51 protein-coding genes (1 of these 51 running past the window's edge) are annotated in these 57,185 nt (G+C 70.5%); 27 read left to right on the top strand and 24 right to left on the bottom strand.

What is annotated here, in order from left to right:
• Together VF632_RS07955 and VF632_RS07950 are read left to right on the top strand one after the other, a co-directional pair.
• Nucleotides 1-904 carry the 3' end of a PAS domain S-box protein gene (locus tag VF632_RS07955; protein ID WP_331022341.1) on the top strand. 1,421 nt of this gene lie to the left of the window's left edge, so only the last 904 of its 2,325 coding nucleotides appear in the window; its start codon lies off the left edge, out of view; the stop codon is at nt 902-904.
• 222 nt (nt 905-1,126) lie between these two features.
• On the top strand, nt 1,127-1,606 hold the full coding sequence (locus VF632_RS07950) for an Hsp20/alpha crystallin family protein (RefSeq protein WP_331022340.1): 480 nt from the start codon (nt 1,127-1,129) through the stop codon (nt 1,604-1,606).
• 99 nt (nt 1,607-1,705) lie between these two features.
• Here the strand turns inward: VF632_RS07950 and VF632_RS07945 are convergent, their stop codons facing one another.
• The 3 genes from VF632_RS07945 to VF632_RS07935 all read right to left on the bottom strand — a co-directional run bounded on the left by VF632_RS07945 (nt 1,706) and on the right by VF632_RS07935 (nt 6,293).
• The gene (locus tag VF632_RS07945) at nt 1,706-2,599 is read right to left on the bottom strand and encodes a cytochrome c (protein WP_331022339.1); all 894 of its coding nucleotides are present in this window, start codon (nt 2,597-2,599) and stop codon (nt 1,706-1,708) included.
• Between the two features lie 287 nt (nt 2,600-2,886).
• A complete protein-coding gene (locus VF632_RS07940) occupies nt 2,887-3,651 on the bottom strand; it encodes a hypothetical protein (RefSeq protein WP_331022338.1) in 765 nt (254 codons plus the stop codon).
• A 461-nt stretch (nt 3,652-4,112) separates the two neighbouring features.
• A complete protein-coding gene (locus VF632_RS07935; RefSeq protein ID WP_331022337.1) occupies nt 4,113-6,293 on the bottom strand; it encodes a penicillin acylase family protein in 2,181 nt (726 codons plus the stop codon).
• Between the two features lie 157 nt (nt 6,294-6,450).
• On the opposite strand from VF632_RS07935, the gene VF632_RS07930 reads away from it, so the two are divergent.
• The 3 genes from VF632_RS07930 to VF632_RS07920 all read left to right on the top strand — a co-directional run bounded on the left by VF632_RS07930 (nt 6,451) and on the right by VF632_RS07920 (nt 10,762).
• The gene (locus VF632_RS07930; protein WP_331022336.1) at nt 6,451-8,052 is read left to right on the top strand and encodes a D-aminoacylase; all 1,602 of its coding nucleotides are present in this window, start codon (nt 6,451-6,453) and stop codon (nt 8,050-8,052) included.
• Between the two features lie 396 nt (nt 8,053-8,448).
• On the top strand, nt 8,449-9,354 hold the full coding sequence (gene hslO / locus VF632_RS07925; protein WP_331022335.1) for an Hsp33 family molecular chaperone HslO: 906 nt from the start codon (nt 8,449-8,451) through the stop codon (nt 9,352-9,354).
• A gap of 304 nt (nt 9,355-9,658) precedes the next feature.
• Nucleotides 9,659-10,762 carry a copper oxidase gene (locus VF632_RS07920; RefSeq protein ID WP_331022334.1) on the top strand — a complete coding sequence of 368 codons (1,104 nt, stop codon included), beginning with the start codon at nt 9,659-9,661 and terminating at the stop codon, nt 10,760-10,762.
• Between the two features lie 125 nt (nt 10,763-10,887).
• Here VF632_RS07920 and VF632_RS07915 read toward each other — a convergent pair whose 3' ends face one another.
• The 3 genes from VF632_RS07915 to VF632_RS07905 are packed head-to-tail and all read right to left on the bottom strand — an operon-like array spanning nt 10,888 to nt 13,162.
• Nucleotides 10,888-12,021, bottom strand: a complete 1,134-nt coding sequence (locus VF632_RS07915) for a PDZ domain-containing protein (protein ID WP_331022333.1) — start codon at nt 12,019-12,021, stop codon at nt 10,888-10,890.
• 27 nt (nt 12,022-12,048) lie between these two features.
• Nucleotides 12,049-12,612, bottom strand: coding sequence for a hypothetical protein (locus VF632_RS07910; protein ID WP_331022332.1), 564 nt, complete (start codon nt 12,610-12,612; stop codon nt 12,049-12,051).
• Nucleotides 12,599-13,162: an RNA polymerase sigma factor gene (locus VF632_RS07905; protein WP_331022331.1), complete on the bottom strand. Its 564-nt coding sequence runs from the start codon at nt 13,160-13,162 to the stop codon at nt 12,599-12,601. The genes VF632_RS07910 and VF632_RS07905 overlap by 14 nt, the downstream gene beginning before the upstream one ends.
• Nucleotides 13,163-13,890: 728 nt before the next feature.
• Between VF632_RS07905 and VF632_RS07900 the strand changes: the two genes are divergently transcribed.
• On the top strand, nt 13,891-14,343 hold the full coding sequence (locus VF632_RS07900) for a DUF6174 domain-containing protein (RefSeq protein ID WP_331022330.1): 453 nt from the start codon (nt 13,891-13,893) through the stop codon (nt 14,341-14,343).
• Nucleotides 14,344-14,417: 74 nt separating this feature from the next.
• Here VF632_RS07900 and VF632_RS07895 read toward each other — a convergent pair whose 3' ends face one another.
• The 6 genes from VF632_RS07895 to VF632_RS07870 form a co-directional block, all read right to left on the bottom strand.
• The gene (locus VF632_RS07895) at nt 14,418-15,248 is read right to left on the bottom strand and encodes an ABC transporter ATP-binding protein (protein ID WP_331022329.1); all 831 of its coding nucleotides are present in this window, start codon (nt 15,246-15,248) and stop codon (nt 14,418-14,420) included.
• 4 nt (nt 15,249-15,252) lie between these two features.
• Nucleotides 15,253-16,038 (bottom strand): hypothetical protein, encoded by a 786-nt coding sequence (locus VF632_RS07890; RefSeq protein ID WP_331022328.1) that lies wholly within the window; start codon nt 16,036-16,038, stop codon nt 15,253-15,255.
• A gap of 96 nt (nt 16,039-16,134) precedes the next feature.
• Nucleotides 16,135-17,949 carry an OmpA family protein gene (locus VF632_RS07885; RefSeq protein WP_331022327.1) on the bottom strand — a complete coding sequence of 605 codons (1,815 nt, stop codon included), beginning with the start codon at nt 17,947-17,949 and terminating at the stop codon, nt 16,135-16,137.
• A 70-nt stretch (nt 17,950-18,019) separates the two neighbouring features.
• On the bottom strand, nt 18,020-19,069 hold the full coding sequence (locus VF632_RS07880) for a hypothetical protein (RefSeq protein WP_331022326.1): 1,050 nt from the start codon (nt 19,067-19,069) through the stop codon (nt 18,020-18,022).
• Between the two features lie 5 nt (nt 19,070-19,074).
• Nucleotides 19,075-19,752: a hypothetical protein gene (locus VF632_RS07875; RefSeq protein WP_331022325.1), complete on the bottom strand. Its 678-nt coding sequence runs from the start codon at nt 19,750-19,752 to the stop codon at nt 19,075-19,077.
• 682 nt (nt 19,753-20,434) lie between these two features.
• Entirely contained in the window at nt 20,435-21,940 is a 1,506-nt protein-coding gene (locus VF632_RS07870) for a DASS family sodium-coupled anion symporter (RefSeq protein WP_331022324.1), read from the bottom strand.
• Nucleotides 21,941-22,527: 587 nt separating this feature from the next.
• Here VF632_RS07870 and VF632_RS07865 point away from each other — a divergent pair.
• The 5 genes from VF632_RS07865 (at nt 22,528) to VF632_RS07845 (ending at nt 27,990) form a co-directional block, all read left to right on the top strand.
• Nucleotides 22,528-23,688 carry a sensor domain-containing protein gene (locus VF632_RS07865; protein ID WP_331022323.1) on the top strand — a complete coding sequence of 387 codons (1,161 nt, stop codon included), beginning with the start codon at nt 22,528-22,530 and terminating at the stop codon, nt 23,686-23,688.
• Between the two features lie 50 nt (nt 23,689-23,738).
• Complete coding sequence (locus tag VF632_RS07860) at nt 23,739-23,990, top strand: DUF4160 domain-containing protein (RefSeq protein WP_331022322.1); 252 nt, start codon at nt 23,739-23,741, stop codon at nt 23,988-23,990.
• The gene (locus tag VF632_RS07855) at nt 23,974-24,378 is read left to right on the top strand and encodes a DUF2442 domain-containing protein (RefSeq protein ID WP_331022321.1); all 405 of its coding nucleotides are present in this window, start codon (nt 23,974-23,976) and stop codon (nt 24,376-24,378) included. The genes VF632_RS07860 and VF632_RS07855 overlap by 17 nt, the downstream gene beginning before the upstream one ends.
• Nucleotides 24,379-24,545: 167 nt before the next feature.
• Nucleotides 24,546-27,602 (top strand): PAS domain S-box protein, encoded by a 3,057-nt coding sequence (locus tag VF632_RS07850; RefSeq protein WP_331022320.1) that lies wholly within the window; start codon nt 24,546-24,548, stop codon nt 27,600-27,602.
• A gap of 136 nt (nt 27,603-27,738) precedes the next feature.
• Nucleotides 27,739-27,990, top strand: a complete 252-nt coding sequence (locus tag VF632_RS07845) for a hypothetical protein (protein WP_331022319.1) — start codon at nt 27,739-27,741, stop codon at nt 27,988-27,990.
• A gap of 125 nt (nt 27,991-28,115) precedes the next feature.
• Here the strand turns inward: VF632_RS07845 and VF632_RS07840 are convergent, their stop codons facing one another.
• The 4 genes from VF632_RS07840 to VF632_RS07825 form a co-directional block, all read right to left on the bottom strand.
• On the bottom strand, nt 28,116-28,715 hold the full coding sequence (locus VF632_RS07840) for a NifU family protein (protein ID WP_331022318.1): 600 nt from the start codon (nt 28,713-28,715) through the stop codon (nt 28,116-28,118).
• A gap of 136 nt (nt 28,716-28,851) precedes the next feature.
• Nucleotides 28,852-29,514 (bottom strand): hypothetical protein, encoded by a 663-nt coding sequence (locus VF632_RS07835; protein WP_331022317.1) that lies wholly within the window; start codon nt 29,512-29,514, stop codon nt 28,852-28,854.
• A 64-nt stretch (nt 29,515-29,578) separates the two neighbouring features.
• Nucleotides 29,579-30,664 (bottom strand): glycogen-binding domain-containing protein, encoded by a 1,086-nt coding sequence (locus VF632_RS07830; protein ID WP_331022316.1) that lies wholly within the window; start codon nt 30,662-30,664, stop codon nt 29,579-29,581.
• Nucleotides 30,661-31,302: a glycogen-binding domain-containing protein gene (locus tag VF632_RS07825; protein ID WP_331022315.1), complete on the bottom strand. Its 642-nt coding sequence runs from the start codon at nt 31,300-31,302 to the stop codon at nt 30,661-30,663. Before VF632_RS07825 ends, VF632_RS07830 begins: the two co-directional genes overlap by 4 nt.
• Nucleotides 31,303-32,070: 768 nt before the next feature.
• On the opposite strand from VF632_RS07825, the gene murB reads away from it, so the two are divergent.
• Nucleotides 32,071-32,997: a UDP-N-acetylmuramate dehydrogenase gene (gene murB, locus VF632_RS07820; RefSeq protein ID WP_331022314.1), complete on the top strand. Its 927-nt coding sequence runs from the start codon at nt 32,071-32,073 to the stop codon at nt 32,995-32,997.
• Nucleotides 32,998-33,130: 133 nt separating this feature from the next.
• Here the strand turns inward: murB and VF632_RS07815 are convergent, their stop codons facing one another.
• From VF632_RS07815 to VF632_RS07805, 3 genes are all read right to left on the bottom strand, one after another.
• Nucleotides 33,131-33,340, bottom strand: a complete 210-nt coding sequence (locus VF632_RS07815; RefSeq protein ID WP_331022313.1) for a cold-shock protein — start codon at nt 33,338-33,340, stop codon at nt 33,131-33,133.
• Between the two features lie 337 nt (nt 33,341-33,677).
• Nucleotides 33,678-34,355 (bottom strand): TIGR04283 family arsenosugar biosynthesis glycosyltransferase, encoded by a 678-nt coding sequence (locus VF632_RS07810; protein WP_331022312.1) that lies wholly within the window; start codon nt 34,353-34,355, stop codon nt 33,678-33,680.
• Nucleotides 34,356-34,430: 75 nt separating this feature from the next.
• Nucleotides 34,431-35,300 carry a hypothetical protein gene (locus VF632_RS07805; protein ID WP_331022311.1) on the bottom strand — a complete coding sequence of 290 codons (870 nt, stop codon included), beginning with the start codon at nt 35,298-35,300 and terminating at the stop codon, nt 34,431-34,433.
• 149 nt (nt 35,301-35,449) lie between these two features.
• Between VF632_RS07805 and VF632_RS07800 the strand changes: the two genes are divergently transcribed.
• From VF632_RS07800 to VF632_RS07770, 7 genes are all read left to right on the top strand, one after another.
• On the top strand, nt 35,450-35,905 hold the full coding sequence (locus VF632_RS07800) for a hypothetical protein (RefSeq protein WP_331022310.1): 456 nt from the start codon (nt 35,450-35,452) through the stop codon (nt 35,903-35,905).
• A gap of 58 nt (nt 35,906-35,963) precedes the next feature.
• The gene (locus VF632_RS07795; RefSeq protein WP_331022309.1) at nt 35,964-36,557 is read left to right on the top strand and encodes a hypothetical protein; all 594 of its coding nucleotides are present in this window, start codon (nt 35,964-35,966) and stop codon (nt 36,555-36,557) included.
• Nucleotides 36,558-36,746: 189 nt separating this feature from the next.
• The gene (locus VF632_RS07790) at nt 36,747-37,370 is read left to right on the top strand and encodes a hypothetical protein (protein WP_331022308.1); all 624 of its coding nucleotides are present in this window, start codon (nt 36,747-36,749) and stop codon (nt 37,368-37,370) included.
• Entirely contained in the window at nt 37,363-37,731 is a 369-nt protein-coding gene (locus tag VF632_RS07785; RefSeq protein ID WP_331022307.1) for a transcriptional regulator, read from the top strand. Before VF632_RS07790 ends, VF632_RS07785 begins: the two co-directional genes overlap by 8 nt.
• Nucleotides 37,732-37,762: 31 nt before the next feature.
• Complete coding sequence (locus VF632_RS07780) at nt 37,763-38,476, top strand: di-trans,poly-cis-decaprenylcistransferase (RefSeq protein WP_331022306.1); 714 nt, start codon at nt 37,763-37,765, stop codon at nt 38,474-38,476.
• 173 nt (nt 38,477-38,649) lie between these two features.
• Nucleotides 38,650-40,224, top strand: a complete 1,575-nt coding sequence (locus tag VF632_RS07775; RefSeq protein ID WP_331022305.1) for a DUF4173 domain-containing protein — start codon at nt 38,650-38,652, stop codon at nt 40,222-40,224.
• A complete protein-coding gene (locus VF632_RS07770; protein WP_331022304.1) occupies nt 40,221-41,063 on the top strand; it encodes a hypothetical protein in 843 nt (280 codons plus the stop codon). Before VF632_RS07775 ends, VF632_RS07770 begins: the two co-directional genes overlap by 4 nt.
• A 71-nt stretch (nt 41,064-41,134) precedes the next feature.
• Here VF632_RS07770 and VF632_RS07765 read toward each other — a convergent pair whose 3' ends face one another.
• From VF632_RS07765 to VF632_RS07745, 5 genes are all read right to left on the bottom strand, one after another.
• Nucleotides 41,135-41,485: a hypothetical protein gene (locus VF632_RS07765; protein ID WP_331022303.1), complete on the bottom strand. Its 351-nt coding sequence runs from the start codon at nt 41,483-41,485 to the stop codon at nt 41,135-41,137.
• A gap of 109 nt (nt 41,486-41,594) precedes the next feature.
• Nucleotides 41,595-42,503: an NUDIX hydrolase gene (locus VF632_RS07760; RefSeq protein WP_331022302.1), complete on the bottom strand. Its 909-nt coding sequence runs from the start codon at nt 42,501-42,503 to the stop codon at nt 41,595-41,597.
• Between the two features lie 97 nt (nt 42,504-42,600).
• The gene (locus VF632_RS07755; RefSeq protein ID WP_331022301.1) at nt 42,601-46,452 is read right to left on the bottom strand and encodes a hydantoinase B/oxoprolinase family protein; all 3,852 of its coding nucleotides are present in this window, start codon (nt 46,450-46,452) and stop codon (nt 42,601-42,603) included.
• 11 nt (nt 46,453-46,463) lie between these two features.
• Entirely contained in the window at nt 46,464-46,685 is a 222-nt protein-coding gene (locus VF632_RS07750; RefSeq protein ID WP_331022300.1) for a DUF2905 domain-containing protein, read from the bottom strand.
• 132 nt (nt 46,686-46,817) lie between these two features.
• Complete coding sequence (locus VF632_RS07745) at nt 46,818-47,039, bottom strand: hypothetical protein (RefSeq protein WP_331022299.1); 222 nt, start codon at nt 47,037-47,039, stop codon at nt 46,818-46,820.
• A gap of 206 nt (nt 47,040-47,245) precedes the next feature.
• Between VF632_RS07745 and VF632_RS07740 the strand changes: the two genes are divergently transcribed.
• From VF632_RS07740 to ltrA, 8 genes are all read left to right on the top strand, one after another.
• Complete coding sequence (locus tag VF632_RS07740) at nt 47,246-47,785, top strand: acyl-CoA thioesterase (protein ID WP_331022298.1); 540 nt, start codon at nt 47,246-47,248, stop codon at nt 47,783-47,785.
• A gap of 127 nt (nt 47,786-47,912) precedes the next feature.
• Nucleotides 47,913-48,464, top strand: coding sequence for a Uma2 family endonuclease (locus tag VF632_RS07735; protein WP_331022297.1), 552 nt, complete (start codon nt 47,913-47,915; stop codon nt 48,462-48,464).
• Nucleotides 48,465-48,577: 113 nt separating this feature from the next.
• Nucleotides 48,578-49,825: a winged helix-turn-helix domain-containing protein gene (locus VF632_RS07730; RefSeq protein WP_331022296.1), complete on the top strand. Its 1,248-nt coding sequence runs from the start codon at nt 48,578-48,580 to the stop codon at nt 49,823-49,825.
• A gap of 56 nt (nt 49,826-49,881) precedes the next feature.
• Nucleotides 49,882-50,211, top strand: coding sequence for a hypothetical protein (locus VF632_RS07725; protein WP_331022295.1), 330 nt, complete (start codon nt 49,882-49,884; stop codon nt 50,209-50,211).
• Nucleotides 50,212-50,396: 185 nt separating this feature from the next.
• Nucleotides 50,397-51,941, top strand: coding sequence for a serine/threonine-protein kinase (locus tag VF632_RS07720; RefSeq protein WP_331022294.1), 1,545 nt, complete (start codon nt 50,397-50,399; stop codon nt 51,939-51,941).
• Between the two features lie 41 nt (nt 51,942-51,982).
• Complete coding sequence (locus VF632_RS07715) at nt 51,983-52,372, top strand: DUF4259 domain-containing protein (RefSeq protein WP_331022293.1); 390 nt, start codon at nt 51,983-51,985, stop codon at nt 52,370-52,372.
• Nucleotides 52,373-53,266: 894 nt separating this feature from the next.
• Nucleotides 53,267-55,363 carry a M20/M25/M40 family metallo-hydrolase gene (locus VF632_RS07710; RefSeq protein ID WP_331022292.1) on the top strand — a complete coding sequence of 699 codons (2,097 nt, stop codon included), beginning with the start codon at nt 53,267-53,269 and terminating at the stop codon, nt 55,361-55,363.
• A gap of 579 nt (nt 55,364-55,942) precedes the next feature.
• Nucleotides 55,943-57,185, top strand: a 1,243-nt coding sequence (gene ltrA, locus VF632_RS07705) for a group II intron reverse transcriptase/maturase (RefSeq protein ID WP_331022291.1), incomplete at its 3' end; no start/stop codon positions are given.

Raw genomic sequence — 57,185 nt, 5'->3', positions numbered from 1 at the left:
CGCCAGCGTGCGGGAGATGGAGCGCATGCTGGCCCGGCTGCTGGGAGAGGACGTCGCCCTCGTCACCCGGCTGGGCGCCCACGCGTCGCGGGTGAGGGCAGACCCCGGCCAGCTGGAGCAGGTGATCATGAACCTGGCGGTGAACGGGCGCGACGCCCTGCCGCGCGGGGGCTCGCTGGTGATCGAGACCGCCGACACGCGGCTGACCGAAGAAGACTCGCGCCGCTACCCGTACTCCGTGGTCCCCGGCCCGTACGTGCAGCTGACGGTGTCGGACGAGGGGGTGGGGATGGAGCCGGAGGTGCTGGCCCGCGTCTTCGAGCCGTTCTTCACCACCAAGGAGCCGGGGCACGGCACGGGGCTGGGGCTTTCGACGGTGTACGGCATCGTCAAGCAGAGCGGCGGGTACGTGTGGGTAGAAAGCGAGCCCGGCCGCGGCACCACCTTCCGGGTGTTCCTGCCCGCGGTCAATGCCGAGCCCGACCGCCTGGAGCCGGTGCTGCACGCGCTGGACGACGGCGGCCCGCGATCGGCCACCATCCTGCTGGTGGAAGACGAGGACGCGGTGCGCACGCTGGCCCGCAAGATCCTGGAGCGCAAAGGGTACCTGGTGCTCGACGCGCGCTGCCGCGCCGACGCGCGACACGCGTTCGAGCAGGCGGGCGGCCGCATCGACCTGCTGCTGACCGACGTGGTGATGCCCGAGGGAAGCGGCCGCGAGCTGGCTGAGGAGCTGCTGGCCGTTTCGCCGGGGCTGCGGGTGGTGTTCATGTCGGGCTACACCGACGACGCCCTGATCCGCCATGGCGTGCTGGAAAGCCGCTTCCGGCTGATCCAGAAGCCGTTCACCCCCGACGCGCTGTGGACCGCGGTGAGTGAGGCGCTGGAGAAGGGAAGTGCGTGAGTGCGTGAGTGCGGAAGTGCGTTAGTGAATCCCTTCCGCACTAACGCACTCACGCACTGTCTTTCTGCACTGTCTTTTCTGCAGTCCGTTTGTCGTTTTGACCGACGTAAACTGGTACGCGCGTTGCCTTTGCACGGGGCGGCCGCGCGGGCGGGGTGCCTGCGCGACGTGCGTGAACCAACCGTCGGCCCGCTGGGGCTACACAAACCGGAGGAACGACAGATGACGATGTATTCCACCACTCGCTTCAACGACCCGCTCGACCAGCTGTTCACCAACTTCATGGGCGGGCGGCAGGGCAACGGCGCCACCCTGATGCGCGCGCCCGAGACGGACGTCGTCGAGACCGAGCGCGAGATCCGCGTGGTCACCGAGATGCCGGGCCTCAAGCGCAACGCCATCGAGATCGACGTCGAGAACAACGTCCTCACCATCCGCGGCGAAAAGCGCGAGGAGCGCACCGAGGGCGAGAAGGGCCGGTTCCACCTGGCCGAGCGCCGCTACGGCACCTTCACCCGCTCGTTCGTGCTGCCGCGCGACGTCGACAGCGAGGCCATCCAGGCCACCTTCGAGGACGGCGTGCTCACCGTCGTCGTCCCCAAGAGCGAAAAGGCCCGCCGCCGCAAGATCCAGATCGGCGGCGAGGGCGGCCAGCAGCAGATCGGCGTGGAGACGGGCGAGCACGAGTCGCAGGCCGCCTGATCTCCGCCAGGCGCCAGGGGAATTTCTCCTGACAGCCGGATAGACGAGGCCCGCCGTGGACGGTTCCACGGCGGGCCTTCGTGCGTCCGGCGCGAGGGGTCAGCTCTTCGCTTGCGGCTCCACGCGCGGCACGGTGCGCAGGTACATCCACATGGCGCGCATCTCGTCGTCCGTCATCCTGCCGACCGCCTTCCACGGCATCTGGGGGTCGATGGCGGAGCCGTCCGGGCGCTTGCCCTCGCGCATCGCCCTGAACCAGTCGGCCTCGCTCCACGCGGCGATCGGCCCGCCGGGGGTGATATTCGGCGCTGGCAGGCCGTGGCCGGGGCCCCCACCCAGGCTGGGTGTGTGGCACCCCACGCACCCGCCCACGCTCACCAGGTACTGCCCGTACTCGCGCGTAACGCCCTGCGGCGGAACCCGGCGGGTACGGGGCGCGTGGTCGATGATCTCGGCGGGCAGGGGAAGCTGGCGCGTGGCGAGCAGCACATGCCCCAGCGGACCCACCCTGGACGGGGCGAGCTCCCGGTCCACGGGCGGAACCGTACGGAGGTAGGCGATGACCGCGGCGACGTCCTCGTCGCTCAGGTGCTGGAATTCGTCCGACGGCATGATGAGCAGGGCGCGCTTGTCGGAGCGCACGCCGTGGCGGATGGCTGCCTCGAGCTGCGCGTCGGTGTAGCGGGGCAGCACGCCGCCCTTGCCCGCGGTAAGGTTTGGGGCGATCAGCACGGCCATGGGCATGCCGTCGATGAATACCGTTCCACCGAGGTCCTGGCCATGGCACTCGGTGCACTTGGAAACGGCGGTGGCCACGTGCTTGCCCCGCGCCACCTGCGCCGGGTCGCGCGTGATGTTCAGCGACGCTGCCGCGACGTCCCACTGCTGGTTGAGCCGCTTCTTGCTGGCGCCGTACGCCACGGCCAACGCCACCAGCAGCAGGACCACAAGCCCGCCAAGGCCCATGCCCAAACGCTTCATCCACTTCTTCATCGAGCGGTTTCCTCCGGAGGGTCCTGCGGGGTGGGATGCCGGATGGCCGGCGGGGGAGCGGGGGGCGGGCGCGGGGGACTGCTACGCCGGCGAAGTGCAGAAGGGTAATCGCGTGTTCCGCCCCGGTCAAGGAAAATCTGACGGGCGATCCCGTACGAACATTGGACAGAGCGGGCGCCCCGGCGGGCTCTTTCCGAACGTTCGCCGCTTTGGCGCACTACTTCGACAGACGGACGGCGCTGCGCGACAAAGATACGCGCGCTCACCCAGGTCCGCGTCACGCGTCCTCAGACGCACACAACCTTCGTGCGCCGCGGTGGGGTGAAGGTAAACACGTCGTCTGGAATGCCGACGTCGAAGCGTACCTCGCCCGCGGCAAAGCTCCCTGCTTCCTCGCCATCGACGATTCCGGCCACCCGGAGCAGGACATCATGCCGCCCGTCGACCAGCACCTCGTACTCATCAACGCCGTCCCAGAGCCCCGGTCCGGAACCGTCCGTCCGTGCCGCTCGTAACCGCACCGCTTCCCGTCCCACATACACCTGCTTCCCCACGACGGAGAGCTCCCAGTTACCGGCCAGGAATGATCGCGCGACCAGAGGAACGAGTTCCATCCGGTTCTCCAGGGTCGGCAATTCGTATCGGATCCGCGGCTGGACCAGGGATCTCAGCCGCGGCCACTGCCTTCCGGGGCGTTGATTCGTGTACAGGGTATGCAACGCGGAGACGTACGAGGCCGACAGGGTGTCGCAAACGATGCTGATCATGCGGCCACCGTTTTCCCACACGATGTCGTCGCGCCAGCAGGACGGCTTTCGCCACCAGATCAGCCACTCGTGCCGGAACCGCTGGCTCACTTCGGCTGCAGCCGCGACCCCATCCGGCACGATGGCAGCCATCGTTCCTGACGCGACCAGGTCTGCCATTTCGGGGTTGGCCCGCTGGAACGCGCGCGCGAGGAGAACCGGGTCGTATTCCACATGGCAGTGCATGGAAAGCGTGCTGAATCCTGTGCCTGCCGGCCGGAGCCAATCCCGTGGGTTGTGCTGCATTTCCGCCTCGAAGCTGGTCGGAGTGGGCGTTGCCGTACCCGCGGGCCGGTAACAGGAGAAAGAGGATTCATCCGGTGTTCGCTCGCACGTACTCCGCGCTCTCACCCACGGATGAGTCAGTCGGTTCTTGCTCTTCAGGCGCCGGGCCTTCCCACTCGCCGCCCCCGATATTGCCTCCCCCCGCAGGGTTCGCCGATTTCCGATTGCAGCTCGTAGGGCTGGCACTCCGACACTGTGGTTACGTAGCCGTCGTACTCCACCGCGGGTGACGTTGTGAACGGATCCGCGGTGGTGGCAACCGGCCCTGTCACGGACGTGCGCCGGCCTTGGCGCGGCGCGGCTGGAGTTGCACGGCCGTTCGCGAAATGTTCGTTGAACCACGGGGCGGTAGCGGGAGTCGCGGGAATCTGACACGCTACGCGCCCCTTCGGTTGCGGCTACTCCGTGATCTCACCTCATTGTCACTCTCGCCCCGGCCGGTACCGCCGCACCGTCGCGCGTTCCACGTCCGCCTCGGTGAAGGCGACCGGCTTCATGCGGTTGGTGGCGAACATGGCGGCCTGGTCGCCGTGGTGCGGCGAGCCGGGCCGGCTGCTCTCGCCGTATGCCAGTACGCTGTAGGCGCGCACCGGAGTGGTGAACTCTACCGCGAGCACCCACCCATCGCCCCCGACGACGGTACGCGTTCCATCCGGTTCCTCGCGAAAGTTCAGCACGCGGAAGCAGCCCAGGAACCCGCTGCACCCGCCCACGGGCACGTCCACCGAGCCGTGGCGCACGCGGTGGACGGTGCCCCACGCCACGTCCGCGCTGCCATACTTCCGCTGCACCTCGGCGACGGCCCAGGCGAACGCTTCGGCCGCGCGCCGCGGGTCTCCCAGGCCGCGGGGGGTGTCCAGGGGCTCGGCGGCGGTCCACGCCCGGGCGAAGAGCGCCGCGGCGGGGACGGGAAAGCCCACCGAGGCGGCGCTGGGCGGGGCCTGCGGGCCCGTCCGCACGTATCGCCACCACCACGTTTCGAAGAGCACGCCGCCGCGGCTTTCCGCCGCCGCCGTGTTGTCCCAGCGCTCCAGCACGGCGGCGGCCTGGGCGACCTCCGGCGTGGGCTGGGCGGCGCGCACGGCCCGCAGCAGGTCGTCCTTCACGCGGTCGGCAAGGATCATCCGCATGCTGTGCTTGGCGGCCACCACGTCTTCCAGTGAAAATTTCCGGTCGTTGTGAAGCAGCTCCAGCGAGTGCTGGCTGCGCAGCCGCAGCTCCGCGCCGCCGGGAAAGTAGGCGGGATAGTCCTCGCGCCGCAGGGGCTGGTGCAGGTTGGTGAGGTACGGTGGATCGTTCTCGTTGCGCACGTATCCGCCGCGCGGATTGAGCACCTGCGGAAGCGAGTCGAAGGCGACCACGCGCGTCCACACGTCCGTGCTCCGCGTGGCGGGAATCGCGGTCGTGTCGCCGCCGGAAGGATGCGGCAGGGCCGGGTGGGTGGCGTTCCACACGTAGTAGATGTTCCCGTCGCGGTCCGCGTATGTGAGGTTGGAGGTCACCCGCGCCCGCATGCGCACGGCGTTCGTCCACTCGGTGCGGTTGCGGGCCCGCATCATCTTCAGGAACTGCTCGCCGCCCCGGAACTCGTCCTCGCCCGCGGCCCGCACCACGTAGATCTTTCCGCCGCCGCGATGGATGACGGGCCCCAGCGGCGTCGTCCAGCTTTCGCGCGTCACCGTGCCCACCCCCGGGCCGTTGGCGAACTCCACCGTTTCCGTCTCGCGCCGCAGGGGGACGGAGCCGCCGTCGAAGAGGTAGTGGTCGGGACGGGTGGGATCCACCTCCAGCGCGTAGATCTCTTCCAGGTCCGGCGCGTTGTTGGTGGTCGCCCAGCCCAGGTACGGGTTGAAGCCGCCAACCAGCACGATGGGCCCGCCCAGCCGGAAGTCGCCGTAGAAATCCAGCTGCCCGGGCACCGTCACGTGCGCCTCGTAGTAGCCGGCGGACCACGCCAGGTGCGGATTGCGCAGCAGGATGGCGCGCCCGGACCGGGTGCGGCTGGGCGCCAGCGCCCATGCGTTGGAGCCGTCCTCCGCGCCCGGGGCCTGCGGATCGCCCTCCGCCCCCGGCTGCGCGGCCCCGCCCCGCGGCGTCTCGCCGCGGACGCGGTTCAGGAAGCGCCGGACGTCGGGGCCGCCCCCGCCCATCCCCTGCGCGTGCACGTCGTGGCCGCTGAACGTGGGCGTCACCCACGCAGGAAACTCGGAGCGGTGAAGCTCCACGTAGCGGTTCACCCCGGCGGCGAACCCGTCGTACATGTCGCGCGTGTCGGCATCCAGGAGGGGATAGGTCGCCACGGCCCGCCGGTGCACGGGGCGGAAATCGAAGTCCGATTCCAGGCTGTCGGCACCGTAGCGCAGCGCCAGCTCGCCCCGCGCCCGCACCAGGCCCTGCACGATGCGCATGCCGTGGTCTTCCAGCTGCACCCAGCCCAGCCCGAAGCCCGCCGCGCGGAAGTTCTCCGCCCGGATGTGCGGCACGCCGTACGCCGTGCGGCGGATCTCCACCTGGTCCGCCAGGCTCGCCTGCGCGGCCGCGGCGGGTGCGTACGCGGCGAGCGCGAAGGCGGCCAGCGCCCATCGCGGCGTGGAAAGCTTCATCGGTCGATCCTCGGGAGGGGTGGGGCTGTAGCGGCCGGAACGTGCATCTTGTGCATCGCCACGCGCTTCCGCAATGTCAGGTGTTTCCCGCCCGCGACCCGGACCCGTGCCGGGGGTTGATCCATCGTCGCTCTGCCCTTCTCCCTGGAACCACCCCATGCCCTTCGGCACGATCACCCGGCGGCTCCTGGCCGGCGCGGCGCTTCTCGCGGCCCTTCCGCTGCACGCGCAGACCCCGTACGACCTGATCATCCGCAACGGGCGGGTGCTGGACGGCACCGGCAACCCGTGGTACCGGGCGGACGTCGCCATCCGGGGCGACCGCATCGTGGCCGTCGGCGACCTTTCCGGACAGCGCGCGGCGCGGGAGATCGACGCATCGGGGCTGTACGTGGCCCCGGGCTTCATCGACGTGCACACCCACGCGGGCGAGGGGCTGGCGACGGCGGCGCTCAGCCACGGGCAGCCGCTGCTGGCGCAGGGGATCACCACGGTGCTGGTGAACCCCGACGGGGGCGGGGCGACGGACGTGGCCCGCCAGCGCGCGGAAATGCAGGCGCACGGCATCGGCGTGAACGTCGCGCAGATGGTGCCGCACGGCTCGGTGCGGTCGCGGGTGATGGGGATGGCCGACCGCGCGCCCACCCCCGCCGAGATGGACCAGATGCGCGCGCTGGTGCGGGCCGGGATGGAGGAGGGGGCGTTCGGCCTGTCGACGGGGCCCTGGTACGCGCCAGGGAGCTTCGCGAAGACGGAGGAGCTGATCGACCTGTCCCGGATCGTCTCCGGCTACGGGGGCGCCTATTCCAGCCACATCCGCGACGAGGCAGACTACAACGTGGGGCTGGTGGCGGCGGTGGACGAGGTGATCCGCATTGGGCGCGAGGCGCGGCTTCGCGTGGTGGCCACGCACCTCAAGGCGCTGGGGCCGCGGGTGTGGGGCTACTCCGGCGCGCTGGTCAGCCGCATCGACCGGGCGCGTGCCGAGGGGGTCGAGGTGTTCGCGGACCAGTACCCGTACACCGCGTCAGCCACCTCGCTGAGCGGCGCGCTGGTGCCGCGGTGGGCGCTGGCGGGCGGCGACACGGCCCTCCAGCGCCGCATCGGGGATCCCGCGGAGCGCGCCCGGCTGCGGGTGGAGGTGCTCGACAACCTGGACCGGCGCGGCGGGGCAGACCGCATCCAGTTCCGCCGCCACCGCGCGGACCCCACGATCGAGGGCAGGACGCTGCTGTGGGTGGCCCAGCGCGGGGGGGTGGAGCCGGTGGACGCGGTGCTGGAGCTGCTGCGCACCGGCAACCCGGGCGTCGTTTCGTTCAACATGCTCGACGCCGACGTGGACCTGCTGATGCGGCAGCCGTGGATGATGACCTCGTCCGACGGCGACCTGGTGCCGATGGGCGAGGGCGTTCCCCACCCGCGCTCGTACGGCACCTACCCGCGCAAGATCCGCGAGTACGTGGTGGAGCGCGGGGTGATGGACCTGGCCGCCGCCATCCGCAGCATGACGTCGCTTCCCGCCACGGTGTTCCGCATCCCCGGCCGCGGCACGCTGCGCGAAGGTGCGGCGGCCGACGTGGTGGTGTTCGACCTGGCCCGCGTGAACGATCCGGCGACGTTCAGCGATCCGCACAAGCTGGCGGAGGGGATGGTGCACGTGCTGGTGAACGGCCGGCCGGCGGTTGACCAGGGCCGCTTCTCATCCCAACTGCACGGGCGGGTGCTCTCGCTTCGCCTGCACCCTGGACGTGGCCACTGATCCAGCAGGAGTGGGGCGGCCGCGAGCTGCACGGGCGAATGAATTCGCTGCAACGACCACACGAAGTCCGCCTTCGCGGACTGGCTTGCTCGGGTGGCTGTTTGGGTATCGTGCGCGACCTTGCTTTGGCCGGTCGGTGCGTCTGGGGCTCAGGATGGATAGCGTCGCGCTTCGTCTGGATAAGACGCACCGAACTGGTGTGTACCCCCTCTCCCACGCTGTTTGTGGGAGAGGGTGGACGAGCCTAAGCGAGGACGGGTGAGGGCCCCACGGCAGCCGAGGCCTCGGGTTGGTGGCCGCCTGCGCCCGCACGGGAACCGAAAACCCAAATCGTTGTACCGGATGATGTTGCGCCGCGGCCCTCACGTACGGCCGCGGCTTCTGTTTGGGGATGCGATGATGACGACGACCAACAACGACTACCTGGTGCGCGCCACCGCGCTGAACGAGCGCGTGCGCGCCTTTGCGCTGAACGCCACCGGCGTGGTGAACGAGCTTCAGCGCCGCCACGACACCTATCCGGCCGTCACCGCCGCCCTCGGGCGCACGGCCATGGGCGCGCTGCTGCTTTCGGCGTCGGCGCTCAAGGAAGAGGAGCACGCCCTGACCGTGGACGTGCGCGGCAACGGGCCGGTGCGCCGCATCCTGGTGACGGCCAACGGCCGCGGCGAGGTGCGCGGGTTCGTCGGCAACCCGCATGCGCACGCCGATCACCACGCCAGCGGCAAGCTGAACGTGGCGGGCGTGGTGGGCACCGACGGCTACGTGTCGGTGACGCGCGACCTGGGAATGCGCGAAACCTACCAGGGGATGGTGGAGCTGCTTTCGGGCGAGATCGGCGAAGACCTGGCGTACTACATGTACAAGAGCGAGCAGACGCCGTCCGCCGTTGGCATCGGCGTGTTCGTGAACCCCGACCTGACGGTGGACGCGGCGGGCGGATACATGGTGCAGCTGCTTCCCGGCGTTTCGGACGAAGAGATCGTGGAGATCGAGCAGCGCGCGGCGGCGCTTCCCCATCCCACCACCATGATCCGCCAGGGCACCACCCCCGAGCAGATCCTGGACATGCTGTTTCCCGAGGGCTACACCTTCGGCGACCGCTATCCCATCTCGTTCAACTGCCCCTGCTCGCGGCAGCGGTTCGAGGGCGCCATCGTAAGCCTGGGCAGCGGCGAGATCCAGCGGATCATCGACGAAGAAGACCAGCCCTACACCGAGGTGGTGTGCCACTTCTGCAACGAGGCGTACCACTTTTCGCCGCACGAGATGCAGGGCATCCTCGATCGATCCCGCGACTGATTCGCTGGCTCCGTCAAACGGCGGTTTCACACAGAGGACGCAGAGAAAAGGGAGAGGACGCAGAGAACTGAACGTTGTTCTCTGCGTCCTCTCTTTCATCTCTGCGCCCTCTGCGTGAGGCTCTTGTCAGAATCTTCCCCACACGAAAGTCGGCTCCGCCATACTTCTGCCGATTGGAGAATCCGCAAAAGTATGGCGGGCGTTCCTCCGTGCGCTGACGGTCCGCAGATGGCTGCACTCGTAGGTTTCTCGGCGTTCACCCGCGGTGTGCGGGTCGCAAACCCGATCGAGAAAGCAAGCAGCCATGAGCGCCCAGAACATCACCGACAAGCCCGCCACCCCTTCGCGGCGCGATTTCCTGCGCGTGGCCTCGCTCGGCATCGCGGTGCCGGTGGCCACGGCGGCGCTCGCCGCCTGCAAATCCGAGGAGGCTCCCAAGCCCGCGGCGGCCGCCGCCCCCGCCGCGGGGCCGCACGCCGACAGCAACCACAGCGGCGGCACCACCGCGGCCCATCCGCGCACCCCGGCCGAGATTCGCGCCGCGGCCGACGAGATGGACAAGCACCACGAGGCCGGCATCAAGTCGTTCCCGGCCAAGACCGAGGGCAAGGGCAACCAGATCCTTCAGCCCCGGGTGGAGAACGGGGTGAAGGTGTTCGAGATCACCGCGTCCAAGCTGCAGTGGGAGATCGAGCCCGGAAAGCTCGTGGAGGCCTTCGCCTACAACGGCCAGGTGCCCGGTCCCCAGATCCGCGTCACGGAAGGCGACAGGGTGCGCGTGATCATCAAGAACCAGCTGGAGCAGTCCACCGCCGTGCACTTCCACGGCGTAATCACGCCCAACGACCAGGACGGCGTGCCCTTCATCACGCAGCCGCCCATCAAGCCGGGCGATACGTACACGTACGAGTTCACCGCGAAGAATGCGGGCTCGCACATGTACCACTCGCACCACAACGCGGCCGAGCAGGTGGGCAAGGGGCTGCTGGGCGCCTTCCTCATCCTCCCCCGCCGGCCGCGCGCCATCGAACGCGCCGACGTGGACTACGTGATGGTGATCAACGACGGCAGCCACGGCTACACGCTCAACGGCAAGAGCTTTCCCGCCACGGAGCCCATCGTGTGCAAGCTGGGCCAGCGGGTGCGCGTGCGCTTCATGAACGAGGGGATGATGATTCACCCCATGCACCTGCACGGCATGCACATGACGGTGATCGACAAGGACGGCTACCCGCAGCCGATGCCGTGGAAGTGCGATACGCTGAACGTGGCGCCGGGCGAGCGCTGGGACGTGATGATCGAGGCCGACAACCCCGGCGTGTGGGCCTTCCACTGCCACATCCTGCCGCACGCCGAAACGCCCAACGGCATGTTCGGCATGGTGACGGCGCTGATCGTGGAGAAGTAGGAAACGAACTGCAGTTTCACGCAGAGGACGCAGAGAAGACAGAGAGGACGCAGAGAACATCGTTCGGTTCTCTGCGTCCTCTCCCTTTTCTCTGCGCCCTCTGCGTGATGCTCTTCTACGATCCTTCAGCCGCGTGGGCGGATGCGCACGGTGACGTCGGCGCTGCGGATGATGGTTTCGCCGGTGCGCGGATCGGTGCTCACGTTCACCGGCGCGCCGCGCACTTCCACCTGGGCGTCGCCCACGTTGCCGGAGTAGCGCAGGCGCCCGGCCTCGGAGCCGCCGGCGCGGGGAGCGCGCCCGGCGTCGGGGCGCCGCAGGGCCGCCATCGTGGCCTGGTGCGACTGGCCGCCGCGCGTGTACGTCCACCGTACCTGCTGGCCCGGCTGGATGGCCCCGAACCGCCGCCATCCCGCCTCGCTGGTCAGCGGCACGCCGTCCACGTGCGTCAGCCGGTCGCCGCGGCGCATTCCGGCGCGCGCAGCCGGGGTGCCGGGCTCCACGCTCACCACGCTGGGCGTTTCGCGAAAGCGAAAGCTGCGCACCCCGTTGTTCTCGCTGATCCCGCAGTTGTTGCACCGCATCCCGAACCCGAACCACCCGTCGGGCATGATCTCCGGCGGCGGCGGCGGCGCCGGAGGGGCAGGCGGAGCCGGGGGCGCGTCGGGTGCGTGCGGAGCGTCGGGTGCGCGCGGGGCAGCCGGCGCGTGCGGCGGCGTGGGCGGATGCTCCCCTCGCACGGCGCCCGGCCGCGGGGGTGCGGGAGGCCGGGGCGGCGCGCCCGGTGCACGAGGCGCGGGTGGAGCGTGGGCTGCGGGAGGACGCGGGGGAGTGGGGGGGCGCGGAGGCGTCGGCAGCCGCATGCACCGCTCGCCCGCGGTAACGGTCACGTCCTGCACCCGTCCGCCACGACGAACCGAGAGCCGCACGCGCTCGCCGGGGTCGATGGACGAGTAGCGCCGCCCGCCTTCACGGGTGGTGATCAGCTGCCCGTCCACCGCCACCAGCACGTCGCCGTCGCGCAGCGGCCCGTTCGCACGGACACCGCTGATCCGGGGCTCGCCCTCGAACGTGGTGTGGGCGTGTCCATCGTCGATGCGCGTGGAGATGGGTGCCCCGCTCATCCCGGTGAATCCCAGGTCCGCCACCCGCACGCCGCGGCCGTTCTCGCCACAGCCGCCCGCCTGCGCACCGCAGGGTGCCGACGCCAGCATCGTCGCGGCCACCATCGCCGCCGCAAATCCATATCTCGAGCTCATGGGATCATCCCCGTGTGTCGTTGGTTTTCAGAACCAGACCACGCGCTGCTTGTCGCCCGCTGCGGCCTTGGTGGTGTCGGCCTTCTGGAACCCCGCCAGGACGGCGCTGGCCACCGGATCGTCCGGGGCGATCCGCACCAGCTCGTCCGCCGCCGCGCGAAGCATCTGCACGGCCACCTCCCGCCCCTGCGCCGCGTGGGCCCCGCTGTCCCGCGTCGTCGCCAGCTTCGACAGCGCCTGCACGTACGCCGTCCCCGTCTGCTGCACCAGCATGGCCGTGTTGCGGGAGTTCTCCGCCTGCACGGCGCTCACCACCTCGGCCGTGGCGCGCGTGCCCATCCATTGCCCCACGGCCATGCCGCTGGCGAACAGCGCCAGGCTGGCCGCCACCGCCCCGCCCAGCCACGAGGCGGGAAGGCGGCGGATTCCCCGGCGCGGCGCCGCGGCCTCGATCACCCCGTGCTCGCGCAGGGCCCGTACGGTGCGCTCTTCCAGCAGCCGCCCCGGCTGGCGCTCGCGGGGCAGGTCCTGCAGCGCGCTCCGCAGCTCGGGCGGCAGTTCGTCGTCGTCGTGATGGTCAGGCGTGCTCATGTCGTCCCTCGTGTACGGGCTCCAGCATGCGCCGGAGCGCCCTGCGTGCATGGGAGAGCTGGCTCTTGGACGTGCCGGGCGCGATGCCCAGCCGCTCCGCGATCTCGTCGTGCGTGAAGCCCTCGACGTCGTACAGCACCAGCACGGCGCGCTGTCCCGCGGGGAGCAGGGCGATCGCCCGCTCCAGGTCGATGCGGTCGCCATCGCTGGGAGGCGGGCGGAAGGGCTCGGGCGTCCCCGGCTCCATCGGCAGCTCCCACCGCCCCTGCTTCCGCAACAGCCCGCGCGCCACGTTCAGCCCGATTCCCGTCAGCCAGGTGCCGAACGCCGCCTCCCAGCGGAAGGTGGGCAGCGCCTCGGTGGCGCGGATCCACGTTTCCTGCACCACGTCCTCGGCGTCGTGCTCCGCGCCGCCCACGATGCGCAGCACGAACTGGAACAGCCGCGGCGTGTGGCGGGTGTACAGCTCGCGAAAGGCACGTTCGTCCCCCCGGAGGAGAAGCGCCTGTGCGAGCGCATGGTCGGGTACCGCGGGCGTTTCGGCTCTCATGCGATACTGAGTGGCGCGGCGCGCGGGATTGGTTGCATCGGGGAAGTGCGTTAGTGCAGAAGGACGGAGGCGAGGTACGGTATTCATCCGCGGCTGCGGCCTTCGACACCCCTTCCGCGGATCGGTCGGTCAGCCTACTGTCCAGCATCACACGAGCGATCACCCTTGACGGCATCGCAGAATGGAATCTGACGCCGTTCACCAACTCGGACCTCAGCCTCCGAGCAGGCTAGTCACGCGCGACGAGGCATGGCTGTGGGGCGATAACCTTGTGCGCGAATCGATGCGGCGTGCATTCGGTGAAGCGGAACGTGGCGAGTTCGTTGACCTTGGCTCATTTTCGAGGTTCATCGACAGCAAGGCAGCTGGATAAGGTCTCCCCCTCCCCTGCGAAGCGGGGGACTGGGGCCGGGGGGAGGGGGCTCCCAAGGCATGCACCGGCACTCCATCGTACCCCGGCTGCAGTTCTCCCCTCTCCCGGCGCAGTTTGCCGGGGGAGGGGCTGGGGGAGGGGCCCCCCACGGACGCGTCTCGGGCTTGGGTGCTCGCTATCGCGCCCAGGCTGAAAAGTGGCGCAGGCTAGATCCATCGGCGCGCAAAGAATGAGGTACGGGCCGGTCCAGTGCGCCTGCGCCTCAGGATGACACCGCGTTCCCGCCGTCACACGTTCCGCCACACGGGCGTTCTCCATGCGACAGTGATCGAACCACTCGCGCCAGAGAGACCCCATGAATCTGCTTCGTCGTACCGCCGCCATCGCATCCATCGTGACGCTTTCCGCGTGCTCCGGCAACCCGACCCTCGCGGACGAGGAGGCGCGGATGGAAAGGAGCCGGCAGGTGTGGAACGCGCAGGGCATAGACGACTACCGCATGACCGTCAGGATCACCGGCGGGCTGCTCGGCGGCTCGGCACTTGTCGAGGTTCGGGACGGCGTTCCCGTTTCCGTGCAGCCGGCGGAGGGCGGGCCGCAGCACCTTCCCATGTCTGCCTTCGCGCGCTACGACACCGTCGAGGAGCTGTTCGCCGTCCTGGAGCAGGCGTTCGACACCGGCGCCGACGACGTGGACGCAACCTACGACGCCACCCTGGGCCTGCCGCTGCTCGCCGCCATCGATCCCATGGAGAACGCCATCGACGAAGAGCACGGGTTCCTGGTCGAGGGCTTCACGAAGCTGTAGCCCGGCGTGGGGAAACGAGAACGGGGACGCACGATCACCATCGCGCGTCCCCGTTCGCCGTTCCCTCCCGCGGATCAGAGCGTGTGGAAGCGCGCCTTGATCTCGTTCACCAGCTCGATGTAGCCCGGACGTGTGCGGATGTCCGGCTGCCACGCCAGGTCGCGCTCGATCAGGTCGATCGTTTCCACGATGCGCGCGCCGGGGATCGCGTTGCCTGCCGCGTCGCGGTCGCGCCCCATCAGCCAGATGGTGTCGGAGACGGCAACCGCGGCGGAGACGTCGTGCGTCACCACGATGATGGTGTTGTGGTCGTGCGTGCGGCTGACCTCCAGGATCAGCTTCTGCACGTTCTCCTGCTGGATCACGTCCAGGCCTGAGAACGGCTCGTCCATCACCAGGTACAGCTCGGAGCACAGCAGCTGCTGCGCGATGGCCACGCGCTGCCGCTGCCCGCCCGAAAGCTGGAGCGGAAACTTTTCCGCGTGCGCCGCCAGGCCGAAGCGCTCCAGGTACTTCATCGACGCCTCGTGCGCCTGCTTGCGGTCCATCCCCGCCTGGCGCGCGGCGATCACCAGGTTGCCCAGCACCGAGCGGTGCTCGAACAGCACGTAGTTCTGTGCCACCACGCCCACCAGGCCCGGCGCCGCGGGAACGCCCTTGTCACCTACCTTCACCGTGCCCTTGTCGGGGCGCAGCAGTCCGGCGAGGACGTGGAAGAGCGTGGTCTTGCCCACGCCCGACGGCCCCAGCAGCCCCACCACCTGCCCCTGCTGCATGCCGGGGCGAACGAGGTCGAGCACCTGCGCGTTCAGGTCGCGCAGCACGGGAACGCCGCCGCGGTGCACCTCGATGCCCTGCAGGTCCAGCAGGACGCCCTTGCGCTCGTAGGGAAGGCTCGTGCTCATGGCCCTACCTCCGCGCGACGGTAAGGGCGGCGTGCGGCACCACCGTGGCCTTCAGCCAGGCCAGGAACGCGTCCTGGCAAAAGCCGGCCAGGAGAAAGACGATCTGCACGGCGATGATGGCGGCCAGGTTGAAGTGCTTGTTCTGGTCCATCAGCAGGGCGCCGATGCCGCCCTCGCTGCGGCTGATGCCCTCCACCATCGTCAGCATCATCCAGCCGATGGCGGCGTTCTGGCGCAGCACGTCGAGCGCGGCGCCCATCTGCCCCAGCACGATCACCTCCCACACCACCCGCCACTCGCCCATCCGCAGCGTGCGGGCGTGGTCCAGCTTTTCGCGCGGCACCTGCGCCACCACGTCCACCATCGACGTCAAGAAGAAGGCGGAAATGCCGAACACCAGCAGCCACACCTTCAGCGGGTGCCCGCCGCCCACCATCATGGTGAAGACGAAGGTGAGACCCACCAGGCTCAGGAAGCGCGCCCGGGTGAGCGCCACGATGATGGGCCGTACCGCGGCCACCACCGTCAGGTAGGCCAGCCCCAGCGACAGCACGGTGGCGATGAGCAGCGACTCGGCGAACAGGGCCAGGCTGGTGGCCAGCTCGGCGATCAGCCCCTGCTGGGCCGTCAGCGCCTGCATGGCCGCCCACACGCGGCCCGGGCCGGGAAAGAAGGCGGGGGCCAGGAGCCAGGCCACGAGAACGAACAGCGTCCACAGCGCGACGAGCATCCAGTACGCGCTGGCCGGCACCCACTGGTTGGGGCGCAGCGCGGGTCCAAGGGCAGGCATCGGCGTGAGTGCGAATGTGAGAAGAAGTGCCAGGTACCAGGTGCCGAAGTACCGGGCCGTGTTGGCACCTGGTACTCGGCACTCGGTACTTTCCCGTCAGCTGCCGATCACGATCTCCACGCGGCGGTTGGCCGCCCGGCCGGCCTCGGTGCGGTTGCTCTCCACTGGCTGGGTGGCCCCGTGGGCGAACACCCGCACGCGGCCCGGCGGGAAGGTGGCCGCCGAGCGGCGCTCCAGCCACTGCTTCACCGCCAGCGCGCGGTCTTCGGACAGCTGCTGGTTGGCGGCCGCGTCACCCGTGTTGTCGGTGTGGCCGTGCACCTCGACCGCCAGCGAGTTGATGGACAGCGCGTCGAACAGCTCCTGCAGCTGCTTTTCGCCCTGCGGCGTGAATTCGGCCGCGCCGGTGGCGAAGGTGATCTGGTAGTTGCGCCGGCCCACCACGCGCGTCACCGGGCCGGTGCCCTCGAACTTCTGCGTCTCGGCCTGGCCGCCCGTGCCGCCCGCCCGCGCCGCGACCGCGCGCAGGTAGCTGACGTCGACGATGCTGTCGTACTCCGGGATGCTGGGCACGAGGTCGGGGTACTGCTGGCGCACGATCTTTCCGAACACGGTGTACGTGGCGCGGAAGCGGCTCGTTTCCGGTGTGCTCCCCGGCGCCAGGCCAAAGAGCAGCAGGTTGTCGCCTAGGTTGTTGGCCTTGCTTCCGCCCAGCTCCACCGGGATTCCCTGCTTGTCGGGCTCGGTGACGCCGCGGTAGTAGCGCTCCCAGAACGCCGCGTCGGCGCCCTTCTCCTGGTAGATCTCCTGGCTGATCTCGGCCGCGCGCGTCAGCGCCTGCGGGTGGGCCAGCACCTGGTCGCCGCCCTCCATGAAGGCCTGCAGCACCTTTTCGACCGTGGGGCGGTTCTGCTGGTTCCACTTGCGGATGCCGATCAGCACGTGCGGCATCTGCGAGCTGTACTCCTTGGTGGAAACCACGGACACCAGCCCGCCGCGCTCGCGCGCCGCGGTGACGTCGGCCGGGGTCCAGGTGACGATGCCGTCCACGCACACGCGCTTGGTTTCGCCCGTGCGCCGGCCTTCCTGCACCACCGGGCGCTCCTCGCAGTAGCCGGCCACGTACTTCTCCGCCGCGTCCACGTAGCTGCTGGTGTTCACCCAGTTGACGGCGTCGGGATCGTACGTGCGCTCGTCGGGATTGTTGGGGATGTTGTTGTCGCCCATGAAGCGCTGGGCGATGTTCCAGTCGCCGTCGCGCAGCACCCCGGCCACCAGCCCGCCCCGCATGCTTTGCGGGTTGTCGCGCCACTTCTGCGGCCCCATCAGCTTGTCTTCGCCCCGCGAGTAGCCGCACGAGCCCACGATCTCCGCCCGGTACTCCGGGCCGAAGCTTTCCACCAGCTGGCCGTTGAGCGCCGACAGGAAGGCCCCCGCGCCGTCGCCCATGATGCCGATGAAGTGGATGCCGTCGCGCGGCTGGGCCTGCCCGGAGTGCAGCCCCTGCGCAAGCTTGGTGAGCTCGGCCATCAGCTGGCTGTTGTCGTCCTGCCGGCTGATCAGCGTCTTCACCCCCTGCTTGGCCATCAGCGAGCCCTCGGTGGTCACCGGGCCGCCGTTGGCGTACAGGCACCCCATCTGGCTGTTCCACGCCCAGAAATTGATGCGCACCTCGGGGGCGCCGGGAAGCGCGGCCGGCTTGTCGCTGGGAAGCCCGGCGAAGGCGGCGTTGCTCCGGCTCTGCTCGGTGGCGCCTTCCAGGCCCTCCACCTTGTCGGGGACGAACGAGCGCAGGATGCCGCGCCCGTAGCCGTTCTGGGCCATGTAGCGAAGGCCCAGCCCCACCATCAGGATCACGACCAGTCCGCCCAGCACGCGGACGGTTTTCTGGCCCGTCGAAGTCAAGCGCATGGAAAGAGTACGAGTTCAGGGGTACCTGCTTCCGGCCGCGCACGCGCGCGGCCGGCCCTACCTGCGGCGGTCAGCCGCCCTGCCGCCCACGGATCTTGCCGCGCCAGCGGTCTTCCGGGTTGGCGCCGATGGGCGCGGCGCCGGGAAGGTTGGTGCTGAAGCCGCCCAGCGGGTCGCCCGCGCCCAGCGCCGGCGCGGCGCCCTTGCCCGGGTCCGCCAGCTCGGCCGCCGACACCTTCTTTTCGGCCTCGGCCAGCTGCGCCAGGCCGTCCTGCCGGAAGGCCATCTGCTGCAGGTCTACCGCGTGGTCGAAGTCCGTCAGGTCGATCAGCGTCTGCAGCTCGCCCAGCCTCTTCTCGTAGTCGTCGCGAATGCGCTCGGCGGCCATGTCGCGCACCTCGGCCAGGTCGCTGTCGCCGAAGATGCCCTGCGCCGCGGTGGTGGCGGCCTGCACGGCGCCGGTGATCTCGTGCTTGTCTTCCAGCTGGTGCGCCTCGTCCTCGGCCGTCTGGATGTGGTAGTCGGCACGGCGAAGGACGCGCTGCATCAGGGCCTCGATGTTGTTCATCTGGCCCTTCATGGCCTCGTACTCCTCGATGTCCCGCGCGCGGCGCGCGGCGATCTCGGCGTGCGCGTTCAGCCCGTCGTCGTCACCCGTGCCCCGGGCGGCCGCGGCCAGGCGCAGGGCCTGCTGCCGCTCCTTTTCGCTCTTGGCCACCTTGGCCTCCAGCATCCGCCGCACGCCCACGATGCGCCCCAAGCGGTCCTGGATCACCTCGCGGCGCTTCTTCATCTGCTTCACGAACGAGTGAAGAATGGCCACCGGGTCCAGCTCCACGAAGTTGCCCGTCACCCAGCGGCTGATCATCTGCAGCCCGTAGAACAGCAGCGTTCGCGGGCGCTCCCACACGAACACCATGCAGTACACCAGCGCCAGCGCGCCCAGCAGGAACGACAGGTACAGCGTGTTCTCGGCGATCTGGATCAGCGCGGGCAGGATCCTGATGAACCCCCATGCCATGAGGGCCGAGAAGCCGGCCAGGATGCCCATGCCGACCTTGCCTTCCGGCCGCTGCCAGAAGGTGCGCTTGCCGGTGCCGGACGGGGATGCTTCGCTCATGGGCGTCAACCAGCGGTGGGGGTGAGGAACGGCGCGATGCGCGCGCGCTCGGCGGCCAGCTCGGCCTCGACCACGGCGTACGAGGCGGCGAACCGGGCGGAGTTGGCGTCGATGGACGCACGAGCCTCTGCAATGGACTTTTCCAGCTCGGCACGCTTCGCTTCCAGCTGCTGGATCTCCTCCACCTTGCGGGTGATGGCCGCCCGGGTGCTGTCGATCTCCTTCTGCGTGCTGCCGATGGTGCCCGTGGTCTCGGCCTGCACGGCCTTGTCGAACGCACCGCGCTCGCCGGCCAGGATGCGCAGGCGGTCGTCGATGGCCTCGGCCACCTGCTGCGCGGTGATGCCGTTGCTGGCGCCCGCGGCCGAAAGCGCCAGCTGCGTGCGCTGGCGGTCGTCGCCCACGGCGGCGAGGGCGCCGTACAGGGTGCGGAAGTGGGTGTAGGCGGCCTTGCCGCTGGCCTGCACGGCGGACTGCAGCCCCGCGACGAACTCGGGGTCCGCTTCGCCCGCCGGGACGACGGTGGACGCGGCGGGCGCCGGGATGGCCGGCCCGGCCACCGGCGCGGGCGCGGCGGCACGGGGCTGTGCGGACGGACGGGCCTCGTCTTCGGGCTCGAACTCCACGAAGGTGCCCAGGGCGTCCTTGCCCACGTCCTTGATCTTGTCGAGGATGTCCTTCATCGGTCTGTCGCCGGTCCGGGCTGGGCCCGGGGCCGCTCCTGCGGGGGTGAGGGTGCGCGATGCGTTCGCCGTGACGGCACGCCCGGCTGCCGGGCACGGCCATCGTCGCTCGGATGGCCGCAAGACGTGGCGTGTCTACGGGTTGCGTCGCCGGAGAGTTTCGAAGGTATGGGTACGCCGGCCGTCAGCGGACCGGGCGTGTCGTGTGATATGCGGGAGATCAGGGCTGATTGGGGATACCGTGCGCCCCCGGTGCCGACGAGCGAAAACGCAGCACCCCGGCACGCCTGGAGCCTGGTTGGAGGCAGGCGGCGGCCGGAGCGGTAAGTGCATTCTCGGTTGGATTTTAAACGCCGGGTGCGCCGCTGGCAAGGCCGTGGGCCCTCCGTGCACCCTGTCATCCTGGGGCGCAGGCGCACCTCCCGTCCGGCCTCGGCCCTGCTGGGGCGACTAAAGTCGCGGCTGGAACGTCACGAAGTCCGCCTTCGCGGACTGCAAGCGCCAGCAGGGTGCGCGCAGCCGGCCTCGAGCACCGGGCTGGCTCCCTTCCCCCGCAGCTGTTTGCGGGGGAAGGGCTGGGGATGGGGGGCGCCGCGGCCCGCACTGAACCCGTCGAACCCCGATCGAAGTTCTCCTCTCTCCGCACGCAGTTCGTGCGGGGAGGGGCCGGGGGAGGGGACTCCTACCGCGGCGCCGCCCATGGCGGAAGCACGCCCGGCTGCACCCCGAAGGCCCAGAGCAGGAAAGTGTAGGCCACGACGAGGATCACCGCGATCCCCATAAGGTCCAGCAGCAGCCCGGCGCGCGCCATTCGGGGCACCGACACGTGCCCCGTGGCGTAGGCGATGGCGTTGGGCGGCGTGGCCACGGGGAGCATGAACCCGCAGCTGGCGGCCAGCGCGGCCGGCACCACGAACAGCAGCGGGTTCTCGCCCACGCCCAGCGCCAGCGATCCCACCACGGGCAGGGACGCGGCGGCCGTCGCCGTGTTGCTGGCGATCTCGCTCAAAAAGACGATCGTCGCGCACACCAGCAGCACCAGCAACGGCGTGGGGAGCGAGCCCAGCCCCGACAGCCCCGCGCCGATCCACTTCGCCACGCCGGTCCTCGTCAGCGCATCCGCCAGGCTCAACCCCCCACCGAACAGCAGAAGCACGTCCCACGGCAGCCGCCCGGCCCACTGCCAGTCGAGCACGAACTCGGCGCGCGCCAGGTTCACCGGGGCCAGGAACAGCACGAGCGCGGCGGTGATGGCGATTCCCGCATCCGACAGCTCGGCGCCTGGGACGGCCGTCTCCAGAAGCGGCCGGAAGATCCACGCGAGCGCCGCCAGCCCGAACACCACCGCCACCACGCGCTCCGGCGTGGAGACCGGCCCCAGCGACTTCATCTCCGCCGCGATCAGCTCGCGCCCGCCGGGAATCTCCGGCTCGTTCACCCGGTAGACCACGCGCGTCAGCAGCAGCCAGGTGAACGGCAGCAGAACCAGCATCATCGGCACGCCCACCATCATCCACTGCGCGAAGCCGACCCGGATTCCGTACGTCTGCTGGACGAACCCCGCGAGCAGGGCGTTGGGCGGCGTGCCGATCAGCGTCGCGAATCCCCCGATGCTGGCGGCGTAGGCGATGCCCAGCATCAGCGCGCCCGGCAGGTCTGAACGCGTGTTTTCCGCCGCTCCGCGCTGCACCAGCTGCACGACGGACAGGCCGATGGGCAGCATCATCACGGCCGTGGCGGTGTTGCTCACCCACATGCTGAGGAACGCCGTCGCCAGCATGAAGCCGCCCACCAGCGCCGCCGGCCGCGTTCCCACCGCGGAAAGGACGGCGAGCGCGATGCGGCGGTGAAGCCCCCAGCGCTGCATGGCCTGGGCGAGCATGAACCCGCCCATGAACAGGAAGATCAGCTCATTGGCGTACGGGCTGGCTGCCTCCTGGATGCCCGACACCCCCAGTAGCGGAAAGAGCACCAGCGGGAGCAGCGCCGTCGCGGGAATGGGGATGGGCTCCGTGACCCACCACACCGCCATCAGCACGCCCGTGGCGGCCACGCGCCACCCCGCGGCGCTCAGGCCTTCCGGCGCCGGAATGGCGAGCATCAGCGCGAACAGCGCGGGGCCCAGCACCAGCCCCAGCCTGGCGCGGCGGGTCAGCGTGTCGGCGACTTCGGTTTCGGCGGATTCCATGCACGCCACGATAGCGCGCCTCGGCTGACCGGGCCAGGGAATTCGTCGGCAGGGGCGGCGCTCGCAGGCGGCCCCTGCTGGCGGCTCCCCGGCTGAGCGGAAGAGTGCGCTTCGACTGGTCCCGGCCCATGCCCCTGGCCGCCCTCTCTCCCCGGCCCTCTCCCCCGCAAGCGGGGGAGAGGGAGAATTCGATCGCGCTTCGGTGTTTCCGGCGTGCACCCCACGCCGCCCCCGCACCGAACCACCCCCGCGCCCACCGCGCACGATCCTGCTGTGCGGAGTGGGTGGGTTCGGCTCCTTTTATCATCATCCAACTCGTTATCCGCCAACGCACAAACCGCAATCGGCCAGGTGACGAAAGGCTTGTGCGGTGAACGCAGTGAACACTATCGTGCGTCCACTCCGTTCCGATCTACTCGGACGCTCACCCTCAGCCGACTCCGCCCATGTCGACCGCGACGACCCTCATCGCCAGCAACGCGCATCAGGCTCAGCACTTTGAGGCCGTCACGTGCACGGCTGTCGGCTTCGGTGTGTCTCCTCGGGAGGGCACGACCGCGATCGCCCCCCATCGCACGAGAGACGAGGTGCCCGCCCTGCGCGACTCGCTGTTCCTGGCGCTGGCGGAAAGCGACTCGATCGGCGTGGCCGTGTGCGACCGCGACTTCCGCTACCTGGTGTGGAACCGGTTCATGGAAGAGACGACTGGCCTTTCCGCCGCACAGGTGCTGGGCCGCAACGCGCTGGACGTGTATCCGGGGCTGCGCGAGGAGGGGCTGGAGCGCGTGCTTCGCCGCGTGCTGGCCGGCGAGATGGTGTCGCTGCCGGACAGACGGTACACGGTCCCGGGGGTGAGGTCGGGGTGGATGTGGGCGCAGTACTGGCCGCACCGCGCGGCCGACGGCTCCGTCGTGGGCGTCATCGGCATCGTGCACCCCGTCTACGACCGCGCCATGCACGCCCGCGCCCTCTCGCGGCTGCGGCTGGAAAGCGACCTCCGCCGGGCGCTGGACCGCGGCGGGCTGACGGTGCACTACCAGCCCATCGTGGCGCTGAAGACGGGGCGGATCTGCGGGATGGAGGCGCTTGCCCGATGGTGGCACGCCGGGCGGGGCTGGGTGGCGCCGCACGAGTTCGTCGCCTCGGCCGAGGAAACAGGAATGATCGTGAGGCTGGGCGAACGCGTGTTGTCCGAAGCCTGCCGCCAGCTCCGCGCGTGGACCGACGCCCTGCCCGCCGCGGCCGGGCTGAGCATGAGCGTCAACCTCTCGGTCCGCCAGTTCGCCCAGCCGGACCTCGCGGGGCAGGTGAGGCGCGCGCTGGAGGAGAGCGGGATCCACCCCTCGCGGTTGCGTCTGGAGGTGACGGAAAGCGTGCTGATCGACAACGCCGAAGCGGCGGCGGCCACGCTGGCCAGCCTGCGGGCGCTGGGGGTGCGCGTGTGGATGGACGACTTCGGCACCGGCTACTCGTCGCTTTCCACCCTCCACCGCCTTCCCATCGACGGGGTGAAGGTGGACCGCTCGTTCGTGGCGGCGGTGGACGGGCGGGCCGCACGCGTGCTGGCTGCCGTGGTGGCCCTGGCGCAGGGCCTGGGCCTGGAGGTGGTGGCCGAAGGCGTGGAGCACGCCGGGCAACTCGCCGAACTGCGCGCCCTGGGCTGCGACGCCGCGCAGGGCTTCCTGTTTTCCCGCCCGCAGGACCCGGACGCCACCCTCGCCCTCCTCGCCGCGGACCCGGCGTGGTGAGCCGGCCTCGGAGGGAGACCCTTTACAAAACCCAACGATAGGATTATGGTATGCCAGTCGTACTGCGTATGGACGGGTTCGTGTTCCGGGTGAACACCTACGATCATCCGCCGCCGCACGTTCACGTGCGCGTTGCGGGTACGTGGGCGCGCATCGCGGTGGGGCCGCTGAGGGCCGAGCCGTACCTGATGCCCGGATGCACCATGCGCGACAAGGACGTGGCGGGCGCGCTGGAAATCGCGCGTACGTGCCAGGCTCACCTGCTTTCCGAGTGGAGGAACTACCATGGCGGCGATCACTGACCTGAACAGAAACGCGGTGTCCGGCGCGGCCTCGGGCGGAGGCGAGCCCCGCGCCGCCAGCGCGTGGTACGACGAATCGGCACGGGTGGTGATGGTGGAGATGAAGAACGGGTGCCGGTTCGGGTTCCCCCCGGACCTGGTGCATGGGCTGCAGGGCGGCACCCCCGCGCAGCTGGCGGCGGTAGAGGTGTGGGAAGACGGCGAGGTGCTGCACTGGGAAGAGCTGGACGCCGACGCCGACCTGAACGGGCTGATGCTGCACGCCTTCAACGTCAAGGCCTGGGCGGCGCGGTACCTGGGCTCGGCCACGTCCGAGGCCAAGGCCCGGGCGGCCCGTGAAAACGGGAAAAAGGGCGGGCGCCCGCGCGGGAAGGCCGCTCCGGGCTGAGGCGTCGCGGGGCGCGCACGCGGCGCGCAAGATGCAGGCGGGCAGGGGGAAGCTGAACAGTCTTGGCGGGGACTCGGGACCCCGGTATACTGGATGTCGCCCCCCGTTCATTTCCGCCGTGGCGCCCTCTCCCGGCGCGCACTCCGGGCCTGCTCTCGGACCCCGCGATGAACACCGCCCTGCCTCCGGGCCTTCACCTGCACGACGGGCTGCGCCGGCTTGCCGAGCTGCACCTGGGCTCGCTCGACGGCCTGGAGCCCGGCTGGCTGCGCTTTCTGGAAGCGGTGGACGCCGAGTTCCGCCGTGCCGAAGAGGCGCGCGGGCTGCTGGCGGGCACCCCCGGCACCGCGGCGGGCGACCTGCTGGACCGCTACTACCGCTTGCAGAGCGACGTCGCCGCGCTCGACCGCGCCGCCGAGGCGCTGCGCGAAAGCGACCGGCAGTTCCGCGAACTGGCCGAAACCGTCGCCGCCGCCACCTTCGTCTACCAGGGCACGCGCTTCCGCTACGTGAACGCCGCCGCCGAGGAGCTTACCGGCTACACCCGGGCCGAGCTGCTGGCGATGACGTTCTGGGACATGGTGCACCCCGACTTTCGCGAGCTGGTGCGCGAGCGCGGGCTCGCCCGCCAGCGCGGCGAGCCCGTTCCGCCGCGGTACGAGTTCAAGATCCTGCGCAAGGACGGCGGCGAGCGCTGGCTGGACTTTACCGCCGGCGTGGTGGAGTACGGCGGCGAGGCCGCGGCGCTGGGCACCGCGTTCGACATCACCGCGTACCGGGAGGCGGAGGCCGAGCTTCAGCGGCAGGCCCTGGTGTTCGACAGCCTGTACGACGCGGTGATGTTCACGGACATGAACGGCCGCCTCGCGGGATGGAACCGCGCGTCGGAGCGGGTCTACGGCTGGACGCGCGAGGAGGCGCTGGGGCGCGGGCCCGAGCTGTGGCTGGGGCCCGAGCGGGCCCAGGAGGTGGCCCAGGAGGTGTTCGACGCGCTGGACAGCGCCGGGCGCTGGCAGGGGCGCATCCCCTTCGTGCGCAAGGACGGCAGCGAGGGCGTATCGGAAACGCTGGTGATGCCGCTGCTGGACGCCACCGGGCGGCGGGTGGGGGCGGTGGGGGTGAACCGCGACGTCACCGACCGCGAACGGGCCCAGGAGGAGCTGCGGCGCAGCGAAGAGCGCTACCGGCTGATGGTGGCCGGGAGCGAGCAGGTGTTCTTTTACTCGCACGACCGGGCCGGCCGCTTCGAATACGTGTCGCCCTCCGTCGCCAGCGTGCTGGGCTACGCGCCCGAGGAGCTGGTGGGGCGCAGCTACCACGAGCTTCACCCCTCGCCCGAGTCCGACGGGCAGGTCGACGAGCAGACCGCCCAGACCATGGCGTCGGGGGGCACGCCCAACACCTACCCCACCACGGCGAAGCACCGCGACGGGCACATGGTGGCGCTCGAGCTGGTGGAAACGGCGGTCACCCGCGGCAACCGGGTGGTGGGGGTGCACGGATTCGCGCGCGACGTCACCCCCCGGCGCGCCGCCGAGCGCGCGCTGCGCGAAAGCGAGGGCCGCTACCGCTCGCTCTTCGAGCAGTCGCGCGACGCCATCTACATGACCACGGTGGATGGAAACTTCGTGGACATGAACTCGGCGTGCCTGGAGCTGTTCGCCTACACGCGCGAGCAGATGCTGCGCATGCGGGTGGGCGACCTGTACGCCAACCCGGCCGACCGCCAGCGCTTTCGTGACGAGATCACCCGCGCGGGGTACGTGCGCGACCACGAGGTGCGCCTGCGGCGCGCCGACGGCGAGGCCATCGACGCCCTCCTTTCCGCTTCGCTGCGCACCGCGCCCGACGGCACGGTGCTGGGCTACCAGGGCATCATCCACGACATCACCGAGCGCAAGCGGGCCGAGGAGCAGCTTTCCTACGGCGCCCTTCACGACGCGCTGACGGGTCTTCCCAACCGCCTGCTGTTCGTGGACCGGCTGGAGCACGCCGCCGAGCGGGTGCGCCGCGGCGACCACCTGTCGCTGGCGGTGCTGTTCCTGGACATCGACCGCTTCAAGGTGGTCAACGACTCGCTGGGCCACGGCGTGGGCGACCAGCTGCTGCGCGAGGCGGCGGAGCGGCTGGAGCAGGCGCTGCGCCCCGGCGACACGCTGGCCCGCTTCGGCGGTGACGAGTTCACCGTGCTGCTGGAGGGGATCCAGGGCCCGCTCGAGGCCACGCACCTCGCCGAGAAGCTGCTTCACGCCATCGCCGAGCCCTTCATGCTGGAGCGGCACGAGGTGTTCGCCACGGCCAGCGTGGGCATTTCGCTCTCCGCCACGGGGAGCGAAAAGCCCGACGAGCTGCTGCGCGACGCCGACGCCGCGCTCAGCCGCGCCAAGATCCTCGGCAAGAACCGCTACGAGGTGTTCGACCGCGCCATGCACGCGCAGGCGCTGTCACGGCTGCGGCTGGAGTCGGACCTGCGGCGGGCGCTGGAGCGGGGCGAGCTTCGCCTGGCCTACCAGCCCATCGTGTCGCTGGCTAGCGGCGGGGTGGAGGGCTTCGAGGCGCTGCTGCGCTGGCGGCACGCCGAGCGGGGCGACATCACCCCCGCCGAGTTCATCCCCCTGGCCGAGGAAACGGGGCTGATCCTGCCCATCGGCCGCTGGGTGATCGAGGAAACCTGCGCCCAGATGAAGCGATGGCGCGAGCAGCTGGGTCACGGGCGGGTGTCGATGTCGGTGAACCTGTCGCCCCTGCAGTTCGCCCAGCCCGACCTGGCCGACCACCTTGCCGCCACCATGGCCAGCTGCGGGGTGGAGCCCGCACGGTTCCGGCTGGAGATCACCGAGACGGTGCTGCTGGACCACGAGGCCAACGCGGTGCTCATGCTGGAGCGGCTGCGCGAGATGGGCGTGGTGCTGTGCATGGACGACTTCGGCACGGGGTACTCGTCGCTGGGCTACCTTCACCGCTTTCCTCTGGACGTGGTGAAGATCGACCGCTCGTTCGTGCGGCGGATGGACCGCGACGGGCGGAGCGCGCAGCTGGTGCACGCCATCGTGAACCTGGCGCGCAACCTTCGCGTGGGGGTGGTGGCCGAGGGGGTGGAGACGCGCGAGCAGCTGGCGGCGCTGCGGGGGATGGCCTGCGACGAGGCGCAGGGCTTCCTCTTCGCCGAGCCCATGCCGGCGGAGAAGGCGGCGCTGATGATCTCCGCCAACCCGCACTGGTGAGCGGGTTCCACCCTCGTGACGACTGGCGGCGTTCCGTGGAACATCTGTGTAAGTCGATGCAACGGGTGCGTTTAGAATTGTAACGATTGGCACGAGGCGTGCACTGCGCCCCCGCTGGCACAAACCTGGGGGTGAAATGGCTTTGCGCAGCTTCATGGATTCCACCGGGCACGAGTGGCGCGTGTGGAACATCGTCCCGCAGTACGGGACTGCTTCGGAGGACGATACGTTTACGCCAGGGCTGGAAGGCGGCTGGCTGTGTTTTGAGAACGAGGGTGACAAGCGGCGGCTCTGCCCCATCCCCGAGGACTGGGAAACGGCCGACCCCGCGCAGCTGGAGCGCTACTGCGGGCAGGCCAAGGCGGTGCGGAGGCGGAGCCTGGTCTGAGGGGAAGTACCAAGGGCCAGGTACCAGGTAGGGCGAAAACGAGGAGAGGGCGGCGGATTTCGGATCCGCCGCCCTCTCCTGTCGTATGCCTGCTGCTTGGCACTCGGTACCTGGTACTCGGTACTTCAGTAGTACGGGTTCGCGCCCGCGTCGTGGTCCGTGAGGTCCACGATGTCGCGCACCTCGGGGATCTCTTCCCGCACCATGCGCTCGATGCCCTGCCGCAGCGTCATGGCCGAGGCGGCGCAGCCCTGGCATCCGCCCATCATGCGGACGTAGATCACGTCGTCGGCCACGTCCACCAGCTCCACCGAGCCGCCGTGCGATGCGATGCGCGGGTTCACCTCGTCGTCGAACAGCCGCTGCACCTTTTCGGCGAGCGGGCCCGAGACGCCGGCCGACCCCGTGGCGCTGACCGTGGGCGCGGCGGGGCGCGAGGGACGGGGCGTCTCTACCCGAAACCCACCCTGCTCGTCGGACCAGTCGATGGTGGCGCCGCTGAGCAGGTTGCTGGTGTCGAGGTTCAGAAAGACGCGAATGCCTTCGAGGTTGATGGCGATCTCCGTCTTCTGCTTGTCTTCGCGCTCCACCAGGGAGATGTCGTACTCGCGGTCCACCAGGCTGGCGCCTTCGCGCAGCGCAATGCGCAGCGCGGGGTCGCGCACCACCTCGGCCTGCACCAGGCCGTTGATCTTGTCGCGCGAGGTATCGGTCAGCTGAATCATCGTCGGGGCTCTTCCGTATCGGTGCCGTTCCTGATGCCGATACACTCACCCCGCCGCGCGGTTCGCACAAGCCCCAACGCAGAAGCGCCGCCCCCTTGGACGACGCTCCATCGCACGTTCGAACCTCGTACTCCCGTCAGGGCTTTCCCCCGTTGCCCCGGCCGTTGCCGCGTCCCGGCCGCTGCGTGGGCCCGGGAACGGAAGCGGGCGGGCCGCCATTGCCGCGTCCGCGCCCGTTCGCGCCGTTTCCGCGGGACGGGTTCTGGCCCGGCGGCGCGCCGCTGCGGGAGCGCTCGGCCGCGGCCTCGCCGGGCAGCCGGCGCAGCGCCTCGGGGCCGCGCTGCAGGGCGGCCTGCACCCGGGCCAGGGCGCGCTCGGAGCTTTCGCCCTGGCTGACCAGCTGCGTGAGCGCGGCGATGGCCATGGCGCGGTGGCCGGCGGGGGCAGCCGAGGCAAGCTGTCCCAGAACACCGGGCTGCACCCCCGCCTCCAGCGCGTCTGCGCCCACCGACAGGTCGGCGGCGGTGATCGGCGACGTGCGGGGCGCGCCGGCCATGGCGTCGCGGGCGTTCGAGAGCGACGCCAGCCGGCGCTCCACTACGGCCGCGATGCGGTCCATGGGCACGCCCTTGGCGCGGCCCTCGGCCACCTTGCTTTCAAGCAGCGACACGGGAATCCCTGCCGTCTGCGCCTGGCGCCGGGCGGCCTCGATCCTTTGTTCCGAGGGTTGCGCCTGCGCCGCGGCGGGAACGCCCGCCAGCGCCAGGAGCAGCACCAGAATCCATCGTTGGGTCTTCATGTTTGCAGCCGGTGTACCCTCATCCCGCCATTTCGATCAGTAGACGACGCCAACCCGCCACGCGTCACGGAACCACCACCACGGCCGAGCGGCCGCCGAACCCGTCGTCCACCGACGGCACGCCCGGTGGCAGCATCATCTGCCCGTCCGCCAGGCGGTAGGAGAAGTGGTGAACTCCGGGCGCGATCCGTACCCGCGCCACCCACCACTCTCCATCCACCACCATCGGCACCGGCTGCCAGCCGCTGAAGTCACCGACGACGGCGGGGGGCTCGGCGTGGTCCTTCCGCGGCAGCCGGAACACGGCTTCGCCGAAGACGACTTCGGGCAGCAGCGCGGGCCGGGGCTGGCGCTGCCGCCCCAAGGCGCGCGAGACCTGGAGGTTCCAGGTGCGACGCGGCGTGCTCCAGAGAAGGGGATCGAACGGCTCCTGGCGCACGGAGGCCTGCAGGCTGGCGCCGGCCATCACGCGCACGCGCACGCCGGCGCCGTACGACGCCGCGGGGCGGGGGTGGTGGCCGCCCAGCCAGCTGCCGGCGTGGGCCCACGCGCCTCCCCATGCCCGCCGCAGTTCCGCGGTTCCCCCCGCGTACGGCCAGTCGCCGCCCTCGCCGCGAAGCAGCCGCGCGTCTCCTCCCACCTCGATGCCGTCGGACAGGGCGAACGCGAGACGGCCGGCGGAGTCGTGAAAGCCGCGCGTGGTGCTGGAATCGCCCGTCACGTCCGTCGCGGCGGAAATTCCGGAGCTGAGCGAGGCGGACAGCACGCCGCGCCGCCAGCCCAGCGTGGGCAGCAGCTCCGCCGTCCCCCCGGTTCCGCCCGCGTTGGGGCCGGAGGCGCCGTACGCGTAGCCGTTGACGGAGGCGTTGAGGCCCAGGTCCACTCCCTGGATGGTGGAGAACGGGAGCCATCCGCCCAGCCCGCCGGCGCTCCACGTGGGTCCGCTGCCCTGCACCGGCACCCCGGCGGACAGGTACAGCCACCGGCCGGTGCCCTGGTATCCCAGCCCCAGCGAGGCGGAAGTGGTGGCGACGCGCGCGGCGACGGGATCGTGAAGGGCGCGGCCGGCGGCGGCTTCGGCGGTCCAGCCCTGGGCCACGGCGCGCGACGCCAGGAGGAGCGCGCAGCCCAGCGTCAGCCGGACGATCACGCCGAGCCCAGCGGCGGAAGCGAGATGCGGCTGTTGGTGCCGCCGAAATCGTCGTCCACCTGCTGCGGGGCGTGGGGGTCCGGCACCCACTCGGTGCCGTCGACCACGAAGACGTAGTCGTGCACGCCGGGCTTCAGCGGCACCAGCGCCGTCCATACGCCGGTCTCGGATTCCTGCAGCGGAACGGTGGGCTGCCAGCCGGTGAAGGTGCCGGCGATGGCTACCTGGCGCGCCCGCGTCTCCAGCCGGAACTGCACGTAGACCACGGGCTGCGCGGCCGTGGCCGTGACGGGCGCAATGGCGACGCGCGCGGGGGTCCGGTCGCCCTCCAGCGTGGGGATGGCGACGGCGGCGGCGAGCGCGCACAGGCCGCCCGCCAGCGCGTACGCGGGGCGGAAGGTCAGGCGCAGCGGACGCGGGTTCCACAGCCAGTCGGTGACGGCGCGCCAGCCGCGGCTGGGCACGCGCTCCGGGAGCGCGTCCATCACGCGCGCGGCCAGGTCCGGCGCGGGCGCGGAACGCACGTGCGCGGCGGCGCGGTCGAGGAGCGCACGCAGCTCGTCGGCACGCGCGCGATCGCCGGGTGGCAGATCAGCGCCGGAGCGGCTGCCGTCGAGGTAGTCGTGTATGTCTTTCATGGTGTTCACCATCCTATGCTGCTCCGCTGGTGCGGTGCAGTACGTAGACGACTCGTCACACCCCACGTCACAAATCGCGCCGGTGTCGATCGGGCCCGGCGCATGCCCCGGCCGCCCCCCATCCCCAGCCTTTCCCCCGCAAACTGCTCGGGGGAAGGGAGTCAGCTCGGTACGTCACCTCGATGGTGGCGCGCCACACCCTGTCATCCTGAGGCCAAGCCCTGCCGCACTCGCACGCACGCCGTACTCCGCGGGCCGAAGGACTTGGCCTGGGGAACGTAACAACCCGGGCGCGGCAGCGGTCACGGAGGCGTGGGGCTCGGAGTCGTTCGGGTGTGTGGCGTTTCGATGAAACCGGCGCAATCCCCGGCTGCCCTCACCCCCGGCCCCTCTCCCGCAAGCGGGAGAGGGGAGAATTCGATCGCACTTCGACTGGCTCTCCGCAGTCGAATTCTCCCTTTCCCCTGCGAAGCGGGGAAGAGGGGGCTGCCGCGGCATGCACGGGCAGCCGGTCGAACCCCGATCGAAGTTCGGTCGCCAGGCCTGCTGGGGCGAATGAATTCGCGGCAACGACCACACGAAGTCCGCCTTCGCGGACTGGCCTGCCGCGGTGTGGGCTCGGTCCGGTGGCGCGCCCCTCTTTACTGTACCGCTCCGTGCGCCGGATGTTCATCCCACACCGGGCGCGCTGCTTGCAAACGGCGGCGCGCACGAGTGCGCTTCCCGAACAAGTAGACCATGCCTGCGACGAAAACGTTGGATCTGCCCGTGGATGAGCTTGCGGCCCGGCTGGGGGCGGACCGCCTGGAGCGCGACGTCCCGCTGGCGCCACATACCACGTTCAAGATCGGCGGCCCGGCGGACCTGATGTTCCGGGCGCTGACCCCCGACGAACTGGCGCAGGCGGTGCTGGCCGCGCGCGAGCTGGAGATGCCCTTCTTTCTGCTGGGGCTGGGCGCCAACATCCTGGTGGGCGACGGCGGGTTCCGCGGCCTGGTGATCAAGAACGACGTGCAGACCATCGACTGGCTCGACGACACGCGGGTTAAGGCCGGGTCAGGGGTCAAGATCTACCACGACCTGATCCAGATGACGGTGGCGCGCGGGCTGGGGGGGCTGCAGCACTACGTGGGCATTCCCAGCACGGTGGGCGGGGCGGTGTGGCAGAACCTGCACTTCTTGTCGCCGCCGCCGGAGCGCGAGCGCACGATGTTCATCGAGGAGGTGGTGGAGGGCGCCACCATCCTGTCCGAAGAAGGCGAGGTGCGCGAGGTGGGGCTGGACTACTTCCAGTTCGGCTACGACTACAGCATCCTGCACGACCGCAAGGACGTGGTGCTGGATGTCACCTTTCGCCTGGAGCCCACCGACCGCCAGGTGATGCGCGACACCATCCGCGAGAACTTGATGTGGCGCGACGACCGCCACCCCGACCTGTGGCTGTATCCCAGCGCGGGGAGCATCTTCCAGAAGCTGGAGGGCGTCGGCGCCGGGCGGCTGATCGACCAGTGCGGCCTGAAGGGGCACGTGCTGGGTAACGCGCAGATTTTTCCCAAGCACGCCAACATCATGGTGAACCTGGGCGGTGCGACGAGTGCGGACGTGCGAGCGCTCATTGACCTCGCGCAGACGACCGTGAAGCGTGAGCTCGGGTACGAGTTGAAGACGGAGATCGGGATGGTGGGCGAGTTCTGATCCGGATCGATGCCCTGGCCCTGATAACAGCAATCACGCAGAGGACGCAGAGGGGAACTGAGAGGACGCAGAGGCAAGCTACGGCCCCTCTGCGTCCTCTCTGTTTTCTCTGCGTGACGTTGCTGTTTGATACTTAGCGGACCGCTACGACGTTCGCCGCCGCCGGACCCTTTTCACCGTCCACCAGATCGTACTCCACCGCATCGCCTTCCACGAGCGTACGGAAGCCCGAGCCCTGGATGGCGGAGTAGTGGACGAAGCAGTCCTTCGCCCCGTCCTGCGGCGTGATGAACCCGAAGCCCTTGGCGTCGTTGAACCACTTAACGGTACCGTTCTGGCGCATTGCAGTACTCCCTAAAGATGTGTCGCGTGGGCTCGATTGCCCCCCACGCCAGGCATACGCCGCCTGTCCACCGATGGACGGCAGGCTTACGGGGCCACGAATTTGGCCCCACCAATGGTTCGGGATTGAGCTTCGGTGGAGTCTCGGAAGGGAACAACGGGCTGTCCTGCGGATGGAGCGGGTGCGCGCTACGACCTTTTGTGTCGTGTTGGGGATTGGTTCGGCACAAGCTAATCGGCCGAGTGCAAGCCGTCAAGAATCCCGTAAAGATGGCGAAGATGGCGTTCTCTCTGCGCTTATCGCGCTGTAGTGGACAAAGTGCCTGCCGCCGAACCGCTCATCGATACCGGTCGGCGAGGCGGGCGGGGTCGGCACCCAGCGCGTAGGCCAGCCGCAGGCGCCACATCAGCAGGATGGTCCGCGCGATCCCCCGCTCCTCCCACCGCCGGCTGGACGTGGTGACCCGCTCACGCAGGCACAGCGGCGGGCCGAGACGTTTCAGCGCCGTAGACAGCGCCACGTCTTCCATCAGCGGAACCGGTGGGAAGCCGCCCGCGCGCCGGAACCACTCCGCGCGGACGAAGATCGCCTGGTCGCCCGTCGCGATTCCGGTCACGCGCGAACGCAGGCTGATCATCCGCTCGACGACGCGCAGCCCGGGCGCAACGCCGCTCAGCCGTACGTCGAAGCGCCCCCAGCCCCGTCCCGAGGCCTGCATCCCATCCAGCACCAGGAAGTCCGGATCCGGCGGAAGAAGCGTGTCGGCGTGTAGGAAGAGCAGCACGTCGCACGTCGCGGCGGCGGCGCCCGCGTTCTGCTGCGCCGCCCGGCTGCGCGGAGAGGCGATCACCCGATCCGCCATGGCGCGTGCAATCTCCGGCGTGCCGTCCACGCTTCCCCCATCCACCACCACCACCTCGTGACCGCGAGCCCGCAACGGCTGCAGTGGGGCGAGCGTGGCCTGGATGGCGGCGGCCTCGTTCAACGCGGGGATGATGATGGAGATGCGCGGCATGGAGGGATCGGCGGGGAACGGACGAGGGCTCCCTTCTCGCGAAAGGAGCCCCGTGCAGCCGCTGTTTCGCTGAGCCTACTGGCGGGTGCCGGTCCGCCCCTGGGACAGCACGCGGCTACCGACCAGGCGCCCCGCGGCGTCGAGGGTGAACTCGATCACCGCGCCGGTCTGGTCGCGTACCTGGCGCACGACCTGGCCACCCTGGCCTGCGGTCTGGCGCAGAACAGGAAGCGTCAGCAGGCTGCCAACGACGCGCGAGCCCGCCACGGCGCCGGCCGTGTCCAGCGTCTGCTCGACGATGTTGCCCGAGGCGTCGAGGGTGCGCGTCACCGTCTGGCCCAACGTGTTCACCGTCTGCGACAGCAGTCCGCCCGGCTGCGTGACGTTGTTCAGCGTCTGCCCCACCGTTCCCGCCACGCCGCTGACGGGCCCGCCCGGCTGCAGCGCGGTGTTGGCGACCCCGCCCACGGTGTTCACCGTGTTGTTGACGGTGCCGGTGAGCTGGGCGATGATCTGCGGGTTGGCGTCGATGAAGGCCAGCGCGCGCTCCACCACCTGCACCACGTTGTCCAGGTCCACCAGCAGCAGGGCCTGCGCGCGGATGCCGTCGATCCCGAGGTTCACCTCGGCGATCTGCACGTCGGCACCGGCGTTGACGCGCACCAGGTTGGCGACGCGGGCATCCAGCGCCACGCGGGCCTGCAAGTTGTTCACGTTCAGCCGCACCCGGTCTACGCACAGGTTGGGGATGTCGAGCACCACGTCGTATTCCGCGGCCCGGCCCGTGGGCCCCGGCGCCTGGCGGGCCGCCGCGGGCCCGGTCGCCTGGCGCGTGCCCGTAGGCCCTGCCTGGCAGCGCACGACGCTGCGGTTGCCCTGCGCGGCCACGTCGGCCACGGACAGCGTCGCGGCGAGCACAGCCGCCCAACCCATCACCTTGCGCATCGCGCCCTCTCCCCCGAGATCGTCCAGTTTACGGCGTCGGATTCCATCGCGGCTCTAGCAAATTCGAAGCCGTTCCATCCATCCACTATAGGCACGGAACTTGACCTCCGGCGCCCCCGGCGCGGCACGCACCCTGGCCTGGCATTCCGATGATCTGGACGATCGCCCGCACGCTCGCAGTCACGTTGGTCCTGGCCGCGTTCGCCGCTCCGGCGAGTGCGCAGGTGGACACGTGCCCGGCGGCGAGCGACAGCGCGGCGGCCCAGCCGGCCCGCGCGCCGGACGTGGCGATCTCGGCCTCCGTCACCGCGCGCGAGCTGACCTTTCATTCCAGCCCGCGCGCGCGCGTCCGGCTGGCCGGGTGCGCCCTGCCGGACACGGTTCGCGTCACCGAGCGCAGGAACCTGCCCGCTCCCGTGCAGCCCGGGGTCGTGTACCGTGACGTGCACGTGGCGGTAGAGGTGCACGCCTGGGTGGATGCCGAGTGCCTGCTGGCCGGGCTGGACGTGCTGAAGCAGCCGACCTCCCCCACGGCGCCAGTGCGGGATCCCGCGACGTGCCTGCGGGTGGATGGGGCACCGCGGCCCTCCGCGCCGCCCCGATGAAGATCGTTACGCCGCCCGGACCGTCCGGGCGCGATGGACACGACAGGAGAATGAGCCGATGATGCGCCAGTGGACCACGGTTGCCTCGCTCGCCGCGCTGATGCTTGCGGCACCCGCCGCCGCGCAGGTGACCACGGACACGGTGCGCGCGCCGCGCACGCTGGGCTCGCCCACGCAGATCCAGGGCACCGCGACGCGCACCGGGCGCACGCCGGCCGCCACGGCGCGGACGGGGCAGCTGGGCACGCCGCACTACGACGTGGTGCTGGAGGTGCCCGAGCTGTCGGTCGACTCCCTGGGCCTGACGGTCGCCGGCCTGCAGGCTCACCTGTCGCTGAACGCCAACGCCGCCAGCCTGGTGTCGCTCACCGCCGGGGCGGACGTTTCCATCGACCGGGTGGAGCTGCAGATCATGGGCGTGCTGGCCCAGGTGTACCTGTACATCGACCTCGACAACGTGACGCGCATCGTGGACCGCGTGCTCGCCACGCTGGAGCGCAATCCGCAGCTGTTCACGCAGTTGCTTTCCACCGTAGACAACACGGTGAACACCGTCGGTGGGGTGGCGAACACGGCCCTGCAGCCCGGCGGCGTGGTCGGCCAGATCGGCGGCCAGGCGCAGCCCACACAGCCGGCGCCCCGGCGCCCCTGATCGAATGATCGCCGGGGCCGCGGACCCTCCGCGGCCCCGGGATCGCTCGACCCCCCCCGCCTGAATCCGATCCGTTTTCCCCATTCCTGATTGCAATCTCCAATTCCACCCCCCTCACACTCGGCACGCTGCTTGCTTTGCAACGCAAAGCACTTGACAGATGGTCCGCGCACCCGCATCATGAACACCATGGCGAAGATCCAGCCCATCCGGCCCCTGCCCGAGGCAGACGATCCCTCCCTCGACCTGCGCGAGCGGGCGATGGACAACCTGCGCTTCATCCGCGAGACGATGGAGCGTGCAGGCAGCTTTACGGCCGTGTCCGGCTGGGGGCTGGTGGTGATCGGGGTGGCGGCGGTGCTGGCGGCGTGGCTGGCCTCGCGGCAGCAGTCGCCGGAGAACTGGCTGGCCACGTGGACCGCGGCCGCGCTGGTGTGCCTGCTGATCGGCCTGCTGACGTCGGCCACCAAGGCCCGGCACGCCAAGGTGAGCCTGCTTACCGGCCCCGGGCGCAAGTTCATCCTCAGCCTGGCGCCGCCCTTGGCCGCGGGAGCCGTGCTTACCGCTGTTCTCTTTCCCGCGGAGCTCATCGGCGTGCTTCCCGGGATGTGGCTGCTGCTGTTCGGTGTGGCCATCGTGGCCGCCGGCGCGTTCTCGGTGAGGGCGGTGCCCGTGATGGGCATGTGCTTCATGGCCGTGGGCGTGGCGGCGCTGTTTTCGCCCGAGGCCTGGGGCGATGCGTACATGGCCGCGGGGTTCGGCGGGCTCCACATGGTGTTCGGCACCCTGATCGCGCGGAGGCACGGTGGCTGATCCGAAGCCTTCGGAGCCGCTCGCCAGCTCGGTCCTGCGCAGCGTCGCCGGCTCGGCCGACGAGGGCTCGGCAGAGCTGGACCGGCTGATCCACGAGCGCGTGCGGCTGGGAATCGTCAGCGCGCTGGCGGTGAACACGTCCATGGCGTTCAACGAGCTCAAGACCATGCTGGCGCTGACGGACGGCAACCTGAGCGTGCACGCCCGCAAGCTCGAGGAGGCCGGCTACGTGGTGTGCACCAAGAGCTTCGAGGGGCGCACGCCCCGTACGGAATACGCCCTGACCGACGCGGGGCGCACGGCACTGGAGGCGTATCTGAACCACATGGAAGCGCTGATCCACGCCGTTCGCGATCGCTGAAACGTCCCTTTTTTTGCCTGGATACTTTACGATGCAAAGAACTTTCACCATCAGCCCGAATCCAGGGATGCACGTGGCCCTCATCATGGACGGCAACGGGCGATGGGCCGCCGCGCGCGGCTTGCCCCGGTTGGCGGGGCACCGCGAGGGGGCCAAGGCGGTGCGCCGCATCGTGGAGGCGGCGCCGGGGCTGGGCATCGGCACGGTGACGCTCTACGCGTTTTCGTCAGACAACTGGGGCCGCCCCCCGCGCGAGGTCGCCGGGCTGATGCGCCTGTTCCGGGGCTACCTGGCGGGCGAGGCGCAGCGCTGCGTGGAGAACGGGGTTCGCCTTCGCGTGATCGGCCGGCGCGACCGGCTGCCGGAGGTGCTCGTGCGCCAGGTGCGCGCGGCGGAGGATGCCACGGCGGGCGGTACCCGGCTGACGCTGAGGATCGCCCTGGACTACTCGGCTCGCGACGCGCTGATGCGGGCGGCGGCGCTGGCGACCGGTGATTCGCGCGAGGACTTCGCGGTGGCACTCGGCCGCGCGATGGGCGAGGACGAGCCCGCGCCGGACGTGGACCTGCTGGTCCGCACCGGCGGCGAGCAGCGGTTGAGCGACTTTCTGCTCTGGGAGTGCGCCTACGCCGAGCTGTACTTCACCCCGCTCGCCTGGCCGGAGTTCGATCCCGCCGCGCTCGGCAGGGCGGTGGAGTGGTTCCAGGGGCGGGAGCGGCGGTTTGGGCGGCTGAAGAGTGCGTGAGGGGGGAAGTGCGTTAGTGCGTGAGTGCGGAAGTGCGAAAGTGCGGGATCGGAAAGGCGTGGTTGGGAGCTTCGGATACATCTCTTGGGGGAGGCGACGATGGATAGGGCGATGAACGACCGGTGCAACGCGATGCTTGGCACGGTGGGAACCGCGGAAAGGATGGGACAGCGATGAACGGAGCAGATGCGGCCCTCGCCTCGCGCGAGGCAGCGGGCATGGCGATCAGCCGGGGGACGCGCACGGGCCTGGGCGTGCTCGGCGCGGCGGTGGCCGTCGGAATCGCGGGCGACCTGCTGCTGCGCAGCGCGCCCTGGGGCATCAACATCACGCTCTTCACCTTCGTGCTGGTGGCGGCCATCGTCGGCCTGCAGCGGTGGGTTGAGACGGACGACGCGGCGGTGGGATGGATTCCTCTGGCACTGGGCGCCGCGGCGCTGATGGCCTGGCGCGACTCGCCCACGCTCAAGGCGCTCACCCTGTCGGCGCTCGCGCTGGTGCTGGCACTGGCGATGCTGCGGGCGCGCGGCGGCCACGTGCGGCTGGCGGGGCTGGCCAACCTGGCGCTCGGCGCCCTCGCGTCCGTGGCCGACGCCGCGGTGGGCACGGTGTCGCTGCTGACCCGCGACGTGCGCTGGAAGGAGCTGGGGGGCGGCGGATGGCCGGTCGCCATCGCAGTCCTGCGCGGCACCGCCATCGGCCTGCCCCTGCTGCTGGTGTTCGGCCTGCTGCTTTCGGCGGCGGACGCGGCGTTCGAGCGGCTGCTGGGCAGCGTCTTCGGCTTCGACCTGGCGTCGGGGATGGGGCACGTGCTGCTCGCCGCGTTCATCGCCTGGCTCGCGGGCGGCGTGCTGCGGACGATGGCCGTGGGCGGCGACCAGCCGGGGCCGGACGTTGTACGCCCGGCGGGGCTGTCGCTGGGGATGGTGGAGGTGGGCACCGCGCTGGGGATGTTGAACGCGCTGTTCCTGGCCTTCGTCCTCGTGCAGCTGCCGTACTTCTTCGGCGGGGTCGCGCGCGTGCAGGCAGCGGGTTCGACCACCTTCTCGGAGTACGCGCGGCGCGGGTTCTTCGAGCTGGTGACGGTGGCCGGCTTGGTGCTGCCCCTGCTGCTGCTGGCCGACTGGATCGTCCGGCGCGAAAAGCCCGGGCACGAGCGCGCGTTCCGGCTGCTGGTGGGCATGCAGGTGGCGCTGCTGTTCGTGATCATGGCCAGCGGCCTTCATCGCATGCGGCTGTACTGGGGCGCCTACGGGCTCACGGAGCTGCGGCTGTACACCACGGCCTTCATGCTGTGGCTGGGCGTTGTGTTCGTCTGGTTTGTGTGGACCGTGCTGCGCGGCCATCGGCAGAGGTTCGCCTGGGGCGCGCTGATGGCGGCGGTGGAGATGATGGTGCTGCTGCACGTCGCCAACCCCGACGCCATGATCGTCCGCGTGAACGCCTCGCGTGCCGACGCGGCCGCGCGCTTCGACGCCATCTACGCCGCCCGGCTGAGCGCGGACGCGGTGCCGCCGCTGCTGTCTACGCTCCGGGCCGTGGACGACAGCCCCACCCGATGCCACGCCGCCGAGCGCCTGCTCGCGCGCTGGGAGGGCGAGGGCGACTGGCGCAGTTGGAGCCTGTCGCGCGGCCGCGCCTCCTCGGCCGTCGCCCGCCATCGCAAGGAACTCCAGTCGATGGCCTGTCCCGCGGCACCGGCGTCGGTCGCGACTTCACTGCCGGCTCGCCCGGCGGTGGGGCGATGAGCACGGCGGATCTGGGCGCCCGGCTGGAAATGCCGGCGCAGGCCACCGCGTCCGTCGCCCTGGTTCCGCTTCCGGGCGCACGGCAGTTGGTCCCGGGCGCCACGCGCGCCCCCGCGAACGCCATGCTGTGGGTCTTCGTGGTGGGGTACGGTGGATTGGCGACCATCTGCGCCGCGGACCTGCTCGCCCCATGGATGGGATGGGCCGTCGCCCTGCTGTACGCTCCCGGCGTGCTCTGCACGATGATGGCGGGGGCCGTCCTGGGGCTGTACACGGTGTGGAAGCCCACCGAGCGCAAGTTTCGCCAAGCGGTGGTGCCGGCCGTGGCGCTCGTGGCCACCCTCGCCACCGCGGAGCTGCGGACGGAGTTCGGAGTGGAGGCCTTCGCGTCGTCGCGGGTCACCCTTCTCGCGCCCGTGGCGGACCAGGTGATGCGGAGCGGAAGGATCGAAGTGCTCGCGGTAGCAGGCGAGTGGGTGGAGTTGAACGGATATGCGGGGAGCCGAAGGGACGGGTTCTACTCCGCGCAATCGTCGACGAGCCCACGGATCGAGCCTCAGTACGAGCGATCGGCGAGCAGGTCTATGGACGATGTGCTGGCGTCGGACGGGATCAGCCGGCCTGAGTTCGACCGTCTGACCGCGGCGATGAGGGCCGCCGGAGTCGATCGAATCCTGGCCCGGCCCGGCCACGTCTCGTTCCGGCTCGGGCAGAACGGCTCCACGTACCTTGTCTACGCGCGCCCCGGCCAGCCGCTGGCCTCCACCACCAGCTATCTGGAACGTACGACGCTGCGCCGAACGCCGCTCGGTGACGGCTGGTACCTGCTGCGCAGATAGCGGGAAGGGTCCGGACGGCGAAAGGGGGAGAGCACGATGATCGTGCCCTCCCCCTTCCCGTGCAGGCCGCCTTACGCCCGCGGCAGCACCGGGGCTCGTTCGCCGCGCAAAATCTCCTCGAGCTCGCCTACCATCGTGCCGTCGCCGGGCTCGCTGGTGTCGAACAGGCCGTCCTGGCCGCGCGTGGCGTTGCGAGCCGGCGCATGCAGGTTCAGCCACCGATCGAACGCCTCGCAGGCACCCAGCAGCGCGTAGAACGTCCTGCCCCGGCGCGACGGGCTGCCCATGAGGTCGGCGATCAGCGCGATGAAGGAGACCGGGATGACGATGGCGTCCTTCATCCCGTCCAGCACCGTCTTGAACTGGAAGATGAGAAAGTCGCGGATCAGCACGCCCGACGGCGTGCCTTCGTATTCGTTCATGCCAGCCTCCGGAACGGAATCGATGTTCATGGGGGGTGATACGGCGGGGGAGGGGCGGCGGTTTCAGCCGAAGCCGGGTCCGCCGAAGGGGATTCCCGGGCCCGGGGGCCTACAGCCGGGCCTCGGGAGGAATCTCGATGGCCACGCCGTCCGCCACCCGCCGCATCACGGGAAGGATGGCGGGCACCGGGGCATCCGCCAGGGCGGCGAAGATTTCCCCGACGGTTCCGTAGCCGGCCAGGCGCCGCAGCGTGTGCACGGTGGGCGGCAGCATCTTCAGCGAGCCCAGCTCGAAGTAGTGCACCGCGCCACGGGCCGTCAGCCAAACGCTTTCCGTCAGCTCCTCCTCGTGCGGCGTGCACACGGCCTCGGCGTCCACGCGGGCCAGGAAGAAGCGCGTGTCGTAGCGCCGCGGTTCCGGCTCGGGGGTAATCCAGTGCGCCAGATACAGCAGCTCGTCTCCCGCCATCCGCAGGTTGCGGGTGATGAAGATCTGCCGCAGGTCTACCACGCTGCTGAGCAGTGCGCGCCGTGCCACGTCGATGTTCGAGAGCGCCCCGCCCGGGTTGGTGGCGTCGTCCGACACGCGGGCCAGCAGGATCCCCGTTTCCTCGAACGCCTCGCGCACGGCGGCCACCACGTAGGCCAGCGCCTCGGCCGGGTCGACAAGGCCCAGGCGCTCGGCCCACTGCATGGGCGTGGGCCCGTCCAGGCGCTCCATCACGGCCGGGTCGCGGTCGTCGTCGTCCACCACGCCGCCGGGAAACACCCACGCGTCGGCCGCGAAGCCGCTGCGCTTGCTGCGGCGCATCAGCAGCACCTCGGGCCCGTCGTCCGAGTCGCGCGCCAGCAGCACGGTGGCGGCCGGGCGCGTGGGCGCCGGGACGAAGCCGCCCGCCTCCACCTTGGCCGCGAAACCCGCCGGAAGATGCTCTTCCGGGATCAGGAACACGTTCGGATCGCCGGTGGCGCGGCGCGTCGCCGAGGCGGCGGACAGGTGGGAAGACGGCTCGGTCACGGGAGGGGACGCTGGAGTTTCGAATGGCTGAACCGCAACGTACGGCGCAGGATGCGCGCCGCGAAAGAGCCTTGCCCGCGAGTGGACGTGCGCGCGGTCATCCGGCGTCCGCCGACGCATCGACCGGGGCCCCGAATCCGCCACCTCCCGGTGTCTCCAGCACCAGCCGGTCGCCCGCCTCCACCTCCATCCCGTCGACGGACTTCAGTTCGATTTCTCCGCCCGCCGCGCGGACGACGCGCTGGCGCCCGGGCGCGCCGCCCAGGCCGCCCGCCATGCCGTACGGCCCCTCCGCGCGGTGCTGGGTGAGGACGGACAGCGACATCGGCTGCAGGAACGTGAGCTCGCGCACGGCACCGTCGCCGCCGCGCCAGCGCCCGGCCCCGCCGGAGCCCGCGCGCATGGCGAAGCGGTCCACCCGCACGGGATAGCGGTGCTCCACCACCTCGGGATCGGTGATGCGCGTGTTGGTCATGTGCGTGTGCACCGCGCTGGCCCCGTGCCATCCCGGTCCCGCGCCCGACCCGCCACAGACCGTCTCGTAGTAGCCGAAACGCTCCGATCCCCAGAGCACGTTGTTCATCGTCCCCTGGCTGCACGCGGCCAGGCCCAGCGCCTTGAGCAGCGTGTCGGTGAGCCGCTGGCTGACCTCGGTGTTGCCGCCCACCACGGCGGGGTCGCGCGCGGGATCGCGGAAGGGCGGGTTCAGCAGGCCGGGGGGGATGTCGAGCTCCACCGCCCGCATCAGCCCCTCGTTCAGCGGAAGCGGCTCGCGCACCAGAAGCCGCAGCACGTAGAGGACGACGCTGCGGACGATGGCGGGAGTTGCGTTCAGGTTGCCGGGATGCACGTCCGCCGAGCCCGCGAAGCTGATCGAGGCGCGGTCGCCTTCGACGACGATGCGGACGCGGAGCGGCGAGCCGTCGTCCAGCCGCTCCTCGGCTTCGTATACGCCATCGGGAATGCCGCGCAGTGCGGCGCGGATGCCGTCTTCCGCACGGCGCTTCAGCGCGCCCATGTAGCCGGCCACGGCGCCGCGCCCGTGCTCGCGGGCCATCGCGCGCAGCATCTCGGCGCCGCGGTGGTTGGCGGCGACGGCGGCGGCCAGGTCGGCCAGGTTGTCGTCCACGGCGCGAGAGGGGTGCGGGCCGCCCTCGAGCACCGCGCGGATCTCGCCCCACCGCGCCTGGCCCTCGCTCACCAGGTGCATCGGCGCGATCACAACGCCTTCTTCCGCCAGCGTGCGCGCGGACGGCGGCATGGACCCCGGCCGCGTTCCGCCGATCTCGGCGTGGTGCGCGCGGCTGGCCACGTAGCCGATTACCGTACCGTCCGTGTCGTGAACGGGCGTGATGACGGTGACGTCCGGCAGGTGCGATCCCCCGAAGCCGGGGTGGTTGGTGACGACGACGTCCCCCGGCCGCATGGGAACGGCCTCGCGGACGGCGCGCACGCACAGCCCCATGGCGCCCAGGTGCACGGGAATGTGCGGCGCGTTCACGACCAGCTCGCCGTCGGCGTCCAGCAGCGCGCAGGAAAAGTCCAGCCGTTCCTTGACGTTGGTGGAGAGCGCCGTCCGGCGGAGCATTTCGCCCATCTCTCCCACGAGCGCGCGGAATCGTGAGATGAAGAGCTCGGTGCGGACCGCGTCGGGGGAGGAAGTGCGTGAGTGCGTGAGTGCGTTAGTGCGGGAGTGAACGGCACCTGGATCGGGCGCCGTCGCGGCGGCGTGATCGACACCCACTTCTGCACTCACGCACTGCAGTATCACGTTTTCTGCCGAATCCAGCCGCGCCATCCACCCCGGGGCCACGAACGTCGCGCTGTGGCGCTCGGCGATCAGCGCGGGACCGGCCAGGCGCGCGCCGGGGCGCAGTCGCTCGCGCTCATACACCGGGACGTCCGCCCACGCGCCGCCCAGCCAGGTGGGGCGGGTGGCGGCTGGGGTCGCGTCGTGGGGCTGGGGGTCGGGGGCGGCCGGGGGATCGGCGACTACGGTGGATGCGATGGCGCGCAGGCTCTCCACCTCGATCGGCCGCGCGGCGGGGCGGTGGCCGTAGATGGCGGAGTGGCGATCCTCGAACGCCGTACGGAGGTCGATGGACGGCTCCCAGTCCACCATCAGCGTGGAATCCTGGCCCACGTAGCGCAGGCTGGCGATCCGCCGCCGGATGACGATGGAGGACCGGTCGACGCCCTCGCGCGCCACGGCGTCCACCGCCTCGGCCGCCAGGGATTCGAAGGTGGATGCGATCTCGCTGCCGATCTCGTCCAGCCGCCGCAGCACCTGCCGCTCCGCGAAGCGCTCCAGCGGCGCGTGCCCGATGCCCAGCGCGCTCAGCAGCCCCGCGTCCGCCGGAACCACGACCGTGCCGATCCCCAGACGCGAGGCGACACCGCATGCGTGCTGCGCGCCCGCCCCGCCGAACGCCACCAGCGCGTACTCGCCGGGATCGTATCCGCGCCGCAGCGAGATGCCGCGGATGGCGTCGGCCATGCGCTCGTCCGCGATGTCGATCAGGCCGGAAAGCAGGGCCTCACCGCCGACGTCCTCCCGCGTCTGCTCGCGGACGCGCGCCGCCAGCTCGTCCGCCGCGACGCGGGCGGGCTCCGGGTGAACGGGGATCGCGAAGCGCGCGGCGTCCAGCCGGCCCAGCAGCAGGTTGCAGTCGGTGACGGTCAGCGGGCCACCGGCGCCGTAGCACGCCGGCCCGGGGGACGCGCCGGCGCTTTCCGGCCCCACGCGCAGCCCCTGCGCGTCGATCGTGCAGATCGATCCGCCGCCCGCGGCCACGCTCTCGATGGCCAGCGCGGGGGCGACGATCCGCGCGCCGCCCACCTCGTGCTCCCACACGTACTCGAAGTCGCCGTCCACCCGCGCCACGTCGGTGCTGGTGCCGCCCATGTCGAAGGCGATCACCCGCGCGAACCCCGATCGCCGTCCCGCCAGCGCGGCACCCACCACGCCACCGGCCGGACCGCTGAGCAGCGAGTCCTTGGCGCGAAAGTCCGCCGGCTGCACCAGTCCACCCGAGCTCGTCATCACGTGGAGGCGCCCGCCGCCCAGCGCCCCGCGCACGCCCTCCAGGTACCGCCCGATCACCGGCCCCAGGTAGGCATCCACCGTCGCCGTCTGCGCGCGCGACAGCAGCCCGATGAACGGCGCAAGGTCGCTGGAAAGCGCCACGTGCTCGAACCCCGCCTCGCGCAGCACCCCCGCCAGCGCCCGCTCGTGCGCCGGGTCGCGGAAGGCGTGCATCAGCGCCACCGCCGCGGAGCGCACGCCAGCCGCCACCGCCCGCTCGGCCGCGGAACGCGCCGCGTCCAGGTCCAGCGGCACCAGCACCGACCCGTCCGCCGCCAGCCGCTCCACGACCTCGGCGGCGGTGGTGTACAGCGGCTCGGGCGTGCGCACGTCCAGCGCGAACAGGTCCGGCCGCTGCTGCGTGCCAATCCGCAGCAGGTCGCCGAAGCCGCGGGTGATGAACAGCGCCGTGGGCGCGCCCCGCCGCTCCAGCAGCGCGTTGGTGCCGCGCGTGGTCGCCAGCCGCATCGCCAGCGGCGGGAGCGCGGCGTCCGCGGGGGTGCCCGTCACCAGCCGCGCGGCCAGGATGGGCGCCTCCTCGGCGGAGCGAACCTCCACCGCGGCTCCCGGCTCGGCGCCAGACAGCGGCCCGTCCAGCCGGACCGTGCCCGCCGCCGGGTCGTACGAGCGGATGCGGGTCGCGGAATCCATCGCCAGCAGCCGCAGCTTCAGCCCGTCCACCACGCCCGGCGCCGCGCCCCACTCCTCTCCGATCGTCAGCACGTCGGGCGCATCCACGGAACGGATCACGCCACGGAGCGCGCTGCTGCTGAGCACCTTGGCGCGGCGAAGCGTCCCCGCCGGGTCCAGCGCCAGGCAGTCCGTGAAGGTGCCGCCGGTATCGATCCAGATCTGCCAGGTCACGGAAAGCGCGATCAGAAGAAGCGGCGCACGACAGCCAGCAGCAGGCTGAGCACCACGGAAACGACGATCATCGTCACGATGGGAAAGTAGACCCGCGTGTTGCCGCTCTCGATGCGGATGTCACCCGGCAGGCGCCCCACCCAGCCCAGCGCGCCCGTCATCACCAGCAGCCCCACGATGACGATCGCGGCGCCGAGCCCCACGATCAGCAGGCCCACGGATCGGTTGTCCATGCGAATGTGGAGGAAAACGGGCGGACGCGGTTCGGAAAAGCGATGATAAGCGCGCTGGGCGGCGCGGAAAAGACGAGGCCCCGGCAGACTCTCGCCCGCCGGGGCCTCAGGTGCGGCGAATCCTGCCGCGTGCTACTTGTCGTTGCCCTCGGTGGGCGTGACGCTGACGTCCGGCGTCACCACGGTCTGCGTGTCGGTGCCCACGTTCACGTTCGCGGGATCGACGTCGATCGACGGAGCCTCGCCGCCCTTCACGTCAACGTCCGGGAGCGAGCCCTTGTCCTCGACCTCGGCGGTGCACGCGCCCAGCGCCAGCCCGAAAGTGGCGATCGCCAGCAGTCGCTTGATTTGCATACGGTTATCTCCCTGAGACGGAAACGGAAAAGCCTGCCGCTTCGTCGGGGTGCAACGCGCGTGCCTAACCTGTGTTCATCCTGCTGCCGGCGTGCCACCCCGGTCTCACGGGAGAACGCTCGTTCGGTTGTGCGACAGGCGGATGGGAGCGATCTTGGCGACTTGAGCAGGGCGTATACGAACCAGCACCATCGAACGGACATCGTATGAACAACCGGCATATCCGCCCGGTAGAGATCTATCTGAACACGCCGCCGCCGGATCCCAGCGTACCCCGGGCGGTGCGCGGCTCGCAGGTGACCTTCGCCGACCTGGCCGAGCCGCAGAGCCAGAACGTGGCGGGAACCCTCTTCGGCGGCGTGCTGCTGGGGTTCATCGACCGCGCGGCGGCGTTCTGCGCCATGAAGCACGCGGGCCGTCCCGTGGTCACCAAGAGCTTCGACGAGGTGGAGTTCAACGAGCCCATCTACATCGGCGAGCTGGTGATTGCGCACGCGTCGGTGAACTTCACGGGCAACACCAGCATGGAGATCGGGGTGAAGGTGATGGCGCAGAACCCCATCACCGGTACCGAGCGGCACACCAACACCTGCTACGCCACCTTCGTCGCGCTCGACGAGACCGGCCGGCCGGTGCGCGTTCCCCCCGTGCTCCCCGAGACGGACGAGGAAAAGCGCCGCTTCGAGGGCGGCCGCCAGCGCCGCGAAGAGCGCCTGGCCCGCCGCCGTCCGCGCAAACGCGAGTAGCGGCGGCGCAGACTGTGCGGCCGGTGGCGGGAGGTGTCCAGACTTGCCAGTTTTTCGTCCGCTGTGTAACGTTGGCTAGCGCGTCGGATCACCAGACCGATTCCCTCACGCACCCACGGAGGCAAGGTTGAAGATCGCACCTTTGGGACGTGAGGCCACGATCGACGACCTCTACAAGGTCGAGGGCAAGGCGGAGCTCGTGGACGGGAGGATCCTCCTCATGAGCCCCCGGGGAGATCTGCACGGCACGGCCGCAGGCAACATTTTCGCCAGCCTGAAGGCGTACCAACGGGCTCATGGCGGCGGTCGGGCTTACACTGGCGGGCTGGGCTTCATCTATTCGCCCCGACGCTCCTTCTCGCCCGACGCGTCCTGGTATGTCGGTCCACGAGCGGGTGGCAAGATGCTGGACGGCGTCCCGCTGTTCGTTGCGGAGGTGCGCAGCCCGGAGGACTACGGCCCTGCGGCGGAGCGGCGGATGGCGGCGAAGCGCGCGGCCTACTTCGACTGCGGCACCCAGGTCGTGTGGGACGTGGACGCGTTGCGCGCGGAGGTGATTCGCGTGTACCGCGCCGCGGACCCGGAGAACGCCGACGTCTACAAGCGCGGCGAGGTCGCCGACGCCGAGCCGGCGGTGCCGGGATGGCGGTTCCCGGTCGAGGAATTGTTCGAGGACTAGGCCCAGATCGCCCTCCCGCTCGGCGCACACGGCTTTGCCTCTCCGGCACCATCTTCCCTGGCGCGCACCGTCATCTGCACCACTGCACACCCCGAACTGACCCGCCACCGCGCGTGACCGATATCCGCCTCTCCCAATCCGCCGCGCGGGCGCTGATGCTGGCCGCGCAGGGGCTGGATCGGCGTCCGCGGCGCCGCGCCACCAGGGCCGGCGTACTCGACGCCATCCGCCGCATGGGCGCGCTGCAGATCGATACCATCAGCGTCGTGGCGCGCAGCCCGTACCTGGTGCTGTGGTCGCGCCTGGGCGATTATCGGCCGGAGTGGCTGGATTCACTGCTGGCCGAAGGAAAGCTCTTCGAGTACTGGGCGCACGAGGCCTGCTTCCTTCCCACCGAAGACTACCCCCTGTTCCGCCGCCGCATGCTCGATCCTTCATGGGCCGGGTGGCGAGGGTCGCACGCGCTGATGGAGCGGCACCCGGAAAGCGCCGCGCGGCTCCTGGCGCTGGTGCGCGAGCGCGGGCCAGTGCGGTCCAGCGACTTCGAGCGGCTGGAGAAGGGCGGCACCTGGTGGGACTGGAAGCCCGAAAAGCGGATGCTGGAGGCCCTGTTCACCGCCGGCGAGCTGATGATCCGCCGGCGCGACCGGTTCCAGCGCATCTACGACCTTCGCGAGCGGGTGCTGCCGTCGTGGAGCGACGACCAGCTGCCCCCGGCCGAAGCCGTGGATCGCGCGCTGGCTCTCAAGGCCGTCCGCGCGATGGGCGTCGCGAAGGCCAGGTGGGTGGCCGACTACTACCGGACGAGCAAGACGGCGACGAAGCTGCTCCCCGCGCGCCTGGCGCAATCCGGAGAGCTTCACGAGGTGGCGGTGGAGGGATGGAAAGAGCCCGGCTACGTGCACCCCGACCACCTGCCGGCCGCGCGCGCCGCGGACGAGGGGCGCCTGAAGCCCACGCTCACCACCCTGCTTTCTCCGTTCGATCCGCTGGTGTGGGACCGGGTGCGCGCCAGCGAGATGTTCGGCTTCGACTATCGGCTGGAGTGCTACACGCCGGCTCCCCGGCGCGTCTACGGCTACTACGTGCTTCCCATCCTGCGGCGCGGCCGGCTGATCGGGCGGATGGATGCCAAGGCGCACCGGCAGGAGGGGATCTTCCAAGTGCGGGCACTGTACCTGGAACCGGGCGTGCGCCTGAGCGACCGCGCCGCCGCCGACGTGGCGAACGCCATCCAGGAGTGCGCCGCGTGGCACGGAACGCCCGGCGTGTCCATCACCCGTTCCGACCCGCCACAAGTAGCACATCAGATCGCGGGATGTCTGGACGCAGCGCGGATTGCAGCTTCCCGGGGCGGTTGATGAAGTGGACAGTCCGATATAGATTAACCGCAGCGTCTTCATCCAGGAGGTCCGACGTGATCCAGCACAATCCTGATTTCCGCCTGCCGGTGCCCGAGGCCGCGGCCAGGCTGGCGGAGGTCGTAGAGCAGGTAACCGGCGACCCGGGGCGGGCGGTGGTCGTAACCCCTGATGTGGCGGCGCGGCCGGCGGTGATCGTGGACGCGGAGCACTATCGGCTCGCGGTCGCCAAGGCCGCGTCCCTGGACCGCTTGAACGGCCGCCCCGTTCCGCATGGCGGGCTGGTCGTGCCGCTGGTCGACGATGTGGAGATCGAGGCGGGGATCGCCGCGCGGCGTAGAGAGCAGACCCGCCTGGCGGCAGCCAAGCTCGCGGATCTCCGATGACGCTCGCGGGACGGCGAGCGAACTCGGCGTGCCTCTGATCACGCGCGATCCAGAGATCGCCAACGTCGCGGGTCTGGAGATCCTCTGGTAGCCGACTTGCCGAAACCGATCCGCAGCACCTCTCGTAAGTCATTCTCACGCACGCAATTCGCAGGGCGTCGGCGGGCACCTTCACCACCGGGCGGATGTACGGAATCGCGGGGCTGCTGACCGGCCGCACGCTGTGCGGGCGCTATCGCATCGAGGCGGTCGTGGGACGCGGCGGCATGGGAGCCGTGTACCGCGCCCTCGACGAGCGCCTGGGCCGCGCCGTGGCCGTAAAGGTGATCGGCATCGTGGCGCACGAGCCGGCGGAGCACGCGCGCCTGCAGGCCCGCTTCCTTCGCGAGGCGCGCGCCGCCGCCGCGCTTCACCACCCCAATGTGGTGGCCATCCACGACTTCGGCGCCGACGAGGAGCTGGGGCTGGACTTTTTGGTGATGGAGCTGCTCCACGGCGAGGACCTGGCCATGCGCCTGGCGCGCAGCGGCCCGCCGCCCACGCACGTGTCGCTTTCCATCCTCCGCCAGGCCGCCCGCGGGCTCGCGGCCGGCCACCGCGTCGGCATGGTGCACCGCGACGTAAAACCCGGCAACCTCTTCCTCCTGGAGGGCGACCACGCCGACGACCTGCACGTCCGCGTGCTGGACTTCGGCATTGCGCAGGTGGCGGGAGACGAGGGCGCGACGGCGGCGCAGCTGACGGAGTACGGACGCGCGCCGTTCTCCCCCGCGTATGCCTCGCCGGAGCAGATGCGCGGCGACGACCGCATCACCCCCGCGTCCGACGTGTTCAGCCTGGGGGCGGTGGGCTACCACCTGCTCACCGGCCTGCGCCCGTTTACCGCCACGGATGCGGGGCGGATGGCGATGGAGGCGGCCGAGTCCGTGCGCATGCTGCCGGAGCGCGCGCCGCACCTGCCGCGGGCCGTAGTGGAGACGCTTCAGCGCGCGATGGCGGCCAACCCGGCGCAGCGCTTTCGCGACGCGGCCGAGTTCGCCGAAGCCCTCTCCACCGGCGCGACGCCCCTGTCCTCGGAACCCCCGGTGCACACGGCCACCACGCCGCCCCCCGTGCGGACGCCGCGGGCATCCCTCGCGGCCGCCGTCTCGGTGGAGCCGTCGCCCGACGACGAGACCCGGATGCAGATGCCGCCGCCCGCACGGGGGCACGCGTCCATTCCCGCGCCGGCGATGTACGCGCCGCCGCCGGCGCATGCGTATCCGTCCGCCGCGGCGCCGACCGCATATCCGGCGGCCGCGGCGCCACCGGCCGCGTATCCGCCCGCCGCGTACCCGCCGCCCCGCGCGGGGGCGATGCGCCGGTTCGCGCGGGGACTGTGGCAGTTCATTATCACCTGCACGGCGCTGGCGCTGTTCGTGGGCGCGTGGGCCCTGGCGAGCATGGGTGTGACGGCGGAAGACACGCGGTGGGTCTACGCGGGTGCCGCGGCCGCCATCCTGTTCACGCCGCTGGCGGTCCACCGGCTGAACGGGGGGCGGGGGCGGCTGGGGCTGGGCGTCGCGGCCTGCATGCTCGCGACCGGCGGGGCGGTCTACTACGTGGGGACGGACGGCGATCCGGCCATCACCCTGGCCGCCGTCTTCGGCGTGCAGGTGGTCGCGAGCTTCATCACGTTGCGCCTCACCCGCCGGCGCCTGCCGTTGGACGCGTACCATCCGGGGACCTGACCGGCGTCCCGGTTGATAAGAATCGCCAAGGAGAGAAACGGATGGGAGCGTGGGGTGCGGGGAGCTTCGACAACGACGACGCGGTAGACTGGCTGGCCGACCTGGAGCACGCGCGCGACCTGGCGCCGATCGACGCCGCGTTCGCCACCGTCACGGGTGAAGGCGAGCCCGGGGAGCCGGAGGCGTCGGTGGCCATCGCCGCCGCGGAGGTGGTCGCCGCGATCGACGGCCGCCCGCTGGCGGACCTCCCGGGCGAGATCGTCGACTGGATGGCGTCCGCCCGCCTGCAGCCGGATCCCGGGCTCACGGAGCGCGCCCGCGCCGCCGTTCAGCGCGTCCGCTCCTCGTCCGGGCTGAAGGTGCTGTGGGGAGAGGGCGATCCCGCCGAGTGGTACGGGCACATCGACGATCTGCTGGGGCGGCTCGGGTAGAACAAAGGTCGTGGCGGGCAGACGGACATCGGCGCACGCCGCGGCCCCCCCCATCCCCAGCCCTTCCCCCGCACACTGCGCGGGGGAGAAGGGAGCCAGTGTGGCGCCTCGCCATAACTCGTTGCAACGCCCGGCCTTGTCATCCCGATGCCCAGGCGCGCCGCACCCGCCCGCAGCACATCCCACGCGTGCCGAAGGATCTTGCCGAGGGCACGTAATAGCGTGGGCGCGGCAGCGGACACCGGAGCAGAGGCCGCAACATCGGGCGTTTCGAACTGGGCCGGCGCATGCCCCGGCTGCCCTCACCCTCGGCCCCTCTCCCGCAAGCGGGAGAGGGGAGAATTCGATCGCGCTTCAGCAGGTGCAGAGTGCGTGATCCCGCACCCTCCACGTTGCCGGCGCACGCCGCTGTTGGCCCCTCCCCCGGCCCCTCCTCGCACGGTACTGCTGTGCGGAGAGGGGAGAATTCGATTGCGCTGTGGACGGCCTCGCGCGCCCGACTACGCCAGCAGTCCGCGCAGGCGGACTTTGGGCCGTTGTTGCCGCGACTTCAGTCGCCCCAGCAGGGCCGAGACCTCGGCTGCCGTGCCCGCTGCCGCGCCCTGGCTGGTACCCGTCCGCGGTTAGGTCCTTCGGCGCGGCAGGTCTGGCGTACGGGCCGGCAAGGTGCGCCTGCGGCTCAGGATGACAGGTGCGCTTCGGCAGGTTTAGCTGGCGCGCTTGACTCCGCTAGCAGTCCGCGAAGGCGGACTTTGGGCCGTCGTTGCCGCGACTTCAGTCGCCCCAGCAGGGTCGAGGCCTCGGCTGAACACGACCGCCCCGCTTTCCGATCCCCTCCGCCGCGAATACCTTCCGCTCGTCCTCTCGGCAGAGTCCCCGCACCCCCGGCGCACCGTGTTCCGACGCATCGCCCCGCTCGCCGCCGTGCTGATCCCGGCGGCACTCGCCGCCCAGCAGCCCATGCCCGGCTACTCGCCGCGGTCCGCCGAGCGCGAGCGCGCCGCCGAGGCCGCCGCCGTGCGCGCCCCCACGCCCGAGCGCGCCCATGCCCACGCGCGCGTGCTCAGCGCCGAGCCGCACGTGGCGGGCACCCCGGCCCAGGCCCGCACGCGCGACTACGTGATCCAGCAGATGCGCGCGATGGGGCTGCAGACGGAGGTGCGCGAATACCGCGTCTGGCTGCCGCACGCCACCGCCGTCCGCGCCTGGCGCGTCTCGCCCGACGCCATGGAGTTGGAGCTGGCCGAGCCCGCCGTACCGGGCGACAGCACGTCGGGGATGCCGCCGTACCTCACGGTGAACGGCTACAGTGCGGCCGGTGACGTGTCGGCCGAGGTGGTGTACGTCAACTATGGGCTCATCGAGGACTACGCGCGGCTCGACTCGCTGGGGGTCAGCGTGCGCGGCAAGATCGCCATCGCCCGCTACGGCAGGAGCTACCGCGGCATCAAGGCGCGCGAGGCCGAGCGGAACGGGGCCGTGGGGCTGATCATCTACAGCGATCCGCGCGATGACGGCTACGTGGTGGACGACGTGTATCCCGAAGGCCCCATGCGCTCCGCCGACGCCGTGCAGCGGGGCAGCGTGATGAACGGCAACGGCGACCCCTCCACGCCGGGATGGGCCAGCGTCGAGGGCGCGCGCCGCCTGCCCGCGGGCGAGATGTCCGTCCCGCGCATTCCCGTGGTGCCCATGGCGTACGGCGACGCGGCCGAGCTGCTGCGCGGCATCCGCGGTACGGACGTTCCGCAGGAATGGCAGGGCGGGCTCCCGTTCCGCTATCACGTGGGCCCCGGCCCCATCGTCGCTCGGCTGCGGGTGGAGACGGACGCGGAGACGGCGGGGTTCAAGGAGATCTGGAACACCTTCGGCATCATCCGCGGATCGGAGTTCCCGGATGAGATCGTGATGATCGGCGCGCACCGCGACGCCTGGGGCCCCGGCGCGGCCGACAACGTCAGCGGCACGGTGAGCGTGCTGGAAGCGGCGCGCGCCCTGATCGAGCAGGCTGCCAGCGGCAACCGCCCGCGACGGACGCTGATGTTCGCCACCTGGGACGCCGAGGAGTGGGGGCTGATCGGCAGCACCGAGTACGTGGAGCAGGACAGCGCACGGCTGATGCGCGGCGCGGTGGCGTACCTCAACCAGGACGCGTCGGCGCTGGGGCCGGACTTCGGCGGCGGCGGCTCGCCTTCGCTGCGGGCCACGCTGCGCGACGTGGCCCGCGTGGTGCCGGACCCGTCCGGGCAGGGGAGCGTGTACGAGGCGTGGCGGCGGCGCTCGGTGGTGGCGGATTCCATGGAGCCGTCGATGGGCGACCCGGGGGGCGGATCCGACTTCGCGGGCTTCTACAACCACCTGGGCATTCCGCACGCGGACTGGGGCTTCGGCGGGCGGTACGGCGTGTACCACTCCCAGTACGACTCGTACGAGTGGATGCGGCGCTTTGGCGACCCCGAGTGGAAGAGCCACGCGGCAGCCGCGCAGGTGGGCGCGGCGATGATGCTGCGCCTGGCCAACGCCGACGTGCTGCCGTACGACTACGCCGAGTTCGCGCGGACCATGCGCGGCTACCTGCCCATGATGGATGCGGCCATCCGCAAGCAGGGGTGGGAGCTGTCGACGGACCCCCTGCGCGCGTCCATCGACCGGATGCACGCGGCCGCCACGGAGTTCGCCACCGCGCGCGACGCCGCGCTCGCCGGCCGGGCGCCGGGACGCGCCACGCTGCAGCGCACCAACGCGGCACTGATGCGCGTGGAGCGCGCGCTCACCCGGCCGGAGGGGCTGGGTACGCGGCCCTGGTTCCGCGCGCTGATCTACGCCGCGGACGAGAACAACGGATACTCGAACGTGGTGTTCCCGTCCGTGTCCGAAGCCGTCCGCGCGAGCGACCGCGCGCTCACCGAACGCGAGGTGGCCGACCTGGCCTCGCGGTTCGACGCCGCTACGACTGCGCTCGTGGAAGCCCGGAGCGCGCTCACGAACTGAAAAACTGCAGTTTCACGCAGAGGACGCAGAGAGGACAGAGAGGACGCAGAGGCGCTTGCATGGGCCCTCTGCGTCCTCTCCCTTTTCTCTGCGCCCTCTGGTGCGTCAGGCGAAGCCTGACCTCTCTTGTGAACTGAAAGGAGTTCACCATGTGAAATGCCTGTGACACATGTAGCCGAGCAGGCAGGGTGGCCGGGCAACCGGAGCTCTGAAGCCCTGCGAGGCGCACGGTGCGAGCCGTAGCGAAAGCGAACCCGGTTCAGCCTCGAAACGCAAAGATGAGAGCGGCCAGCCTTTCAGAGATGGTGAAGCCAGCACGAACAGGGAAGACACAGGCATGTGCACCTGTCGGCTCTCCGGGGTGGTAGGGGACGGCGCGTATCGAGAGAGGGGTCGAGGAACCTGAGAAGCACCCGGCGTGCGGGGTCGTGCCCCGAGGCGCGGCTGGGAAACCATAACCAGCGTGTGCCGCACGGCCGGGTGGCGGAGGGGGCCATAGTAGCGGGGAAGCGGAGTAACTCCCGTGGAGCGAAGGGCCCCTGCCGGTGGGATGCGGAGTCAGAAACGAGGAGAGACCGCTTGCGTCACGACGCCACTACGGGAGACGGGGAGGAAGTGCCGGAGGCCTTTGCGGCCAACGGCAAGGGCCTGCCCCTGAAGCTCTTCACGCTGAGACAGAAGCTGTACCTGAAGGCGAAGCGAGAGCCGAAGTTCCGGTTTTATGCACTGTACGACCGGATCCACAGGCAAGACGTGCTTGAGGCGGCCTGGGACCTGGTGGCCCGTAACGAAGGCGCACCGGGGGTGGATGGGGTCACGATCGAGCAGATCGAGAACTCACCCGGGGGGCCGGATGCACTGGTGGCGGAACTGCACCAGTCGCTGAAGGCGAAGACGTACCGTCCTCAGGCGGTGCGGCGCGTGTACATCCCGAAGCCCGACGGCAGGCTGAGGCCGCTCGGCATTCCGACGATCCGTGACCGGGTGGTGCAAACGGCAGCGAAGCTGATCCTGGAGCCCATCTTCGAAGCGGATTTCCTGGAGTGTTCACACGGCTACCGGCCGAAGCGCAGCGCGAAGGATGCGCTGGCGCAGATCGAAGAAAATCTGCGCGCGGGATACACGGCCATCTACGATGCGGATTTACAAGCCTACTTCGACACGATCCCGCACGACAAGCTGATGAAGGCGGTCGAGCGGCGGGTGGCGGACCGTTCGGTCCTCGCCCTGATCCGCATGTGGCTGGATGCCCCGGTGGAAGATCGTGGCGAGGACGGCCGGCGGACGGTGAGCCGGCCAAAGCAGGGGACGCCGCAGGGCGGGGTGATCTCGCCCCTGCTGGCCAACCTGTACCTGCACTGGTTCGACGAGGTATTCCACCGCAGTCATGGGCCAGGGACGTGGGCGAAAGCCCGGCTGGTCCGCTATGCTGACGACTTCGTGATCATGGCGCGGTACGTCCCGGCTGCGATCACGAACTGGGTGGAAAGAACCGTGGAAGGATGGCTTGGCCTGACGATCAACCGGGAAAAGACCCGGGTGGTGAGCGTGACCCGGACCAGCGGGGAGAGCCTGGATTTCGTGGGCTACACCTTCCGCTACGACTGGGATCGCCATGGAAGAAAGTTCCGCTATCTGACGGCGGTTCCTTCAGACAAGGCGGTGGCTCGCCGCAAGGAGCGCGTCCGGGAGCTGACAGGGCCGAAGCAGTGCTTCGTGCCCGTGTCCGAACTGGTTCAGCAGGTGAGCCAGGAGCTTCGGGGCTGGAGAGGGTATTTCAGCTACGGGCACCCGCGCCGCGCCCATCGAAAGGTGAACGCGT

The sequence above is a fragment of the Longimicrobium sp. genome (assembly GCF_036388275.1).
Taxonomy (GTDB): Bacteria; Gemmatimonadota; Gemmatimonadetes; order Longimicrobiales; family Longimicrobiaceae; genus Longimicrobium.
The sequence above is the reverse complement of the archived record's forward strand: the minus strand, read 5'-3'. Positions and strand labels throughout refer to the sequence as shown.

Excerpts from the sequence above, each read along its gene's own strand:
- VF632_RS07840 (WP_331022318.1), bottom strand. The coding sequence starts at position 28,715 with ATGATTCAGCTGACCGATACCTCGCGCGACAAGATCAACGGCCTGGTG.
- VF632_RS07855 (WP_331022321.1), top strand. The coding sequence starts at position 23,974 with ATGGCGGCGATCACTGACCTGAACAGAAACGCGGTGTCCGGCGCGGCC.
- VF632_RS07750 (WP_331022300.1), bottom strand. The coding sequence starts at position 46,685 with ATGGACAACCGATCCGTGGGCCTGCTGATCGTGGGGCTCGGCGCCGCG.
- VF632_RS07770 (WP_331022304.1), top strand. The coding sequence starts at position 40,221 with ATGAGCACGGCGGATCTGGGCGCCCGGCTGGAAATGCCGGCGCAGGCC.
- VF632_RS07900 (WP_331022330.1), top strand. The coding sequence starts at position 13,891 with ATGAATCTGCTTCGTCGTACCGCCGCCATCGCATCCATCGTGACGCTT.
- VF632_RS07835 (WP_331022317.1), bottom strand. The coding sequence starts at position 29,514 with ATGAAGACCCAACGATGGATTCTGGTGCTGCTCCTGGCGCTGGCGGGC.
- VF632_RS07895 (WP_331022329.1), bottom strand. The coding sequence starts at position 15,248 with ATGAGCACGAGCCTTCCCTACGAGCGCAAGGGCGTCCTGCTGGACCTG.
- VF632_RS07780 (WP_331022306.1), top strand. The coding sequence starts at position 37,763 with ATGCAAAGAACTTTCACCATCAGCCCGAATCCAGGGATGCACGTGGCC.
- VF632_RS07805 (WP_331022311.1), bottom strand. The coding sequence starts at position 35,300 with ATGCGCAAGGTGATGGGTTGGGCGGCTGTGCTCGCCGCGACGCTGTCC.
- VF632_RS07850 (WP_331022320.1), top strand. The coding sequence starts at position 24,546 with ATGAACACCGCCCTGCCTCCGGGCCTTCACCTGCACGACGGGCTGCGC.
- VF632_RS07920 (WP_331022334.1), top strand. The coding sequence starts at position 9,659 with ATGAGCGCCCAGAACATCACCGACAAGCCCGCCACCCCTTCGCGGCGC.
- VF632_RS07795 (WP_331022309.1), top strand. The coding sequence starts at position 35,964 with ATGATGCGCCAGTGGACCACGGTTGCCTCGCTCGCCGCGCTGATGCTT.
- VF632_RS07740 (WP_331022298.1), top strand. The coding sequence starts at position 47,246 with ATGAACAACCGGCATATCCGCCCGGTAGAGATCTATCTGAACACGCCG.
- VF632_RS07715 (WP_331022293.1), top strand. The coding sequence starts at position 51,983 with ATGGGAGCGTGGGGTGCGGGGAGCTTCGACAACGACGACGCGGTAGAC.
- hslO (WP_331022335.1), top strand. The coding sequence starts at position 8,449 with ATGATGACGACGACCAACAACGACTACCTGGTGCGCGCCACCGCGCTG.
- VF632_RS07800 (WP_331022310.1), top strand. The coding sequence starts at position 35,450 with ATGATCTGGACGATCGCCCGCACGCTCGCAGTCACGTTGGTCCTGGCC.
- VF632_RS07775 (WP_331022305.1), top strand. The coding sequence starts at position 38,650 with ATGAACGGAGCAGATGCGGCCCTCGCCTCGCGCGAGGCAGCGGGCATG.
- VF632_RS07945 (WP_331022339.1), bottom strand. The coding sequence starts at position 2,599 with ATGAAGAAGTGGATGAAGCGTTTGGGCATGGGCCTTGGCGGGCTTGTG.
- VF632_RS07940 (WP_331022338.1), bottom strand. The coding sequence starts at position 3,651 with ATGCAGCACAACCCACGGGATTGGCTCCGGCCGGCAGGCACAGGATTC.
- VF632_RS07745 (WP_331022299.1), bottom strand. The coding sequence starts at position 47,039 with ATGCAAATCAAGCGACTGCTGGCGATCGCCACTTTCGGGCTGGCGCTG.
- VF632_RS07905 (WP_331022331.1), bottom strand. The coding sequence starts at position 13,162 with ATGAGAGCCGAAACGCCCGCGGTACCCGACCATGCGCTCGCACAGGCG.
- VF632_RS07950 (WP_331022340.1), top strand. The coding sequence starts at position 1,127 with ATGACGATGTATTCCACCACTCGCTTCAACGACCCGCTCGACCAGCTG.
- VF632_RS07875 (WP_331022325.1), bottom strand. The coding sequence starts at position 19,752 with ATGAAGGACATCCTCGACAAGATCAAGGACGTGGGCAAGGACGCCCTG.
- VF632_RS07720 (WP_331022294.1), top strand. The coding sequence starts at position 50,397 with ATGTACGGAATCGCGGGGCTGCTGACCGGCCGCACGCTGTGCGGGCGC.
- VF632_RS07790 (WP_331022308.1), top strand. The coding sequence starts at position 36,747 with ATGGCGAAGATCCAGCCCATCCGGCCCCTGCCCGAGGCAGACGATCCC.
- VF632_RS07890 (WP_331022328.1), bottom strand. The coding sequence starts at position 16,038 with ATGCCTGCCCTTGGACCCGCGCTGCGCCCCAACCAGTGGGTGCCGGCC.
- VF632_RS07825 (WP_331022315.1), bottom strand. The coding sequence starts at position 31,302 with ATGAAAGACATACACGACTACCTCGACGGCAGCCGCTCCGGCGCTGAT.
- VF632_RS07815 (WP_331022313.1), bottom strand. The coding sequence starts at position 33,340 with ATGCGCCAGAACGGTACCGTTAAGTGGTTCAACGACGCCAAGGGCTTC.
- VF632_RS07880 (WP_331022326.1), bottom strand. The coding sequence starts at position 19,069 with ATGAGCGAAGCATCCCCGTCCGGCACCGGCAAGCGCACCTTCTGGCAG.
- VF632_RS07930 (WP_331022336.1), top strand. The coding sequence starts at position 6,451 with ATGCCCTTCGGCACGATCACCCGGCGGCTCCTGGCCGGCGCGGCGCTT.
- VF632_RS07915 (WP_331022333.1), bottom strand. The coding sequence starts at position 12,021 with ATGAGCTCGAGATATGGATTTGCGGCGGCGATGGTGGCCGCGACGATG.
- VF632_RS07885 (WP_331022327.1), bottom strand. The coding sequence starts at position 17,949 with ATGCGCTTGACTTCGACGGGCCAGAAAACCGTCCGCGTGCTGGGCGGA.
- VF632_RS07910 (WP_331022332.1), bottom strand. The coding sequence starts at position 12,612 with ATGAGCACGCCTGACCATCACGACGACGACGAACTGCCGCCCGAGCTG.
- VF632_RS07845 (WP_331022319.1), top strand. The coding sequence starts at position 27,739 with ATGGCTTTGCGCAGCTTCATGGATTCCACCGGGCACGAGTGGCGCGTG.
- VF632_RS07810 (WP_331022312.1), bottom strand. The coding sequence starts at position 34,355 with ATGCCGCGCATCTCCATCATCATCCCCGCGTTGAACGAGGCCGCCGCC.
- VF632_RS07935 (WP_331022337.1), bottom strand. The coding sequence starts at position 6,293 with ATGAAGCTTTCCACGCCGCGATGGGCGCTGGCCGCCTTCGCGCTCGCC.
- VF632_RS07870 (WP_331022324.1), bottom strand. The coding sequence starts at position 21,940 with ATGGAATCCGCCGAAACCGAAGTCGCCGACACGCTGACCCGCCGCGCC.
- VF632_RS07765 (WP_331022303.1), bottom strand. The coding sequence starts at position 41,485 with ATGAACGAATACGAAGGCACGCCGTCGGGCGTGCTGATCCGCGACTTT.
- VF632_RS07860 (WP_331022322.1), top strand. The coding sequence starts at position 23,739 with ATGCCAGTCGTACTGCGTATGGACGGGTTCGTGTTCCGGGTGAACACC.